Genomic DNA, 57671 nt, shown 5'->3' on the forward strand with positions numbered 1-57671 from the left:
TGGGTCAAACTCGAGCGGGAACGCCAAGGCTCGGTAGATGGCCGCAGTGATGCCGATATACGAGCCGAAAATGCACGTTTACGTCGTGAGCTAGCTGAGGCCAAGATGGATAATGAGTTCTTGTCACAAGCCACCGCCTTCTTCGTGGCGTCGCAACGCGATCGGAAAAATTTGAGCTAATGCAGCAGGAGAAGGCGAACTACAGCATAAAACGAATGAGCAGGTTATTAGAGGTTTCTCGCTCTGGGTACTATAAATGGGTGCAGGTTCAAGCCAGCCGACTGCGCGGCGATGATAGCCGTCAGAGATTCCTCGACCAGTTGGACAAGCGTATTCATGACATCTGGGAGGATTCTGACGAAGTCTACGGTGCCCCACGGATTACTGCAGAACTCGCTGAGGATGGGGTCTATGTGAATCGCAAAACCGTGGCCAAACGCATGCGGATGATGGGTATTGAGGGCATCTCGCCCAGGGTGTTTGTTCCCGTAACGACGATTCAATCCAGGCGGAAGTCCACGCTTGTAGACCTGGTGAAAAGATTATTTGATCAAGGGCAGCTCAACCGGGTGTGGATGTCAGATATTACCTATCTACGCACCGGAGAAGGATGGCTGTACCTATGCGTTATCCGCGATGGACACTCCCGCCGAGTCCTAGGCTGGTCTATGGATAGCGTGCAGGATACTCACCTGGTTGAACGCGCATTACGCATGGCTTACACCCTGCGTGGTGATGTGCCTGAGGGGCTGGTTTTCCATGCGGATCGCGGCACTCAGTTTACGAGCGAAAAGTTGTGGCAGGTCTGTCAAGAACTAGGTATTGCTCAATCGGTCGGCCGTACTGGTGTCTGCTTTGACAATGCGATGGCCGAGTCGTTCTGGTCGACATTGAAGACCGAATTCTATGACCGGAGGAAATGGCGAACCCGTGACGAAGCCGGGAAGGCGGTGGCCCGCTGGATTGAGATTGTCTACAACCGGCGCCGTCGCCACTCAGCCATCGGGATGGTAAGCCCCGTCGATTTCGAAGCCCAGCTCGCTGATCAAAATGGTAATAAGAAAGCCGCTGCTTAACCCCTAAGCAGCTTAACAACGTGTCCACGACTTGCGGGCATCCCCAGGTATGAGTATCACACGTTATCGCATGGCTGCGGTAGCGTGAGGTTAAAAGTGTCTAACAAAACGTCCGCATCCCCTTTTGTCGCTTAACCCTCAACGACGGGTTATGCGAGGGATATGGGGACATGCGGGATATGCGACAAAAGTGTGCCCGGCCGGGGCCCGACCAGCGTATTGTGTCTTTTTTACAAATAGTGAACGAAAAAGGCCACTTTCAGCGGGCCTATTTGTAAAAAACGCACCAAACGCATGATCACCGGCGATGGAATGTCTTATCAGCACCGCGGCGGGGTGAGACCACCCGATTAACCTATTAACTCCGCGGTGGCGGCGCCATCCCCAGCGCAACATCCACGAAATCATCAAGTTTTTGCTGGTCTTCTCCACGCAACAAGATCGCCAACATCCGCATAAGGCCGTGGGCTATTTCTTGCTGTTCGTTTTGAGAGTACTCACTCTGCCCAGCGAGCTTTGCCCCCTCGACACCTGTACCTTCTACACCTTCCCCCTTGACACCTGCACCCTTGGGCGGGCAGAGCGCATCCACCCCGGCTTGGTAATTACCTTTGCGTAGTTGTTGGAACACACTAATTGCTTCCAGCCAGGCGCATTCTTTGTCGACTGCTTGCGACATCGCAGGCTCCTTCCTTGCAAACGGGCTTAAGCAACACAAACTTTGTTAGACTTCAGGCTACTGAACTTAATTGTTCACTACATCTACCCACTGATTATCAGCAAGCCTACTACGCACAGAGGAAGGATGTTGCGCATGAACAACCCAGCAACTGACAACACCCAAACAGCGCCCAAACAGACGACGCTCGCACAGGAAGCTCCCACCCAGGCATCACCCACACAGAAAGCGTCGGCAAGCAAGAAAAAGCAGATCACGGTGCTGGTCGGCAGTCTGCGCGGCGGATCATTCGCGCGCAAAATCGCCAAACAAGCCATCGAATTACTACCATCAGACTGCACCGGCACCATCGTCGAAATTGGGCACCTGCCGTTGTACAACTTCGATTACGACGACCCAGAAGTCACCGATGTGCAGACCCCAGACTCCTACACCGAATTCCGTGAAACCATCAAGGCCTCCGACGGAATCTTGTTCGTGACCTCCGAAAACAACCGCACCATCCCGGCGTGCCTGAAAAACGCCATCGACATCGGCTCCAAACCAAACTCAGATGTCGCCTGGAAACACCTCCCGGCCGGCATCATCAGCCACTCCGTCGGGCGCATGGGCGGCTACAGCTCGCAAAAGAACCTGCGCCTGGCACTCTCCTACTTCGAAATGCCCACCCCAGGCCAGCCAGAGGTCTTCCTGGGACAATCGCCGAACTTGCTTGACGACGCCGGTGCGTTCAACAACGACAAAACCCGCGACTTCGTCGCTGACTACCTGCGGCGCTTCGCCGAGCTCATGCGCTAGGTACGCGCCACGGCTCTAACTAGGCACGCGCCACGGCTCTAGCGCCACCGCTCTAAACTGGCAGCATGAGCCTCATGCGGGATAAATCTTTGTGGCGCCAAGTACTGGTGCAAACACCTCTGCTGGTGCTGCTGGCACTCGCAGACGTTGATTTCGATCCCGGTCTTACTCCCCGGCCCCCGGGTGCGCTTACCGCAGCTATCACCGCGGTGCTCTGGGTGGGTTTGTTGTGGCAACGCCGCCGCCCGGAGCCAGCGCTGATGCTGTTGGCGGCAACACTGACCGTACTGGCGGTTGCCACCAATGGGTTTTCGTTGCTGGGCTATGCGGTGGTCTGTTGGCAAGCATATTTCATCGCCGCCAACCTGCCGGTGCGCCGCAAACTCTGGGTGACGTTGCTGCTGCTCGGCGCCGTCGGCACGCTGGTGCTGTCCACGGTGCGCAGCTATTTCTTCCTACACCAGATTCTCGGGCTGGATAGCACCCTTGGCCTACAACAGTTTTTCGTTTTGTATTCCGCGCTCATCTTCATCACCCTCCTTTCCATCGCGCTGTGTTGGCAATTGGGGCTGCGTAGCCGCCGCCGACGCCTGCGCTTAGAAGAACTCCACGCCCGCGCGGAACTCGCCGCAGTCACCGAGCGCACCCGCATCGCCCGCGAGATGCACGATATCGTCGCCCACTCGCTCACCGCGGTTATCGCGCAGGCCGACGGCGGGCGCTACGCCGCGCGCCATAACCCCGAGGCCGCGTTGCAGGCGTTAACCACCATTTCGCACACCGGCCGGGACGCATTGACGCAAATGCGCCAGTTGCTCAGTGTTTTGCGTGACGACGACACCCGCGAGACATCCTCGTCGCCGGGCCTGGAACGCATCGAAGAATTGTTGCACGAGGCCCGGCGCGGCGGCGTGCATATCGATTGGCACGAGACCGGCACCCGTCGGCAGTTGGACCCTGCCCGTGGATTGACGGTGTATCGCATCGTGCAGGAGGCACTGACCAACATCATGAAGCATGCCGGGCCCACCGACGCGCGCCTGGAAGTCGACTGGTCTGCGGCTTCGTCGGTGCGTGTGAGCGTCGACAATGCTCCAGGAACCGGTGTGTATGAGGCCGTGGATTCTACCGGTCGTGGTTTGCAGGGCATGCGTGAGCGCGCCCGTATCCATGGCGGCACCGCGCGCTGGGGCAACTCGCAGTATTATGAAGGCGGTTTCAACGTCACGGTGGAGATTCCAACATGAGCGGCCAAAGGATGAACATGGACACGACGCGCCCCATCACGGTCGGGCTTACCGACGATCAGCTGCTGGTGCGCACCGGTTTTGCCATGGTGCTGGATTCGCAGGACGACATCACGGTGGCCTGGCAAGCCGACAACGGCACGGTGGCTATTAACCAGGCAGCGAATGATCCGGTGGACGTGGTGTTGATGGATATTCAAATGCCGGACACCGATGGCATCACCGCAACCCGTGAAATTTTAAAAATTCACCCCGATACGCGCATCATCGTCTTGACGACGTTTGAAAACGACGATTATATTGTCGGCGCAATCGAAGCCGGTGCCAGCGGATACCTGCTGAAAGACAGCGAACCGGAAGATCTGCTGCAGGCAGTGCGTACCGTGGATGAATCCACAGCGATCATCTCTCCGAAAGCCACCGCCCGTCTGTTGCGCAGCATGCGCTCTGGCAACGCTGGGGGCGCGGCCAGTGTGGGCGTCGACAAGCAGCACCGCTCCAGCGACAACTCTGCAAGCGACAACGCTACAACAGAACCGCTTACCCCGCGCGAGACAGAAATCTTGCAGTTGATGGCCCGCGGGCTGTCGAACCAAGAAATTTCGCAGGAGCTGTTCGTCTCCATGCCGACGGTGAAAACGCACGTCACGCACATTTTGCGGAAAACCAACTCGCGCGACCGGGTGCAAGCGGTGCTCTATGCCGTGCATCATGGGCTGGGCTAAACCGCAACCTCATACTCCGGTATGAGGCCTGAATTTCCACCCGCAGCACTATATACACGGCTAGCGCCTGCTGCCATACTGGTGGCATGATCACAGTTAAACAACTAACCAAAAAGTATGGTGCGAAAACCGCCATCAAAGATTTGACGTTCCAGGTCCCCGACGGAGCGGTCACGGGCTTTTTGGGCCCCAACGGTTCCGGTAAGTCGACGTCTATGCGCTGCATCCTCGGGTTGGATAAGCCCAGCAGCGGGCAAGCCTTTGTGGATGGCACGGAATTTTCCCGAGTGCGCAACAAACCCGCGCAGGTCGGCGCTTTGCTGGAAGCCACCTGGTTTAACCCGGGCCGCAGCGGGCGCGCGCACCTGCGGGTGCTGGCCTACGGTGCGGGAATCTCTGCTGCCCGTGTCGACGAATGCCTGGAACTCGTGGGCCTTTCCGATGCCGCAAACAAAAAGATCGGCGGATACTCGCTGGGCATGAAACAACGCCTCGGTTTGGCCAGCGCGCTGTTGGGTGATCCAAAACACCTGATCCTCGACGAGCCAGTCAACGGCCTGGACCCAGAAGGGGTGAGCTGGATGCGGCACACCATCCGCCACCTGGCTAATGAAGGCCGCGCGGTGTTGGTTTCCTCGCATTTGCTTTCCGAGATGGAGCAGACCGCCGACCGCCTAGTGGTGATTGGTCGCGGTGAAATGATCGGCGAATACAGCATGGAGGAATTCCTGCGCGGCGGCACCAAAGTGGTGGTGGAAGCTGGTGGCGACGACGTCGACAAGCTCACGCAGCGTTTGCAATCAGCCGGGTTGGACGTGTCGACGCGGGATGCTGGTGTGTTGGCGCTGGAGGTTCCGGAAAATACGGAGGAAATTGAAATCCGCCGGCTCGTCGGCAAGCTGTCTGCCGAACACCAAATCCCAATTATTGGTCTGCGCACCGAATCGCAGAACCTGGAGCAGCGTTTCTTGACTGCTACCGCCGATGCCCAAGAATATTCCACCCGGAAAGGCGCTTAAACCATGAATGTAGTCCGCTCAGAAATTGCAAAACTAACGAGTCTGCGCAGCACGTGGGTCTACGCGATCCTGCTGGTGGGTTCGATTGCTGGACCCGTCGTGTTGATGGGGCTGTTCGCCTCGGATTCCACGACGGATTTTTATTGGAATGACCTGCTGATTGCCGGGGACCTATTTCAGATGCTCGCGATTATCTATGCTGCGGCATCGACCTCACGCGATCTGGCGCACGGCATGCACGGGCAGGCATTTTTGACCCAACCGCAACGTTGGAACTGGTTAGCGGCAAAAATGCTGGTCACCGGGGTGTTTGTGCTGGTGTTGCTCGCGGTTTCTATCGGGATATCGCTCGTGGTCGCGCCAGTTTTTGGTTTGCACCTAGATTCCAGTGGAGCCACCAGCATCCTGTGGGCTGTGCTCATTGGTTACCCGTTGTATGCCGTGGCTGCGGTTGGTTTGGCCGCGCTGGTGCGTTCACAGATCGCGGCGGTCGGGCTACCGATCGTCTGGATGCTGATCGTCGAGCAACTGCTGGCCTCTGCCGCGATGATCTACGAATTCCTACGCCCAGTCGCCCAACTGCTGCCTAACACCACCTTTGGCTCGTTGACCACCGGCTTCGCTTTCTACGACTACATCCACACCGGCTGGGCTGGCGCCGCAGTGTTGGTTGGCTGGCTGGTCGTGCTGTGTGGCTTGGGCTTTCTCGCCAACCAGAAGCGCGATGTGAAGTAGGGGTTAGGAATTGCTTCTGGCAACAATTATTTATGGTAGCTAAACCATTGATGACGGTTGTCGTTGCCTAGCCCCAGTTGTAAACTTGTATACATGTCTGGATCGGTAATTAGTTTTCGCGTTGATGCAGAGCAGAAGCGTCGGCTAGATTCGCTGTCTGCTCGCACCGGTCGCTCGGGGGCCTTTTATATTCGTCGGGCGCTGGAAGCGCATCTTGCTGAATTGGAATACATCTATGCCTTGCAAGCTGATGCGCAAGCTGTGCGCGAAGGAAAGTTGCAAACTATTTCGTTAGATGAGCTAGAGGCAGAGTGTGGCTTGGGAGATTAATTTTGCCCCGCAGGCTGCCAAGACATTTCGAAAATTAGACAAACCGATCCAACGCCGGGTGAGCAGATATTTACGCGAGCTGGCCGCGCTTGACGATCCCCGCTCTCGCGGCAAAGCGCTAGTGGGAGATAAGTCCGGGTTATGGCGCTGGCGCGTCGGGGATTACCGGGTTATTGCAGATATTTACGACGAACAGGTAACCATCATCGTCCTCGACATGGGCCACCGCCGCAACATTTACGAGTAGTCCCGCTTTCTTCGTTTCCAGTCACTGATGACAATCTCTGGGCTACCCGCGCCGCCGGTGCACATAGAGCACGCCACCGAAAAACGCCCAGCACCAGTGCGCAATAAGTAAGAGCAGCATTGGGGTCCCGACGATCATCCACGCGTTATGGCCGCTGGCATTGGTCAGTTGATTCAAACCCGAAACCACCGTTCCAACCGGGAATACGCAGGACCACCAGGTGGGGTTATATGCCATGGAATTGCGGAATACTTGCGGCCAGTGTTTCGAAGCCGCGATGAGCAGTATCGGTACTCCGATCACCATAATCCCCACACCGGATACGTAAGCAAAATGATCCCAGGGTGCGCTGCGCCCCAGCAACTGCGCCCCGGCTGTGGTCTGGCCGATCACGCCGAGGGGAATCCAATAAATGGTGGTGAAGTTCAGCGGCATTTTTAATTTCTGTCGGGCCAGGCCGATATACACCGCTACCAGCACCGGAACCGCTGTAATCAGCGGCATCAACAGCCCCACCACGCCGATAGCATGCACAAGAAACGATAGTGTGCCGTTACCACCGGTATCGGTGAGGTGCTGGGAAAGTGTTCCCGCCGGGGCTCCGGCCACCGCAGGCGCAAGCAGCGGTAACGCCCAGGTGAAGTTCGCCGCCGAATACTGTGCAGACGGCAAATAAACCAGGTACCGGACAGTCACCACAAAAGCGAGCACAGTACCGAAAATCCAGTAGACGGTGTGCAACCACCACCAGCCAAGAACCGCCGAAGTAGCCATCGACAGCGAAAGCACCCCCATGGCGGTCATCGCCCAGGCCGGGAGGTGTTCTGCCACAAATGGTGGGTTATGGTGTCGAACAAATCCGACAATCACCCAAGCCAGCAGAACCGTCGCAACGAAATACCAGGCCACAGCCGCTGCGTGACCCATGGCGTTAGCTCCCCAGTAGGATTCGACACCCAGTGCGAGCGCCGCCGTACCCATCACAGACGCCGCCCACCCGGGGCCAGCGGGCGGCAGGCTCAGTGCAGCACGTTTCGGCCGTGGCGCGGGCGGTTCGTGGTGCAAGTGCGGCGTTGTAGTCACCCACCCCATTCTAGACGCGATCTATATCACAGCAATGTCGCGGCCCAATTTTCAGAAACTTTTGTTTGCCCCGGTCACAGTGCTATTGTTTTGTCAATCAGATGATCAAGATAGGCAAAACTCAGCGATAAGGACCACCGTGGCGCGACCGAAAACCAGCCAGCAGGGGCGCATGCAGTCCGGGGAGCAGCTGCGCGTTCTTGCCGACGTCGCCACGCCATTTTTTGCCGCCGAGTTGCTCATGAACCTCGCGCTGACGGTCCCGCACGCGATTTTGACGCCGCTGCTGCTGGACAAGGGATTAAGCCTGTCGCAGATCCTGCTGGTCCAGGCCGGTTTTAGCGTCGCGGTATTGCTTTTCGAATTCCCCTCGGGCTCCATCGCAGACATGATCAGCCGCCGCACGCTGTATTTTATTTCCCGACTCGTGTTCTGCATATTCTTCCTGGTAGTGATCTTCGGGCACGGCTTTCCGTTAATGTTGCTGGCCTGGGTCATTTATGGCTTGGCGACGGCCCTAGAATCCGGCACCTTGGATGCCGCGCTGATCAACAACGCGAAGAATCGGCAGGGTGTAGCAGCAGGCACGGTGGGTGCGCCGGATACGCAAAGCGCCGCGGGCCCCACTGCGCCGGATCACGTTGAATCACGCATTTCCTGGTTGGTGCGCAAAGAAGGGCAAAGCGCATACCTCGGCATGATGATCGGCAGCACCATCGGCGCGCTGCTGTATTTGTCGGTGGGCGCGAATATTTATTTCATTTCTGTTGGAGCCACGGTGATTTCCGTCGTCACGATCGCGTTGTTCTTCCGGATCCCGGAGCAGCACAAGGTGGCAACCGTCGGCGGGAATGAAACCGCAGAGAGCGTCGGCGAGAATGAAGCCGGGGCGAGCGTCGACAAGCGTGATGCCACACGGATTGGCGGTGCGCACAGGCTGTGGCAGGAGCTGAGATCACACGCGCGTGCGACCGTGGAGGAGATGCGGGATTCGGCGGCGTTGCGGCAGTTTTTGCTGCTTGCGGTGGTCGCGCAGGCGTTTTTACAGTTGCATTTTCAATTGTGGCAGGCCGTCGGCTTGGAAAAGGGCTTCGCGGAGTCGCACCTGCTGTTTTTATATTTGCTGTTTATTGGGATGGCGTTTGGGGCGTCTTTTATTCGCCCAGAGGTGCTGTTCCGGCGGCGCGCGCTCGTGGTTGCCGGCGTGGTGGCGTTCCCGGGGTTGGCGTGGCTGTCGTATCTTGCCGACGGCTGGGTGTACCTGGTGTTTTACGGGGCGCTGGCGTTTTTACTGATCGTTTTTGCCAACTATTCCGCCTTCGGGGTGCGGCGGGCGTCGTCAGTGGAACGCATCGGCGCGATAACCTCGCTGGTCGGCGTCGTCGGGCGCATCGGTGCGATCGGGGTATTGGCTGTGGCCTCAGTGTTTGTGAATTTTTATAGTGCGGCGGCGGTGGCTTCCGGCGGGTTCGTGGTGCTGGTCGTGTTGGGGCTGGGATGGGTTGGTCTGCGGCAGTGGCGAGTAGGGCAAAAGTAATTAGTCCACGGCCCCAGGCACTTCGAACTAGCCGCGCCTCTGCTGAACATGCCGCACACCACCGAAAAACGCCCAGCACCAGTGCACAATGAGCAACAACAACAGCACATTACCGATGCCAATCCACACGGCTTGGCCACTGGCGTTATTCATGTGGCTAAGGCCCGAGACCACAGTTCCCAGCGGAAACACACAGGACCACCAGGTCGGGTTATACGCCATGGAATTGCGGGATACTTGTGGCCAGTGGTTGGTGGCCGCAATAATCGCTACGGGAATGCCGATCACCATGGTCACCACTCCAAACCCGTAGGCAATACTGCCCCACGGTTCGCTGCGCCCCAACAACTGCGCCGCGGCCGTAGCCTGACCAACCAACCCGAGCGGGATCCAATAAATAGTGGTGAAATTCCGCGGTATTTTTAGTCTCTTCCGCCCTAACCCACTATAAATCGCCACCAACAACGGCACAGCTGTCACCAACACCAGCAACAAACCGACTACGCCGATAGCGTGCACAAGAAACGATAGTGTGCCGTTACCACCGGCATCGGTGATATGCCGGGCGAGCATTCCCGCCGACGCCGCGTTCACCACCGGTGCGAGCAACGGCAATGACCACGTGAAATTCACCGAAGAATACTCAGCCCTGGGCAAATGCACTAGATGGGACAGATAACGAATCGAAACCACGAAAGCCAGCACCGTGCCAATTAGCCAGTAGACAGCGTGTAACCACCACCAGCCGAGCACCACAGACGTCGCCATCGACAACGCAAGAATCCCCATCGCCGTCATCGCCCACGCCGGCAGGTGTTCGGGCACAAACTGCGGGTTGCGGTGCCGCACAAACCCCGTGATGATCCACACCAGCATGGCCGTCGCGATGAAATACCACGCCACCGCGGCGGGGTGCCCGGCACCGCTGACACCCCAGTAGATTTCTACGACCTGCGCGAGCGAGGCACTTCCCATCACCGCAGCAGCCCATGCGGGCCCGGCTGGTGGCAGGGTCATCGTTGATTTTTGCTGCGGGGCACGCGTCGTTTTCGCTTCGGGTGGTTCGTGGTGCAGGTGCGGCGATTCAGTCACCTGCATCATTGTAGGAGCACAAAGATTGCCACCATAAGCCCGGCTAATGCTCGCCGACTACTAGCTTCAATCGAACAGCTCGAAAATGGCGAAGGCACTCAACGGGATTTCCGGGCTATTGGTCGCGGAGAATCACAGATGAGCACCGGCTAGTTTATAAAATTTTCGGCGATGAACTTCGCATTGCTTCCTGCAGATACCACTATGGACGTTAAGACCCGCTAGAGTTTCTAGACCCCGTTTCGCCAGCGCCACCAGCGTCGTCAGTATCGCCAGCGTCGTCAGCGACATCCCCGTCGTCCACCGCAACCTGCTCGGCTCTCCCACGTGCAGCACGTGCAGTCGCTTCGTACGGCTCTACGTCTTCCAGGTACTCGCCGGTCTCGTAATCGTATTCAATAGCGCGGCCCTGCTCGTCGGTGCGCGTGTACCAACCAACATTCTCGGCGGCATGCGAATCCCAATTACCACCAGCAGAATAATCGCTATCCGGCGGGCATTCCTCAATCGACAACGCAAAGTTGTCGCCGTATTTCGACACGCCTTGTTTTACCGAATTCGCCACCAAGCGGTCGCCATAAATCCGGCGCACGGTAAATGGGTCATTCCGCAGTTCTTTAAACAATGCCACTGACATCAAAATCAAAATGAACGCGAACGGCAACGCCGTAACCACCACCAGGTTCTGCATACCGCGTAGCGCGTCCTGCCCACCCGAAAGCAAAATCACCACGGCAATACCAGCCATGCACAAAACCCAGAACGTCGTAATCCACGGGTTCGGGTTAGGGTTACCTTTTTGTGATAGCTGCGAGTTCACCAACGACGCGGAATCGGCCGTCGTCACGAAGAAAATAATCAGCACCACGATAATGATCGGCGCAATAATGTGCGCGCCAGGCAACTGGTCTAGCACCACAAAGAAAATCTCTTCTGGTGCCGGCATCGTATCTGCCGTGCCATCAGGCGCGATCGAATGATCACGGTTTTGCAGCCAAATCGTCGTTCCTCCCAGCACAGCAAACGCCGTCATGATGATGGTCGACGGAATAAACAGCACACCCAGCACAAACTGGCGGATGGTGCGCCCGCGCGAAATCTTGGCGACGAACACCCCGACGAATGGCGCCCAGGAAATCCACCACGCCCAGTAGAACGTGGTCCACGCAGACAAGAACGCCTGCATGTCTTCGCCTTCACCCATGTGCGCAGACATCGAGTCACCAAATGATGCGAAATACTCGATCATCACCGCTGGCAATGCATTCATCAAAAACGCGGTCGGGCCAACGACAAAGAAAAACACTGCGATGCCGATCGAGAGCACCAAGTTGATATTCGACAGCACACGAATTCCCTTGGCCACGCCGGAGACCGCCGATGCGATCGTCGCGATGGTCAGCACCATGATGATGATCAGCGCCACCGTATTGCCCGCCGTCGACCAGCCAGAAACCACTTCGAAACCGCTGGCGATCTGCAAAGATCCAATACCCAATGTGGCGGCGGTACCGAATAGCGTGGCAATGATCGCCAAACCATCAATAATGCGCGCTGGCAGCGAATCCGTCGACCTATTGCCCAGCAGCGGCAACATGATCGAGCTCATCAGCGGTACGCGGCCGCGTCGGAAAGAAACATAGGCAACACACAAGCCGACGATTCCGTAAATCGCCCAGGCACTCGCGCCCCAGTGCAGCGTCGACTGCACCATTGCACCCTTGATTGCTTCTTCGCTGGCGGCCTCATACGCGCCCGGCCGCGGGGATAAATAGTGGCTGAGCGGCTCATACGGCCCGAAGAAAATAATGCCAATACCAATACCAGCCGCAAACAGCATCGCTGCCCAGGACAGCGTGGAATACTCGGGCTTCTCATCGTCCAACCCCAGCGGGATGCGTCCGTATTTGGAGAACGCGAGCACCAGCAGAATGAAGAACAGCACCACGGCGATCATGGTGAACACCCAGCCCAGGTTGGTCATGATCCAATCCAGCGCCGTGGATGACACGTCGAAAACCTGCTCCGGAGCCAGCACGCCCCACAGGATGAACGCCACGACCAAGCCGCCCACCACGGTGAGCATGGGCTTGTCGACGCGATAGCGGATCTTTTGATCCTCCACGGACACTCCCGGCACCATCGCGGGGTGAATATTGTGCGGGTACGTCACCTCCCGCAGGATGCGTTTGGCTTTCGTGCCCGCACCTTCGGCATCATTTTCCGCCATCGCCGCTCTCCTTGTAACTGTTCTTCAATTCTGGGGTGTGTTCTCTTTGCTGTTTTGCCGTTCCCAGCATTTCTCAACAAATTTTGAGATAACTGCTATGCAACTATAAGGCAGGCTGTCGCATAAATCACGTTGTATATTCACGCCCACTATTGGCCAGACGGCCAAGTTTATGGCAGACTAGCGGAAGTCGACTTGGCCACCCGGCCAAAACACATATCTCAACCCACAAGGCGGTGCTGAAAACCCATGACAGCGATGCAATCCCCCGCGGCACGTTGGTTCGCGCTGGCCACACTCGTCGGCCCGGTGCTGCTGCTGAGCATCGACATGAGCGTCATCAGCATCGCCGTGCCCGCCATCAGCGCAGGCCTCGGCCCAACTTCCGCACAAATGCTGTGGATCATCGACATCTATAGCTTCCTGCTGGCAGGGCTCTTGGTGCTAGCAGGTTCGCTCGGCGACCGCTTCGGCCGCAAACGCATGCTCATGATCGGCGCCCCCGCATTCGGTTTGGCCTCCCTGGCGACGGCATTCGCCCCCAACCCGGAGCTGCTGATTCTCGCCCGCGCCGCCCTGGGTGCCTCCGCGGCCACCCTCATGCCGTCGACACTGGGGCTAATCCGCACCATCTTCGACGACGCGCACGAACGACGCCTAGCCATCGCCGTATGGGCAGCCGCCTTCGGTGGCGGCGGCGCGCTCGGCCCGGTGCTCGGCGGTCTGCTGCTGGAACACTTCTGGTGGGGCTCAGTATTCTTGATTAACGCCCCGGTCATGGCGCTATTCCTGCCCGCCGCGTGGTACCTGCTGCCAGAATCACGCGACCCGAACCCGCAGAAATTCGATTACCCTTCGGCTGCGCTGTCCATCGCCGGTCTGCTCCTGGTCGTCTACGCGCTGAAAACTCTGATCAAACAACCATCGGTAGCGAGCGTCGTCGCGTTAGTCGCGGGTATCACTTTCATCGCGCTATTCATCCGCCGCCAGCGTCGTATATCCAACCCGATGATCGACCTGGAGCTTTTCGCGCGCCCCGGATTCGCCGCCGCGATCACCGTCAACATGCTGGCCACCCTCGCACTACTGGGGCTCACGTTCTTCTATCCGCAGTACCTCATGCTGGTCAAAGGCCATAGCTCCATGAGCGCGGGCCTGTGGATGCTGCCGCTGGCCGTGGCGACGATGGCCGGAACCTTCGTTTCACCGTCCGTCGCCAAGCGGGTCTCCATCCGGAAGGTCATCACCATTGGTTCTGCGATCACCGCGTTTGGTTTCGGTCTGGCATCGTTCTTGGACACTGGATCGACGATGCTGCTGGTCGTGGCTGCGGCGGCCGCGGTTGGTTTCGGCATCGGTTTCTCGGAAACCCTGACCAACGAGGTTGTACTCAGCACCGCTCCCCCGGCGCGCGCCTCGGCGGCCTCGGCGATTTCGGAAACCGGCTACGAATTCGGTGGCGCGATGGGCACCGCGCTGCTAGGCACCCTGGGGCTGGGAGTATATGCGCGGAACCTGCATGCCGACGAGCATGGGTTGGAAGGCGCGCAGGCCGTCAGTGCCCGCGATACCCTCGGCGGGGCGCACGAGATCGCCGCTAGCCTGCCCGCAGAACAGGCTGGACGCCTCATCGCCGCCGCCAACGACGCCTACCTGACCGGCATGAATGTCGCCACCGGTGCGGGCGCACTCATCGCGCTGGGCGCGGCGGCTGTCGGCTGGTGGGGTATCCGCGAATATTCCCGCCGCATCGAGGAATCTGTCCACCACCCGCAGGAGATTTCACCACGATGAGCAGCACACACCCGAACACCGAATCCGACGCTAGTTCCAGCTCTAGCCCCAACTCTGGCTCCCAGCAGTCGCGTAAACGCGTCCCCGCCGAGCAACGCCGCCGCGAACTCACCGCCGTCGCCCACACCGTCATGGCCCGCGATGGAGCCTTCGGCTTGACGACGCGCGCCGTCGCTAAGGAAGCCGGGGTGCCGCATGGCTCGGTGCACTACGCCTTCCACTCGAAAGACGAGCTGATCCGTGCCGTCGTCCGGGACGATATTGACCGCTCCACGGCCGCTTTTCGACGCTTCGCCGCCCCGGAAGCCAACACCCCGGAACATGCGGCAAGCCCGGCAGAGCAGGCCACCGGTTCAGACATCACCCCGAAACAAGCGGCCAGCCCGGCAGAGCAGACCGTTTCCCCGGAAGGCATTTTGCACGCCGCTTTTGCCAGCTACGCCGATAACTTGATCGGCGATCCGTGGGAGGAAGCCGCGCAGCAAGAACTCGCGCTGATGTGCGCCCGGGATGAGCAGCTGCGGGTGATCATGCAAGAATCCAACGCCAGCTATCGTGAACTGATCGGCAGCATCCTGGACTACCTCGCCGCAGCCACCGGCAAAACCTGGGCGCAACCAGCGGATATGTTGGCTGAAAATATCCTCGGCGCGCTGTTCGGTACCGCGCAGTTGTGGCTGATTGATCGCGACGACGCCACTCTATATGCCAGCTTGGCGACGCTCGCGAAGGTCTATGCGGCGCAATTGGGTAACTAACGCCCGGTGAGCGGCGCAGCCGTGCTGGCACTGCTAGCGCTGCTAGCGTCCCACCCACGCGTAGTCGTCGGCAAGCGCTTCCGGGTGGCAAAAATAGGCACGCACCCCCAAATAAAGGGTAGTAATGATTACTAGCTTTCAACAATCCCCTAGACGTGGCGCTGGGGTGCGACTAATGTGTGTTTCAAGCCACAATACCGGAAGAGTTTGGAGTTAAGATGAATACTTCTCGGAACAATAAAAACGTAGGACTGGGTATTCTAATTGCACTATTGAGTTCAGCTTTGCTGCTTCTGGCAACTTCGTTGCCCAGCTCAGGATTTACGACTCTTCTGTGGAGTATTGCGTTTTTCGGGTTCGTAGGAGCTACTTATATATTGGGGCGGGAAGCTGTAGCGAAACGAGCAGCAAAATCGTGAAATAATGGTTCTGTCAGATCCGTCTGACTGAACCATTATTTGCTTGGCATGCATGGCGCCGTCCGGGGCGACAGTTGGCAATCTCGAGCATGCTCATGCCTTCCAGGCGCAATTTGAGCACTTGGGCGCGCTCAGCTCCATGCTTCTTAAACACGATGAAGATTTAGAGAACTAGCGCTGCTAGCCTGCCGCCCACACGTAGTCGTCGGCAAGAGCTTCCGGGCGGAAACTCTCGAGAGCTTCGTGCAACGACGTCGCACCAGCGCAACCAATGGATGCGAAAATCTCGCCGACGACTCGAGCGGCAGGCATGGTGCGCAAAGAAATCGGACCATCGCGCTTCGCCAGCCGCTGCCCGTTGGCGTTGACCACCAAGCCAACGTGCGCATACTCCGGCGCGGCCAGGCCCAACAGCTGCGCCAGATACGCCTGGCGCGGCGCAGACGACAACAAATCATTCCCCCGCACCACCTGCGTAACCTGCTGGTGCGCATCATCGACCACAACCGCCAGGTTATAGGCATAATCCCGCGCCTGCGCCAAATTGCCACCACGACGCACAATAAAATCATCCACCCGACCGGTGTATTCCCCGTGCAACCGGTCGGTGATGCTAAACTCGCTACACCCCGCACGCAACCGCAACGCCGGACCCCGGCCCTGACCAGCAAGTTCCTCACGTTTTTTCACGCGCTGCGTCTCGCTCAAATCCCGGCACGTACCCGGGTACTCGCCCGGAAGCTGGTGCGGCGCCGACGCCGCCTGCTGGATATCCTTGCGCGAGCAATAACACTCATACACCAAGCCTTGGCCTGCCAGCTTGTCGACGGCTGTGGCATAAGCCGCCTCCCGATCCGACTGTCGCAACTCTGCACCGCGATCATCCCAGTCCAGGCCAATCGCCTGCAGATCCGCCAACTGACTGTCGACGAAGTGTTCCCGGCAGCGCTGCGAATCTAAATCATCGACGCGCACCACAAAGCCCAGCCCGTCGGCACGCGCAAACAACCACGCCGCCACCGCGGTGCGCAGATTGCCAAAGTGCAGGTCCCCGGTGGGCGACGGCGCGTAGCGGCCGACACCCCAGGTGCCAGCAGAGTTAGCTGTAGCACCAGCCGCAGCAGCGCTATTTGGTGTGTGCATAGTACCGGCCCAGGAATTCATCGCGGTACTCGCGGTAATAACCGCCGTCGATCGATTGCCGGATGCTATCAACCAGGCGAATCATGAATTCCAGATTGTGGATCGTGCACAACGTGCCCGCCAGAAACTCCTTGGCCTTGAGCAAGTGCCGGATATACGCGCGCGAATAATTCTGCGAAACATAGCCACCGAATTCCTCATCGACACCAGAAAAGTCCCGCTCAAAGCGCTTGTTCTTCAGGTTCATCCGGCCATCCAGCGTGTAGACACCACCGCGGCGGCCCAGGCGCGTCGGCGAGACGCAATCGAAGGTATCCGCGCCGTTTTCAATCGCCCAGAACACGTCGTCCGGTTCGGAAATGCCCAGCAGGTGGCGAGGTTTATCGTCGGGAAGCTCGTCGCACACCCAGCCGACGATCGTGCCCAGCATGCCCTTATCCAACGCGCCACCAATGCCATAGCCACCGAAACCACGCCGACCGGCCGCCTCGGCCTCCTGCGATAACGACACCAGCCCACGGGTGGCCTGCCGGCGCAGATCCTCATGCTGCGCCCCCTGGATCACGCCCCACAGCGACTGCTTCGGCCGGTGCGCACGCTCCCGCGTCAACCGGTCGTGCTCTAGCAGGCAGCGCTCCGCCCAACGATGCGTGCGCGCCACCGATTCTTCCTGGTACGCGCGGGTATCGACCAGCGTGGTCAGCTCGTCGAACGCAAACATGATATCCGCACCCAAACCATGCTGAATCTGCAGCGACTTCTCCGGAGTAAACCGGTGCCGCGAACCGTCCAACACACTGCGGAAATTCACGCCGTCCTCGTCGACAATCGCCAACGAATCCTTGTTCACCTTCCGCGGGGTGTACTCAGCCATCTCCTGCTCATAGTCCATCTTGATGGTCTTTTTATGCCCCACGCCCAGGCTCATCACCTGAAAACCACCAGAATCGGTGTAGGTAGGCCCATGCCAGCTTTCAAACTTGGCGACGCCGCCGGCCTCATCGACAATGTCATGGCCGGGCTGCAAATACAGGTGGTACGCGTTGGACAGGATCGCCTGCGCACCGGTGAGCCGAATTTGTTCCGGGCTCAGCGTTTTCACCGTCGCCTTGGTCGCTACCGGGATAAACGCCGGGGTATTAATCGGGCCATGCGGGGTGGTGATCGTGCCCGTCCGGCCCTGCATTCCCGGCAGATCCAGGTGGGTATTGACGGTGAAACTCAGATCAGTCATAGCGGTCAGTTTATCGTGCGATGCTTGCTGGGTTGCTCATTACGCAGGGCATGCTCGTTTTGCCGTTCTTCCCGATCCAGCGCGGGCACCTCGTCGTCATCTTCCAAGCTGGTGCCTTCCACATCCAGGTGCGGGATCACCTTGTCCAGCCAGCGTGGCCACCACCAGTTGCCGCGCCCCATCAAAAACATCGCGGCGGGCACAAACGTCATGCGGATGAAGAAGGCGTCGAAAAGCACCGCCACACCCAGCGCAAAACCGAAAATACTGATAAACGGCAACGGCTGGCCAATGAAGCCAACGAACACCGCGATCATAATGACAGCTGCGGCCGTGACGACGCGCGCGCCCTGGCTAAACCCAGCAATGGTGGAATAATCGATCCGGTTGTAATCCCGCGCATCCGGGTCATGCCGGGCGAATTTCTGCAGACCATCCCCGTGCGTCGCGGCAAAAGCCTCCCGCATGCGGGTGACCAAAAAGATCTGATAATCCATGGCCAGCCCGAAAGTCAGGCCAATGAGGAAGATCGGCATAAACGAGATCAACGGCCCCGGAGCATCGACGAAGCCGCCCAAGCCTTCCTGCCAAAACAGCACCGTGACGCCGAAAGCCGCGCCCACCGAAAGCAAGAACCCGACCCCGGCGACCAGCGGAACCAGCAGGGAGCGGAAGACCATGATCAACAAGAGCACGGCCACGCCGACGACTACCGCCAGATACAGCGGCATGACCTGGGCCAGGCGCTCAGTGATATCCACCTGCACCGCCGTCAGGCCGGTCAGGCCGACGCTGACACCCGTAGCACGTTCGACCTCCGCGTTGACGCGGTTCAGGTTTTCCACCAGGTCGACGGTGGCGGAATCAGCCGGGCCGGTTTTCGGGGTGACCAGGATCTGGGCGGCGCGGCCGTCGTCGGCAAGATCCACCAACTGGGCATGCTCAACGGCGGACAACGTGTTGATCTGGTTGACGGTGTACAGAAAACTCGCGCGGGCAGCTTTATCCTCGCGGGTGAGATCTTCAGCCTCGCCCTGCAGCTCAATCATCGCCTGCAGCGCGGCGGCGTCCTCATTAACAGTGTGGGCGTCGACAAGCGTCAACAGCGGGCCATTCGTGCCCGGACCAAAACCCTCGGCCTTCAAATCCGCGGCCTTGCGCTGAGTGGTGTCCGGGCTGCCCGTGGTGTCATTCGGCAACGCGAGCTCCAGGCGCGTCAACGGCGTGGCAGCCGCACCCAACCCGAGCACAACCAGCAACAACAGCACAGCCGGGAAACGCTGCACGAGGCCCACCCAGCGCCGACCCAGCGTCGGGCCCTGCTTCACCGTGCCGTTGCGACGCGGGCGGCCTGCGATACCGGGGAGTGCGAAGCCGAAGGCGCGATCGCCAAGCAAGCCCAAAATCGCAGGCAACAGCGTCAACGGCACGACGGTAGCCAGAGCGACGGTCGCTGCCGCGGCCAGACCCATCGCGGTCAGGAACTCGATCTGCGCAACCCAAAGCATGGCCAGCGCGATGAAGTTGGTAAGCCCCGCGAAAACCACCGACGAGCCCGCCGTACCGCAGGCCAGGGCGATGGCTTTGTCATTCGGCAGACGCTGTTGCTCGCTGCGGTAACGCGACATCACAAACAGCGCATAGTCAATGCCGACAGCCAGGCCGACCATGAGCGCCAACACCGGGGTCATGTCATTCAGCTCTGCAAAGCCGGTGGCCGTGATGACCCACAATGCACCGATGGCCACAGCCACGATCGCGGTCACGATCGGCAGAATCGCCGCAATCATCGAGCCGAAAGTCACCACCAGCACGATGAAGGCGATGGACAAACCGATCCACTCGTTGGACAACTCGATCTCGATCGGGTCACCAAAGCCTTCGCCGGAAGCCTCCACCGTCAGCCCAGCGTCACGGCCAATATCCATAGCGCTGTGCACGGCGTCGTACTGCTCCGGCTGCACCTCATAGGCATTCGGAGCATCGAATTTGAAGGTGGTCCAGCCGATGGTTTCGTCGTCATTGAGCAGGCGCAAATGTTGCGCATCCAGGCGGGCGGTTTCTTCCGGCAGGCCCTGCTCGACGCCCATGCGCTCGACGGTTTCCACCAGCTCCGGCGACAGCGTGACCGGGTTGCCGAAACGCAGCTCATCCTCGATGACCAGGTTTTCCTCCAGGCTGGCGATGACGTCGTCAATCGCGGCAGTGTTGTCCGGATCGCTGAGTTTTTCGCCCTCCGGGGCTTGGAAGACCAGGTTCACCGTGGCTGCGGCGGCCGGGTTTCCGCCTTCTGGGAACAGCTCGACGACGCGCTTGGTGGTGTCGATCGTCGGGGTATCGTCGATTTCGAAGTCACCGGTGAACGAGCCGGACAGGCTCAACGCCGCGCCGACGGATGCCGCCAGGATGACGATCCAGGCGATGATCACGCTCCAGCTATGGCGGAAGGAGAACAAACCCAGCCGGTACAAAAACTTTGCCACGTTGTTCGCCTTACTCTCGCCACTGCTGCTAGCCAGCGCTGTTAGCTAACACTGTTGTCGATATTAAAAAAGCAGACCCTTGGTATAAGGATCTGCTCGAAAAATGGCGGTGGCGGCGGGATTCGAACCCGCGGTTGGGGGTTACCCAACAAACGCTTTCGAGGCGTTCACCTTCGGCCGCTCGGACACGCCACCGCCGATAAGGATAGAACAGACCGCGGGCTGTGTCCAAATCCGGGGAGGGTTGGCGGGTGGGTTGGCTGGGTGAGGTGTGTAGGGTGTGGGGCGTGTGCGAGGTGAACCAGGTGGACGGCCGTTGCAGAGAGAAAACCGGGATGGGCAAGGCGGAATAAGTCGCGTAAGTGGCGCCGTTTTGCAAATAGACACCCAAAACAGGGCCCAAATCAGACTCTATTTGTAAAACGGCACCATTTCCGGAGCAGCCGCACCCGAAAAAACTGCACCCGCACGCTTCAGCACCAAACCCGGACTCCAGCGCAGCCGTCGGCACGCATCTACCCCCACCGCCGACGCAGCGCCCCCAAAAGCCATGCCCACCCCGCACACCCCACACACAGAAAAACCGCCCGCCGCATGCAGTGCGCAATGCACCCCACGCGAACGGGCGGAAACCCCGGCCAGCACAGCTAACCGGGTGTTTTAAGCAGACAATTTACTTGTCGTCGGTCAGCTTGCCGAGGGTCTCGGAAGCCTTGTCCTTCAGGTCGTCAGCCTTGTCTTCGACCTTGTCCTTGGCGTCGTTGGCGGTGCCCTTAGCCTCAGCAGCTGCGGCTTCGCCCTTGCCTTCGTTCTTCATCTCGTCGTTGTCGAGAACCTCTCCAACGATCTCTTTGCCCTTAGCCTTAGCCTTGTCCAGGAAGCTTTCTGCATCAGCCATAATCTTTTCCCTCCTAGGAAACGTTTGTGAAGCTAACAGGAACCACTGTACCGGAGATCACCGCCGCAAGTCTGAAAAGAAGCTGTGAATTAGCCGCTGACTTTCGTATTCTGCCACCCCACCGCGGACTTCCGGCACGTACAAGGCTCCGGGCGCGCGCACCGCATCCACGTATGACCCGCACGCCCCGGTTTTCGGTTCCCAGGCACCAAACACGATGCTGCCTATCCGCGCAGCCACGGCCGCTCCCGCGCACATCACACACGGCTCCAGGGTGACCACGAGCTCGCAGTCCTCCAGCCGCCAGCGCCCGAGTTTTTTTGCAGCTGCCCGCAGGGCCAGAACTTCGGCGTGTGCGGTGGGGTCATTGTCCGCTTGCCGACGGTTGGTGGCCGCCGCGACTGGCTCGTCGTCCGGGCCAAACACGACTGCCCCGACGGGGATGTCCCCGGCCGGGGTGTCGCGCGCGGCTGCAAGAGCACGGTCCATGCGGGAGCGTGCGCGCGTAAGCACGGATTGCTCCGGGAGCACTGGGTATGGCGATGCGCCCGCCGATGCGTCGTCAGGTACCCGGCGCTGCACTGCGCCCGCCGATGCGCCCACCGATGCGTCGTCAAGCACGAAACGGACCCTCTAATCCAGCCCGGTGACGTCCAGGAATTCTTCGTCGAAGCCGAGCTCTTCGGCGATGCGCACCAGCTGGTCGCTGGGGGATTCATCCAAGTTGTCGGTCATCACCTCCAGCATCTGCTCGGAAACACCCAAGTCTGCGAGAATGTCGAAATCGCCGTCGGCCCAGCCTTCGATCTCGTCGAGTTCGTCGACGTCGATATCCGGAACGTCGATGTTCAGCCGGTCCAGCACAGAGGCGGCGAAGTCGTCGTCGACGGCCATCGTGGCGTCGGAAAGCAGCAGCCGCACCCCGCCGGGCGTGGGGCGGACCAGCACGAAGTAGTCGTCGTCAACGCAGAGCATCGCGAAAGCAGCCGATTCCGAACGCAGATTGCGCACCTGGGTGATGGACGTGTCGATGTCGTCGAAATCATCCGCGTAGCTGCGCACAGTCCAGGCGCCATCGACGGTGGTGACGACGACGGAGAAGCTCGGGCCAAAATCTTGCTGGTTCATACCTCGTGAGACTAGTCGCATTCTGGCAAAATTGATACCGTGCTATCCTCCAGAATTTCGCGTCCAGTGTGTTTAGTCGGTCTCGGGCTGATCGGAGGTTCTTTGCTGCGCGATTTAGTCGCAGCTGGCGATACCGCCTATGGCTATAACCGTTCGACGTCCGGCGCGCGTAAGGCGGTCTCGGAGGGCTATGACGTCTCCGATGATTTGCCGCAGGTGCTGCGTCGGGCGGAGGAAGACAATGCGCTGATCGTCGTCGCGGTGCCCATGTTTGCGGTGGGTGCGGTGTTGGATCAGATCGCGGAATACGCCCCCAGCTGCGGCATCAGTGATGTCGTGAGTGTGAAGTGGGAGGTGTACGCGGAGATTCGCAAACGGGGCATGGAGGCGCGCTATGTCGGTGGGCATCCGATGGCGGGAACCTCAGAGTCGGGGTGGAATGCCTCACGCAAAGGTTTGTTTGAGCGCGCCACCTGGGCAATTACCTATGACTACGCTGATCAGCAACAAAAAAATGGCCAGCCCATTGATGCGGGCTGGATTGAGCTGTTTACCGACGTCGTGCGCATGGCGAGCGCTACTGGCGCCGAGGCCATCCCGGCGCGGGTGGTCAATCACGATCACGCCGTCGCCCGGGTTTCACATTTGCCGCATTTGATGGCGTTGGCGTTGTCGGTGACCGGCGATAACGGCGGCATTTTGGCGCAGTCGCTGGCTGCGGGTTCGTTTAAAGACGCCACGCGAGTGGCAGGCACGAACCCAGAATTGATTCAGGCGATGTGTGAGACGAACTCCGTGGCGCTGTGCGAGGCGCTGGAAGAAGCGATCGAGTTATTAGCCGAAGCCCACGACACGCTGTCGCAGGATCCGCCGTCGATCCGGGAGCTCGCCGTAGCGGGTAACCGGGCGCGGCGTCGTTTGGAGGCACGCACTGGCGCGCGCCGTGAATCGGTGTCGCCAGTGAAGATTTCTTCCCGCCCGGTGTTGCGGTTCCATCCGGGTTCGCCGGGCTGGGTGAACCAGCTCCGGCAAACGGAATCAACCGGCGGCCGGATGGAGATTTTTTAGGCCTCCCCCGCCGCCCCGGCTCCAGCCCGGTCAAGCAGCCCGTTACGGGCGGGAAGAAGGGCCCAAGCTTCTTTAAGCCGAAACGCTGTTATCGCCGCCGTCGACACCGCCGTCGTTCAGCATTGGCACGTTCCACGCGCTCTTCGGGGTGGCGAAAGCTTCAGTCAGCACCTGTGACCATGGGCCAAGGGAGTCGACCAGGTCGTTGATGGCAGCACGGGCGGCTTTCACGCGGCCGGATGGCAGCATGTTGTGTTCCTGGTACCAACCGGCGTGTTTGATCAGCAGGTCGAAGAAGAACAAGCTGCGGACCTGCTCGAATACCTGGCGTTCGGCGGAGCCTTCTGGCAGCTCCAGTTCGGCTTCCACCATGGTGCGCATCAGCAGCGAGTCGACGTGCGCCCAGGACACGGCGATCAGGTGATCCTGGGTCTTGTCGACGATCTCAGCGGCCTCAGCACGGTCTGCCTTGCGGGCCGGGGCGATACGACGCACCAGCGAGCGCAACACGGCCTGCTCGCGGTCTTCAATGAGCTTGACCTGGTAACCGGCGTCGAATAGCGAGTCTTCGTCGCGGTTGGAGACCAGATCGATGACGGACTGCACGCCGGAGCGGATACCGGTGCGGCGGCGGACGGTATCGGCAGCGGTTTCCACGCCGTATTTGACCATGTCCCATGGGGAAAGGTCCTGCATATCGCGGCCGAAGGCGGTCAGCAGGTGTTTGCCCACCATCTGGATCAACACCGTGTTGTCACCTTCGAAGGTGGAATAAATATCGGCGTCGGCACGCAGGGTGGTCAGGAGGTTTTCCGACATGTATCCGGCACCACCGCAGGCTTCGCGCATTTCTTGCAGCGTCTTGTTCGCGTGCTCGGTGGATGCGGCTTTGACGGCGGCAGCCAGCGATTCCATCTCGCGGGAAGCAAACAGCTGCTCTTCGGTGGGGTCGGTCACCGACCACTGGCCGCTCGCCTGCTTAGACAGCATGTCGTCGTAGCGTTCCAGGATGCGGTTTTGCAGCAGCGTCAGCGCGTAGGTGCGCGCCAGCGGGATGAGCAGGCGGCGGCGGTGCTGACGGTAATCAATCAGTCGCTTTTCGACGCCCTTTTCGCCGCCTTCAAACTGGCGACGGCGGTTGGCGTAGCGGATGGCGATGTCGCTGGCGGTGCGGGTCGCTGCCAGACCGGCGCCGCCGACGGTGATGCGGCCGCGGATCAGGGTGCCCAGCATGGTGAAGAAACGGCGGTTGCGTGAGTCAATCGGCGAGACGTAGGTGCCGTCTTCTTCGACGTCGCCGAAGCGGTTCAGCAAGTTCTCGCGTGGCACGCGCACGTTGTTGAACAACAGGGTTCCGTTGTCCACACCCAACAGACCGCCCTTGCGGCCATGGTCGCCGATTTCGACGCCGTCGAGTGGGTTGCCGTCCTCGTCCCGGATGGGCACGATCAGGCAGTGCACGCCATGGGATTCTTCTTCGCCTGGGGTGTAGAGCTGCGCGAATACCGCTGCCATGCGGCCGTCGCGGCCCGCGTTGCCGATGTAGACCTTGCGGGCCGAATCAGTTGGGCTGTTGATGATGAATTCGTGGGTGTCTGGATCGTAGGTCGCGGTAGTTTCCAGCTCTTGCACGTTGGAACCGTGGCCGCGTTCGGTCATGGCGTAGCAGCCGAGTAGTTCCGCGTTTTGGATCTTTTCGATGTAGTGGCGGTGGCGCTCGCTACCCAGGTTGTCGACAGCACCGCCCCACAGGCCCCACTGCACGCCCGATTTAATGGTCAGCGATGGGTTGATCGAACCGATGGTTTCGATACCAGAAACTGCGGCCAGAGCGTTTCCGGAACCGCCGTTTTCCTTGGAGAATGAGTGGCGGGATTCGCCGGATTCCACCAGGAACTTGATGTGCTCGTACATGCGGTCGCGTACGGCATCAATGCCGCCATCCAGGCTCAGTGTGAGGTCTTTTTCATCCAGTACCTCACGCACAGCTTTACGGTAGGGGGCAGCCTTACCGTCGAGCAGTTTCTGCAGGCCCGCTGCGGCGGAGTGGTCGGGTTCTTTCGGCAGGGTGCGTGGCGACGATGGCTCTGGGGTGCCCTTGGCCGAGTTGGTTTCCAGGTCAGTGCCTTTTTCACCGGCACCTTTAGCGCCGTTGTCTTTCACGCCGTTGTCCGAATCTTTGCCCAGGTTCTTGGCAAATTCTGCGATGCGGTTCATGGGATTCTCCTTCCAGGAGGGTCTTACTCAAGTTGTTTCAGCGTTTAACGTTTAACGTTTAACGTTTAACGTTCAACGATGGCGGTGATACCTTGTCCACCAGCAGCACAGACGGACACGAGCGCTCGGCCGCCGCCGTTTTCTTCCAAGGTCTTGGCGACGGTTGCCAGGATGCGTGCACCGGTAGCTGCGAATGGGTGTCCGGCTGCCAGTGAGGATCCTTTGACGTTGAGCTTGTCGCGGTCGATAGCGCCCAGTGGCTGGTCCAAACCGAGTTTTTCGCGGCAGTAGTCTGCATCTTCCCAGGCTGCCAGGGTGGCCAGGACCTGGGAGGCGAAGGCTTCGTGGATTTCGTAGAAGTCGAAGTCCTGCAGGCTCAGGCCGTTGCGCTCTAGCAGGCGTGGCACGGCGTAGGTCGGTGCCATCAGCAGGCCGTCGTCGCCATGCACGAAGTCCACACCGGCTACTTCGGAGTCCACCAGGTATGCGCGGACTGGGATGTTGTGCTGCTGTGCCCATTCTTCGCTGGACAGCAGGGCGACGGAGGCGCCGTCGGTCAGCGTGGTGGAGTTACCGGCTGTCATCGTGGCCTGGGCGCCGTGGCGTTCGGCATCTTTTTTGCCGAATACTGGCTTGAGCTTAGCGAGCTTGTCGACGGTGGAATCTGGGCGCAGGTTGGTATCGCGCGTGACACCCAAAAATGGGGTGATGAGGTCGTCGAAGAAGCCTTCGTCGTAGGCCTTGGCCAGCTTCTGGTGTGATTCCACAGCCAGTTGGTCTTGTGCCTGGCGGGAAATGCCGAATTTCCGGGCGGTGATTGCGGCGTGCTCACCCATCGACAGGCCAGTGCGTGGCTCGGAGTTGCGTGGGGTTTCTGGTGCCAGGTCTTTCGGCCGGATGGAGCCGATCAGCTTCAGGCGCTGGGCGGCGGTCTTGGCGCGGGACAGTTCCAGCAGGGTGCGGCGCAGACGGTCACCGACGGCCAGTGGTGCGTCAGAAGTGGTATCGACACCACCGGCGATGCCGGATTCGATGCGCCCGGCAGCGATGGCATCGGCCACGTGTACAGCTGCTGCGATGCCGGTGCCGCAGGCCATCTGGATATCCGTGCCAGGGGTCTGCGAATCAAGCGGCGAGCCTAATACGCATTCGCGTGTCAGGCTGAAGTCCCGGGAGTGTTTCAGGACGGCGCCTGCGGTGACTTGACCGACCCGCTCATCCTGCAGTCCGTAGCGTGCTACCAGGCCGTTGAGGGCTGCGGTGAGCATGTCTTGGTTGGATGCGGAGGAGTATTCCTTGTTCGAGCGGGCGAACGGGATGCGGTTGCCGCCCAAGATCGCGACTTTTCGGCGCTGGGTCATAATTTTCTCCCTTGTTTTGTCTCAGAAAACAGTCTGCTTGCTGCAGTTTTCCGTGACCCTAGGATAGGGTGCCAGGATTCACTTTACACAATTTCGTGTAACCTTAATCACGCATAACCATTCGTACAATTCGTCTCTACCCCCTACAGGAGGCCCATTATGGCGAAGAAATCCATGTTGGAACGCGTCATTAACTCAGACTTTGGCGCAAAACTCGGCATCCCCCAGGGCACCAAGCTCCGCCGCTACACCCCTGGCGAGCCCTTCCTGGATGGTCCCGTGGTGGTAGGTGGCGGTGATCTTGCCGACGACATCCGTTCCCTGCTGCAGCTGGACTACCAGCTTCTCGACGCCGAGGCGGACTCCAAGCGCGCCGCCATCGTCTTCGACGCCACCGGCATCACTCGCCCGGAACAGCTGCACGAACTCTACGATTTCTTCCACCCACAGATGCGCAAGCTCGGCGCTTCGGGGCGCGTCGTCGTAATCGGTAATAACCCGGATGACCTGGAAGGCGACGCCCGCATTGTCGCGCGCTCCCTGGAAGGTTTCTCTCGTTCCATTTCTAAGGAACTGCGCAAAGGCGCTACCGGCCAGCTGGTCTATGTGGAACCGGGCGCGCCGATTTCTGCGTTGGAATCCACGCTGCGTTTCTTGCTGTCTGGCAAATCTGCCTTTGTTTCCGGCCAGGTTATTCGCGTTTCTGCGACCGAGAACGAGAACGTTGACTGGGAACGCCCGCTGGCTGGCCAGCTGGCCGTGGTTACTGGTGCCGCCCGCGGTATCGGCGCCACCATCGCTGAGGTGCTGGGCCGCGATGGCGCTGATGTCATCTGCATCGACATCCCACCGGCAGGCGAGGCATTGGCCGAGGTTGCCAACAAGGTCAAAGGCACTGCCCTGCCACTGGATGTCACCGCAGATAACGCCGCCGAGGCCATCACCGAGCACGCACAGCAGCGTTACGGCAAGGCCGTGGACATCATCGTGCACAACGCTGGTGTCACCCGCGATAAGCTGCTGGCGAACATGAACGAAGGCCAGTGGCAGATGGTGCAAAACATCAACCTGGTCGCTCCGGTCCGCATCACCGAGCAAATGCTGGCCTCCGGCGGCTTGGCCCCAGATGCCAATATCGTCGGCATTTCTTCGATGGCGGGCATTTCCGGTAACCGTGGCCAGACCAACTACGCCACCACCAAGGCCGGCATGATCGGTCTTGTCGACGCTTTGGCCGAGAAAATGGCGGCTGCTGGCGGCACCGTCAACGCTGTGGCCCCGGGCTTTATCGAAACCGCGATGACTGCCGCCATGCCTACCGGCCCGCGGGAAATCGGCCGTCGTATCAGCTCGCTGAACCAGGGCGGTCTACCAGTCGATGTTGCAGAAACCGTCGCGTTTTTCGCTAGCTCTGGTTCCCGCGCAGTCAACGGTAATGCCGTGCGCGTGTGTGGCCAGAACATGATGGGCGCGTAAAGCGCGTAAAGGAGTTATACGCATGACTGCACAAAATTCCCGCAACTACACCAAGCTGGCGGAAGTCCCCGACATGTCGAAGCTGCTGCGTGGCGTCGTCAAGGACACCCTGCCGGTGTTGGGTACCAAGCGTTCGGCTACTGGTGACCCGCAGGCGGCGTTTGAGGTCGCGAATTTCAGCGTCGACCGCGAGCACCTGGCCGCCTATACCCGCGCGACTGGCCTGCGCTATAGCAACGAGCTGCCGATCACCTACCCGTTCGTGCTGTCGTTCCCGCTGTTTATGCAGGTGATGCTGGCGCCGGACTTCCCGTGCCGCGCGGCCGGTATGGTGCACCTGACCAACGAGATTGAACAGTCCCGCCCGCTGCGCATCGACGACGAGCTGACCCTGCGCGTGCACGCAGAAAACCTGCGCCCGCACCGCAAGGGTTTGTTGGTGGATTTCATCAGTGAGATCTCTGTCGACGGCGAGCTGGTGTGGCGCCAGACGTCCGCGTTTTTGGGCATGGGCGCGAAGTTCTCCGCCCAAACGCCGAACGAGGTGCGCACCCGCGGCGAGGATTCCGGCTCCCTGCTGGAGCGGCTGGACGTTGCCGACGAGACCGCCACGGTGAGTTGGAAGGTTGACCGCGACATCATCGACGATTACGCGGACGCCTCCGGTGATAAGAACCCGCTGCACGTGTCCAAGATCGGCGCGAAGGCTTTCGGTTTCCCGGCCCCGATTGCCCACGGCATGTGGACGGCCGCGAAGATGGTCGCTGGTTTGGAAGGCGAGCTGCCCGGCGCGCTGCGCTACACGGTGGAATTCCAGAAGCCAGTGATCCTGCCTGCCCGCATCGCGTATTACACGTTCCGCGGCGAAGGCGCCCAACCAGAGCCCGCTACCAACACCCCAGCAACCTGGAACACACAGGTAACTAAGGGTTCAGACCCGAAGAAGGTGCACGCCGTCGGCAAGTTCGAAGCTCTCAGCTAGCGCTCGACTGACGCTCGACTGGCACCTGCCGGGAGTTTTATACTCCTCACACACCAAAAACCTAGGCCCGATTCGCTGTTATTCTGGCGGGAAAACACCACGAATCGAAAGGCCTAGGTTTTGTCGTCTCACAATAATTCCACCGCCACTGACGCTACTGCCAACGCTGCCGCTGACGCTGCTTCCAGCAGCACTTATATCCCCGTCACCGCGGATCATTTCCGCGCCCGCTTAGCCAAAGCGGAAAAAATCGTCGCCGAGCAGAACCTGGCGGGCTTCCTGGTCAGCCCGGGACCAGAGTTTCAGTACCTAACCGGCTCCACATTTAGCTCGCATGAGCGCGCCACTTTCCTGGTGCTGCGCGCGGGCAAAGATCCGGTGGCTGTGTGTCCGGAGACCGACGTGCTGACGCTAAAGCAGGAAAACCTGGATGAGCTGGGCTTCCGCTTCGAGGCATGGCGCGACGGGCAGTCGCCGTATGAGATCACCCGCAGGCTGTTGGAAGAAAACAGCGAGCACAAGGCCGTAGCGGTTGCTAATGCGATGACGGCTGATCACGTTCTGCGCCTGGATGCTGCGTTGCCGAACCACAGCATCGAATTGGGTTCAGATGCGATGAGCCAGTTGCTGTTGGCCAAGGGCGAGGAAGAAATCTCGCAGTTGGCGGCCGCGGCGGCAGCGATTGACCGCGTGCACGAGCAAGTTCCGGCGTTGCTGCGCGATGGCGTCACCGAGCGCGAAGTAGCCGATAAGCTGCATGATCTGATCTTGCGCGAGCACCACAGCATTGATTTCATCATCGTCGGTTGTGGTGAAAACGGCGCGAACCCACACCATTCGTTCTCGGATCGTGTGCTGCACACGGGCGAGCCGGTGGTCGTCGACCTGGGTGGCGCGTTTGGTGATGGCTACCGCTCGGATTCCACCCGCACATATGTGGTCGATGGTGCCGTCGACAAGGCCCCGCAGGAATTCCGCGATGCCTACGAGGTTGTTACCCGCGCGTTCCATGCTGCCCGCGAGGCTGCGAAGCCGGGAGCGACGGCGGAGTCGATTGATCGTGCTGCCCGCGAGATCATCACAGAAGCCGGCTATGGCGAGAACTTCAGCCACCGCTTAGGCCATGGCATTGGCTTGTCGACGCACGAGGATCCGTTCTACCTGGAGGGCAATAAGCAGCAGGTGCAGGAAGGCTTCACGTTTTCCATCGAGCCCGGCATTTATGTCGAAGGCAAGTGGGGCATGCGCCTGGAAGATATTGTGGTGCTGGAAGCGGATGGACCGCGTCACCTGAACCAGCAGCCCCGCGAGCTGCGGTAATCCCCACCCCGCAGCAACACCCCGGTACCCCGCGCGTGTACCCTTCCTCCCCCGAACCCCAGACCACAACCAAAGAAAAGGCCTTTCACGAGTGGGTAAATTACTGGCATTCGCACGCGCGCTACCGGAGCAGTTCTGGTTCGTCCCAGCCTTGTTTGTCACGGCGGCCATTGTTCTGTCGCAGGCGCTCGTCGGCCTGGACCATATCGACTACGAGCTGCCCGCCTTCCTGCATAATCTGCTGTTCGCCACGGGTGCTGACGGCGCGCGTTCGTTGCTGTCGGCGATCTCCGCGTTTCTGGGGGTAGCGGGCACGGCGTTTTCCATCACCATTTCGGTGATTAGCACGGCCTCAACGACGTATGGCCCGCGCCTGGTGCGCAATTTCATGCGCAACCGCAATAACCAGATTGTGCTGGGCGTGCTCACCGCCACCTTCGTCTATACCCTGCTGGTGTTGCGCACGATCAAATCGGGCGACGACGGCGATGGCGAAGCCTTCATCCCGCACCTGGCGGTGAATGCCGCGATTGTTTTCGGCGTCATCGATGTGTTTGTTTTCGTGTGGTTCATCCACCACATCGCCAGTTCGGTGCAGATTGAAACCATCAGCAACCAGGCGTGTAAGGATTTTGAGCGCACGATTAAAAGCACGTGGCATGATCCGGACGACGACGGCGTCGAGTGTTTCCCCGCGCCGACGGAGGGCGGCGGGCTGGTTCCGGCGCACCGGAGTGGTTTCCTGACTCGCATCGACTATGACATGTTGCGTCGCGATGCCGAAAGCTGCAATGTCAACGTCAGCCTGTTGGCACGCCCGGGCGATCATGTGGTGGAGGGTGCGCCGCTGGCCCAGGTGTGGCCGGAGCAGCGTGCCGACGCCGTCGCCAAGGCTTTGCGCGATCACCTGCACATTAATGTTTCCCGCACCACGGAGCAGGATTTGCGTTTTGCGCAGCAGCAGTTGGTGGAGTTGGCTTTGCGTGCGATGGCGGGTGGCACGGATGATCCTTATACCGCGATCACTGTGGTGCAGCAGTTGACGCCCGGCATTGTTACGGCGGTTAGCCGGAGCGAGGATGCGAATGTGCTGCTTGACGACGCCGGCGCGCCGCGCGTGTACCTGCGCCCGGTACTGATCCGCGAGATCATCGATATGCCGTTTGACCATGTGCGCCCGCATGCCTTGGGATTCCGTATTGTGTTGGAGGCTTTTGTGGATCTTGCCCACCACATCCGAGTCAATACGCAGGACCCGGAGATTGCCAAGCGCGCGGAACGGCACATCGCCACCATCCTGGACGAAGCCCAAGACCGGCTCAGTGACCGCGACCAACAGCTGTTGCGCGACTACGCACGGACCAATTTTTACGACGTCACGCGCGGGTAGCACACCTAACCTGCGCTAAACCTGCGCCACATCCACTACGCAACGCTTGGAACACTCAACCATCCGCCACAATCTTTCGCAGTTTGTGGTGCGCAAAGTGCTTGTCGACGCATACAGCGTCGATTGGAAACGCTGGAACCCCGAGCCCTTCCAGAAGCTAAAGGGATGGAGTACTACATGTATGAAAAGAACATGGACGAACCAAAGATTGGGTTTACAGCCGCATAAACGCACAGGCTAAACTAAGAGCAAAAGACTAAAACAAGGAACCTGAAAAGGCATGAGCATCATAGACCCAGCAACAGTCAGGTACTGCCTTGCACAAGGGATGACCCAAACAGAACTAGCGCGCGAGTACGGGGTTACCCGGCAGTACATTCACAAACTGGCCAAGCAGGCTGGTCACGAGCCGTTGAGGACGATTGTTACCGAGAATTTTCCCTGGCCTATCAAGCCAGAATATACGCACAACAACCTGTATACCGTGCTAAGAGTTATCGGATTGTGGAATTTAGAGCCTTCAGCGGTACAAGACAGCACTATGAAAAAAGTAAAAGGCGTGCTAAGGAAGCTACAGAACTTCAACACCGTGATCGACTGTGACCCCGGCTACCCAGCCGTGCCTGGATTGGTGAACACACCAGGGTTCGCCTACGTTCCGCGAACAGAAAGCGATGAAGGGTTCATCGTCAAAATCAAACCCGAAACAAGAATCACGCCCATCGGCAGGAAACTTTGGCGCATGCCAGAGGGGGTGCCGGGAATAGGTTAAAGGTTTGGCTGATCGCCCCAAATTTCGTGAAGTATCGCAGATTTTGTTCCGTCTGAGTAGACGGGAAAATCTTCGAATACGCCCAAGAAAGTTGCCCAGGATGCCAAGGAGTAAGTAATCCGTCTCGTAGAAGACCGTTCTGGCAGAGAACCTTTCGATGCACCCCGCGTGCCAAGCTGTGGCACCGAAGCTGGGCGTGTCGGGGCATATTGCTCGGCAGTGCGCCCAGCCAGCCCAGTATGAAGAAGCACAGACTGCGCAACTCGGAAGACACGAGTCGAACTCGTAGCATTCCGAGCCCACCTGGCGCTGCACTGCGCCATTGCGCTGACTGCGTGAGCGGTCTTGGGGGGAGGTCAGCGACGGTGGCCCGCTGCAATGTCGACAAACTGCCGGTCACTCCACGAAAGTCTTTAACGCTAGCGCTTCGCGTCCGGCGGCCATGGTGGGCTCTTGGTGAGCCCCACCTCCTTCGCAGTATGCGGCATTGATGAATCCAAGGCAGCCATCGCCTTGTACTTAGTGAGAAATTGCTCGCGGCTGCCGTTGAAGCCGCCGCCCTCGATCGCCCACTCCAATAGCTTGATCGTGTCAGCGTGCTGAATGCTCCCGCCAGGCGAAAACTGACCTCTGCGTCGCGCCTGGGTGAGTACCTTTGCCTGTTGCTTGATGACATTGGTGCCGGCTATCTCGTCGCACACGAGGATGACTTGTTCACCCGCGCGAGCGCGGAGGACGCCATGGAGGATCGCCATATGCTCTCCACGATCCTTGGGTTCAGCGTACATTTCCTCGAACTCCATTCCCAGGACAGCTTGACAGCACTGTCTCAGTTCGTCAGTGGCGTCGTCCGGGATAATCTCCCTGAAGCGATCTGGGATCCGGCGCCAGACCTCGCGTGCACGCTCAAACTGCCTATGCCGGGTGGGAGTGTCCAATATCTCCAGCTCTACGGCCTTAGGCACGTGAATCTTGTTATGGCCCAGAGCGCAAAGCAACTCGGGAACGCAGTCGGTGGTAAGGAACTTGAAAATCGGTCCGGTGTCAAGGATGTGCATTACTCCGCGCCGCCCATAAGCGCCGACAGCTCCTCAGAGGTGAGCCGCTCACCTGTGTCCTTAGGACGGGTCGCCGACACGGCTGGCGCCCCGACAGGAATGATTCCCTCCTCAGCCAGGGCTGCCTTCGTGGCTGAGGCACTGGAATCACCACTGAGCTTGGCGATAGTCGAGGAGGCCACGCTCCCCTGGCGGTAACCCTCTATGGCTCGCGTCATGAAGCTCTGCGGACCGCGAGGCTTGCTCGACTGCACGACTAGCGCCTGGTACTCGGAACGCCAGCCGAACTGAGCAGCAATGGCGCCAGCAGTAATCTGGCCCCATTGCTTGCAGGTGTCGGCATCGATCGCACCAGCGTCGCGCATCTGGATGGCAACCATGTGGGGAGAGGCGAGATAAGTCTGCACGATGTCAGAAAGAGTTGCGAGCGTGACTTCCTCACCTTTGACCATGTCCGCCACGCCACCCATTGGAACTAGCAGGTGGCGGGCGAAGGCGTCCGCTTGGATCTCTTCGGGGCTACGCCGAGCCCAGTCGGTACCATCTGTCAGGCTGTCAATAGTGCCGAGCTGATAATGACCAAGCTCATGAGCAAGGGTAGAGCGAAGTCGCATGGGATGCTTCGTGCACCCCACCGCCATGAGGTGCATATCATCCAGAAGCATCGTCATGCCGTGACCAGCAGCCGAAGACCTGACGTAGGCCACACCAATTCCCACCTTGCGCTCAATGAGCCTGACCAGATTCGTAATTGGCTCTGAGCCGAGGGAGTGCTCTTTGCGGAATCTCTCGGCGGCTGCCCGTCCGATGGCCTCGTTACTCATACGAGCTCCGGAATACCCAGCTGGTCGAGTCGACGTGAAACTCCGAATGCGTAGATCAGGTAGTCGGCAAGCTCCTTCGATCCATCCTCGTCGGTGCGCCCGGCACAGCGCACCTCGTCAGCGATGCTGTTCGTGCCAAGCAGGTCGTCGACCAACACACCACAACCGTCTGCGATTAGCACGAGTTCCAGCCTCGACGCAGCCCGCTCACCCTTCTCGATCCGCTGGATCGTCGGCTGCGACAGGCCGGTCTCTTTGGCCAACTCGCGCTGCGACACACCTACAACCTTGCGTGCCTCGACGATCCGTTGGCCGATCTCAATATTCACAACTGACATCTGAATCACTCCCATTCAATTTTGATTCTACACCACGCGGGTTGTCATCCAGACCCCACGACGCCGTAGGCTCACAGCACACCTAACCTGCACTAAATCTGCGCCACCTCACCAGCTTTGCGATAATGGAGTAATGACTCGCGCCACATCCACCACGCAACGCCTAGAACGCTCAACCATCCGCCACAATCTTTCGCAGTTTGTAGTGCGCTGGCGCGAACGCATCGCCGCCTGGCGCGAGAATAATGAGTCCGGCACGGAGCAGAAATACGCGCAGCAATATTGGACAGATTTCTTTTCCTGTTTCGGTATTAATGCCACCTACCTCAATGTTTTTGAGCAGACTGCTAAGCGCAGCAGCACCGGCGGGCACGGCCGTATTGATTTCTTTATGCCCAACAAGTTGATTGGTGAGGCAAAGTCGCTGGATGTGGATCTGGATGCCGCCCACCAGCAGGCGCTGGATTATCTGCGTGGTGGCACCATCAAGGAACACCAGTGGCCGCGCTACATCATGTGCACGAATTTTGAGCAGATCCGGCTAAACCGCTTGGGTGAACAAGATGAGCGTTTCGATGTCACCATCAGCTTGGATGAGTTGCTGGATCATGCCGAGAAGTTCATGTTTTTGGCTGGTTATGAGTCTGTCAGCCACCGCGAGCAGGAGCGCGCCTCCATTGCGGCTTCGGAGATCATGGCGAACTTGTTCCGGGCACTCAATGACGATGATGTGGATGAGGCAGTCGGCGATGCTGCTCCGACGAACCCGGAGGATGAGGACGAGCGCGTCGAGCAGACTTCAATGTATCTGACGCGGCTGTTATTTTTGCTCTTCGGCGATAATGCGGGTCTGTGGCAGCCGGGTTTGTTCGCGGACTTGGTGATTAATGCCAATGGCGTCGGTGAGCTTTCTGGTGATCTGAACACGCTGTTTAATGATGTGTTGAATAAGCCGGAGTCGCAGCGCCCACGTCGTTTGCCGGAGCATTTGGCGAAGTTCCCGTACGTCAACGGTGGTTTGTTTGCCGGTGATGTGCCTAAAGAATATTTCGATGAGCAGATGCACAAGGTGCTTGTCGACGCATGTTCGTTCGATTGGTCTCAAATTAGCCCCGCCATCTTCGGTTCTTTGTTCCAGTTGGTGAAGTCGAAGGAAGCGCGTCGGCATTCTGGTGAGCATTACACCAGTGAGAAGAATATTCTGAAGACGATCGAGCCGTTGTTCCTGGATGAGTTGCGCGCGGAGGCTCGCCGTTTGATCAATTCGAAGTCCACGAGCGTGAAGAAGCTGCGCGAGTTCCGCGATAGCCTGGCGAACAACATTTATTGCGACCCTGCTTGTGGTTCCGGAAACTTCCTGATTGTGGCTTACCGCGAGCTGCGCAAGATCGAGACGGAGATGATTGTTGCTATCCGTGAGCGTGAGGGCAGCGCGGGCAGCATGACTTTTGATATTTCGTGGGAGCAGAAGCTTTCCATTGACCAGTTCTATGGTTTTGAGATCAACTGGTGGCCGGCGAAGATTGCCGAGACTGCCATGTTCTTGGTGGATCATCAGGCAAACCGGGAGCTTGCCGACGCCATCGGTCTAGCCCCGGAACGCTTGCCGATCAATATCACCGCGCACATTCACCACGGCAACGCCTTGCAGTTGGATTGGGCGGAGATCCTACCGGAAACCAGTGGCCAGACTTATATCTTTGGTAACCCGCCGTTTATTGGGCAGTACACCAAGACTAAGGAACAGACGGCTGATATGAAGCGTGTCTGGGGCAAGGATTACGACGGCTACCTGGATTACGTCACTGGCTGGCACGCGCAAGCACTGAACGTACTACAGACGCGCCACGGCGAGTTCGCCTACGTAACCACGAACTCGATTACACAAGGCCAGCCGGTTCCCGCACTGTTCGGCCCAATCTTCCGCGATCACTGGCGCATCAAGTTTGCCCACCGTACGTTCAGCTGGGATTCAGAGGCCCCAGGCAAGGCCGCGGTGCATTGTGTGATCGTAGGATTCAGCCGCAACACCAGTGTGAAGCCGCGTCTGTGGGATTACTCGGACGTTCGTGGCGAAGCTGTCCCCGTTCCGGTGGAGAAATCCATCAATGCTTATTTAGTTGATGGTCCGAATATCTTGGTAAAAAAGCGGTCAAAACCGTTGGCAGATATTCCGCCTGCAAAGCGTGGATCCCAGCCGACAGACGGAGGTAATTTAATCGTCGAATCTAATGATTACCCTGAAGTCGCTAATGATGCAGTAGCCGCAAAATATTTACGCCCCTTCCGCATGGGACGTGAGTTGGTTCGAGGACTCGACCGTTGGTGCCTATGGATGGATCACGGTGGATTTGAGCCGTCAGATATTCAGAAATCTGCAATCCTGAAAGATCGCATCGAAAAAGTCCGGGATTTCCGATTAAAAAGCAAAAAGAAAGCAACACAAAACTCCGCGATCACCCCGTACCTTTTCCAGGAAAACCGCCAGCCTTCAGAACCCTACGTCGGAATTCCACGCGTTGTCTCAGAAAATCGAAATTTTTACACAGTTCAGCACCTGGATCACAACGTCATCGCTGGCGATAAGGTCTACACAGCTGAAGATCCCGAAGGGCTTCTCTTTGGGCTCATTTCGTCTTCCATGTTTATCACCTGGCAGCGCACCGTAGGCGGAAGGTTGAAATCAGATTTAAGTTTCGCAACCACGCTGACCTGGAATACTTTTCCAGTTCCAATTCTCGACAGCGCTAGTAAGCAAAGAATCATCGCAGCCGGCAAAAAAGTTCTCGAAACGCGTGAACTCCATCCTGGACGATCACTTGCAGATCACTATAATCCGCTCGCCATGGATCCAGCTTTACTAAAGGCTCACGACGTCCTCGACAAAGAAGTCGATAAGGCATTCGGAGCTCCACGAAAATTAACAAACAGCAGACAAAGACAAGAATTATTGTTTATTCAATACAATATCTTTATACAGTTTAATTAATACACCTAATTCATATAACTACTGAAAGGAACTTAAAACTTAATGAATACTAAGCAAATCGAGATATCCTCCGTCAATCATATTAGTGAGATCTTTAATCTGAATGATAATATTTCAGCCCTCATTACAAGCAACGACAAAACAGCCATCACTGACGGGGAGCTAAGATTTCACTACCCCGATAAAACCAGGGAAGTCGACAATTTTGAATTCTCGATTCAGATTCAAGTAAAAGGCAAGTTGTTAAAATCCGCAGATTTTCCAAAAACACTCAAATACAACATCAAAAAAATCAACTCAAAGCATTTTATAAGCTAAACGGAATTATATACTTTGTAGTATTAGTCACAAAGAGCAAAAAGAGGATGTATTACAGAATTCTTGGCCCGACAGATATCGAGCAGGAACTCAATCAGATAGGTGAAAAGAACTCAAAGCAGATAGAATTAGAATATTTTCCAACGATTCCTGAAGAGCAAAATGCGATACTTATTTTGGCAAGAAATAAATGCAGAAAACACAACATATTAACTGAAGAAATCTTAAAGGACACGGAAGCGCTCCATATCAGCTCAAATAATCCAATTGATTTGACACATCCCGGAAATGTCAGCTCAGGATCAATCAATGGACAATCTATTGAAGCACAGTTAGAGAATGGGCTCACTATACCTATTTCAGCTAGAATAGAATTTTGGCCTCAAAATTTTCTCCCACAGAGGCATCCTTCAGTTTTTAGGTCTGGAATTGTTACAATCGACGATGCTCACTGCCGAATAATTGATGATACTAATTTTGAAATAGCGTTGACACCCTCCCTTCAGATTATTATCCACCGTGGCTTAGAAGAAGGAACTCTGAACCTGTCGCCAGCTGACACTTTCGATGAAGCCCTGACATCACTCAATTTCGTGTGCAACTGGCATGAAAACCAGTTTCTTGAAATCGACCAGGTACAAACAAAATGGAAGATAAACCCTCCAAATTTGGAGGATCTTAAACAGCTGCGGAAGACATTTCACGATTTTTCGAAATTATTCACTCTTCTCGAGGTTGACGCCTCACTAATAAGAATTCAGGATTTCGAAGAAAATACCCGGCAACTCTCGGATATCTACCACTATTTTATCCTGAAACAGGACCTAATTCGAGAACATGACAAACTTGCTGCACATACACTCAAACTGGGGCCGTGGCAGCTCCTATTCTATTCTTTGAAAGATTACGATCGAGGCAAAAACATGCTCAAGAGCTTTGGTAATCTAGATGGACAACAGCTTTGGTGGGTTCCAAAAGATGATCCACAAAACGCCTGTCGTGTCACGCCGTTTGAGATGTACAGTCCTAATCAACTTTCTCAAATCCTAAACCTTGGGCTTAATAATATTATTAAGACATATGAGAACCATACAGATGACCACTCAAGGTTTAGTTTAGCAAACACCACCGTTTTAAAGCTCATTACTGCCGCAGATTTGCAACCAGTTCGCAACCAAGAGCTGCTTTCTGGAGCATTGAATCTCTCAAATTTTATCAGAGAAGACCTCTCTATGTCGGACATAGCGCAAATTAATGTTTGGCAAATTTCCAAACGTCTAGGAACATTATCAGATGATAACTACAATGATATCCGTAGGTTCCGGGATAACATAGGCCCAGATAACGATCAATGGCAGCAACTGAAGGCAGCGGCTTCAATTTTACTAGACAACCGCGATGACGTCTCTTACTATCTTAGGAACTTACCTGAGGATGATCGAAAAGCATTCCAGGATTCACCCATCTTTAAGCTTCATTCTGACCCAGAAATTCTTGATGCCCATGCAGAGGTTCAAAATCCCGCCAGTAAAAAGTGGCAAAAGTATAGGGAGAAAATACTCAACAGTAGATAGTCCCCCTCTGGGACCTGCCCATTACGTTGTTAGCAGTTCCACATCAGGGCACCGAAGGTTCATAACCTGTCCACCCGATTGGGCAGGCTATGTTTATGATCGTTCGCGCCGTCCGAAAGGACAGTGGAACTAGTCGCTGGCTTCGGTATGGCTTATTCCTGTCCCTGTCTGACAATGATCCAGGGGGGGGTGATGCCGCCGAAGACAATGACATACTCAAACTGCTAATAGGAACCTGACCCAGCCCAGGTGGTATGAGGTCTCACAGTAATGTGGATGCCAGCGTGAAGTATGTCCGACCAACCCCAGCGATGAAGCTTAAATAATCCAACTTCTCATTCATCGCTAGCAGGCACACACCCATGGCCTATGACTTCGTCATTGGCATGGACGTCGGCAAATACTTCCACCACGCCCGCGTCCTCGATCCCCAAGGCAGACAAGTCCTATCCAAACGCATCAACCAGCATGAAGGCTCGCTACGCAAGCTCTTCAGCACATTCCTCGCCGACGACGCCTCGGTCCTTGTCATTGTCGATCACCCAACAACATCGGCCGGTTAACCGTCGCAGTCGCCCAAGACATGGGCGTCGACATTCGCTATCTACCAGGGCTTGCGATGCGGCAGCTCTCTTATATCCACCTCGGCAACTCCAAGACCGATGCGCGCGATGCCTACGTCATCGCCCATGCCGGTCTTCACCTTCCGGATGCCTTGCGCAGCGTCGACCGCGTTGAGGAAGTCTTTATCCAGCTGAAAGTTCTCAACGGTATCGACGAAGACCTCGCCCGGGCCTACACACGCCTGATTAACCAGATGCGATCCGCGCTCGTGGGAACCTATCCTGCATTCGAACATGTCCTGCGCGGACAGACGATTCACCGAAAGTGGATCCTCCACCTACTTGCGAAATACGGAGGTCCCACCAAGATTCGACGCGTCGGTAAAGCACGCCTGGACCTGCCCCCATTTGGTGGACACCTGGTACCCAACCCAGTCGGGTTGGGAAGAAAGGTAATCTACCACCATGTCCAGGTATTCTGAAGATTTCAAACGCGATGCCGTTGCCCTGTATGAAAACAATGAGGAGCTCTCGCTGGACACGGCATCAGCAGAGCTCGGCATCAACCGAGTCTCGCTACATTCATGGGTCAAAAAGTACAGCACCGGCAAACGTGCCCGCACGAAAGCCGTACGTGATAAAGCCCAAGCAGCGAATGATTCTGAGCGAATCCGGCAGCTAGAAAAGGAAGTCTCCAAGCTGCGCGAAGAACGCGATATTCTGCGCAAGGCGGCCAAATATTTTGCTTAAAGCAGACTCACTGGTGATCCGCTTCCAGTTTGTCTATGACCACCGAACCGAGCACTCGGTTAAGCGGATGTGCCACGTGTTAAAGCTGAATCGTTCCTCGTTCTACAAATGGGTCAGCACCCGCGAAAAGCGCAGGTTAAAGATGCATTCTGACGGTCTTATTGGCGTAAAAATCAGGTCCATCTTTAATGATGAGCATGGTCTTTATGGTGCTAAACGCATCGCTGCAGCCTTGAAAGAGGACACGGCGTGTACCCCGGTCAATCACAAGAAAGTTGCACGAATCATGAAAGCCATGGGGTTAAAAGGCTTCAGCAAACGGCGTCGATGCATCACTACCAAGCGCAAGCCTGGCCACCGCGTCATGCCAGATTTAGCAGACCATACTCATGAGATCGATGTACGTGGAAATAGCGCAAGGACAATGACCAGCAATGCTCCGATTGCACCGAGGCCACGCTAGCTGTCTCTGCCTCGAAGCCTTATAACTAGGCCGATGCGAGTTTTTGATTCACCAATGCGTTAAGCGAAATGCCTTCAGATATAGCTTCAATTGCTAGCCGTCGATGCAATGAAGGCGACGTACGTACATTGAATTTGCCAGAGTACCGACGATTACCTAACGGAGTAGGAACTACCTCTCCCGAGGCTTCTAAATCCTCAACAACCTCAGCAACGAGGTCAAGCAAGCCCTGCTCTGCCTGCTGCCGATCCACATCCAACCACGACAACGAGGGGAACTCAGCTACGGTAGCCACGTATTCTTGGTCTTCTTCCGACCACGAGACTTGATAGGTGTACTTGTTAATATCCATCTCAATTACTCCGTTTACTTGTTCAGCGTATTAAGTTTCTCGATAGCTTCTAGAACTTGAATAACCTGGTATGGCTTGGCTTTGCCGTTGGCATTTTGAATATTGACACGAGGGTTGCCTGGCCATGGAGTTTTGTAAGTGCGGTGCGACGTCTTCTTTGAGTTACGGCATTCAAAATAGTGGTCGCATATTTTTTCTAAATCGGCAAATCTCACATTCTTTGGTGACCTTTTCATTGCCCTCAAGATACTGTCAATACTCTTCCCCATGCCAGGATAGTACCGTATATAGTACCATTCAACCTGGTTCATCTTGGATCTAATGCAGCGTTGACGTTGAAGCGTCCTGGGCAGGGAAATTGGATGTTATTAGCTCTCATCAGAAAACGGGCGAGATAAAGAGGCTCCGAGCGTAAACAGGCAATGAGATAGAGTGGCTGAGAACCTTAACACAGAGCTAAACCCAGAAAGTTAGTCTATGAAGGGCACCGTCCGCGACATCGTCCAACTATTCGGCGGCGTCGATAATGAGCTACATATCCCCGTCTACCAGCGCAATTATGATTGGGGTGAAGCACAATGTGCCCGTTTATTCGATGATCTGATTGAGGTTATCCGCTTCGACCGCAAGAAACACTTTTTCGGCGCCGTCGTCGGCAATGCAGAGCTGCTCACCTGGGTAGTCATCGACGGCCAGCAGCGCCTAACCACCACTAGCATCCTTATGCTGGCGATCGCAGATAGCCTGGAGGAAGGCGTCGTCAAGAGCTCTGACCCAGAACTCGGCAAGATCATCAAACGGAACTATTTGGTACGTCCAGGTAGCACGATGTCCGGCGAGAACAAGCTCAAGCTCAAACCAGTGAAAGACGACCTCGATGCCTACCGGCGCCTGCTATCCGGCGAGCAGCCGATCGAAAAGTCCACAGTGACGGCGAATTACCGATACTTCCGGGAGCGCATCGCCAAACAAGAACTCGACGGCGACGAGCTCTGGAATGCAGTCAACCGGCTGGAAGTCATGGCTTTGGATCTGGAATCGCACGATGATCCACAACGCATATTCGAATCCCTGAACTCCACGGGTAAAGAGCTCAAGGAATCAGACAAAATCCGCAACCTCGTGCTCATGGGGCTGGACACGAAAACCCAGAACGATCTCTACGAGCGTTACTGGAACCGGATTGAAAAGAACGTCAACTTCGATACCGATACCTTTGTACGCCTGTACCTGGTCTCACGAACACGGAAGACGCCACGCTTCGATGCAGTATACGAGGCATTCCGCAAATACCTGCAGGATCAGAATGCTCCAATCGAATCTGTCCTGCAGGACATGCACCAGTATTCAGGCTATTACTTCGAACTAAACACAGCGGCGACCGGGGTAGCTGCCGCTGACCGTCGGCTATGCCGTTTTAACCTGATGCAGCGTGATGTCGCCATGCCTACCATGATGCCGTTGGTGGCAGACCTGAAATCCGGGGCTATTACACCGGAAGACTTCACCCGGATTGTCACCATCATCGATTCCTATTTGTTCCGCCGTACCGTCGTCGGTGATGCATCGAATGCACTGAACAAGATATTCGCGACGCTGTATAACGAAGCCACCCGCATCCGGACGGAAGGCACCGACCTGGCAGAAGTGATTAGCTACTTGCTGCTGAAGCGTGCAGAGACCTCCGGGCGCTTCCCGGAAGACGATGAATTCCGGCTGGAATTTGCTACACGCAACTTCTATAAATTCCGTAGCCAATATCGCCAGTACATTTTCGAATGCCTCGAAAACCGTAACTCTAAAGACCACCTGGACGTTGCCAATGCCCTACAGGACGGCAGCGCCTCCATCGAACACATCATGCCGCGCACACTGACCAAAGAATGGCGCAATGAGCTAGGTGAAGATGCCGAAGAAACGCACGAAAAATGGGTGCACCGCATCGGAAATCTCACCATCACCGGCTACAACTCTGAATACAGCAACTACAGCTTTGCCAAAAAGAAATCCCTTCCCGAAGGATTCGATTCCTCGCCGTACCGGCTGAACAACTACGTACGGCAAGTAGATTCCTGGGGCCCGGAAGAGATCGCGGAACGAACCAACCGATTAACCGAGCAAGCCTTGGAATACTGGCCCATGTTGCAGACCGAGTTTGTGCCGGTTGTCGAACCGTTGCCCACCGTGCCGCTTGGGGAACACACAGATTTCAAACACCAGAAAATCGTTTCCTATGAGTTCGATGACTCCAAACACTCCGTCAAAAGCTTCAAAGAAATGGTCCGCGGCGTTTGCTTACAGTTGCTGAGTGAACACCACGAAGGGGTCTATGCCTATGCCGAAGAAGATGGCTTTGGGTTTGCACTGAGCAATGAACCTGTAAAAGATTTTGGCGAACTCACGCCTGGGCTCTGGGTGCTGCTGGATTGCAATACCAGCAAGAAAATGACTGTGCTGCGGCGCCTGTTCCACTACTTGGACATCGACACTGATTCTTTGGTGATCACGCTACGCAAAGAATCGAGCGCCCGAGATGAAGGCAACGATGATGAGCCAACCGGGAAGCATGCAGAGCTCACGAAATTTATCCCACAATTTGAAGAGCTAGAAGGATCGCGTGCCTCCGATTCCGATATCGCGAGTTTACAGTCCGAATATAACGAGGTACTGGCGGAATTTGCCCGCTCAGACTGGCAGCAGTTTTTGGCAGACGGCAGTTACCCGAACGTGAGTGATCCTGTATTGATTTCTCAACGGAGCATTGAGGAACTGCTGGCATCATTGTCTGCGCTACGGCAAGCCGAAACCTTCGTGCCGGGTCAGTTCCGCACCGCCTGCATCGATGGTACGTTCGCGAAAATCCTACAACGTTTGGAAGACATCGACGTGCCAGCGGAATAGCGAATTCACCATTGACAATGCAGGATTAGGCGCCAAAAGGGGATGCGGTCGTGTTGTCGTTTAGCCCGATTAGTCCGTTCCTTTACGCATAGTATTACATATTTATTTAGGGTTACGAGGGTCATTCTTGAATACTTTTGGCAGGTGATCAGTGGAGGTGTACCACTGGTGAACCGGTGGAGCCACGCTACCGAGTAGCCTAAGCAAGTCGTTCCTGTGGCGGCGGTATTCAACCGCGAAGATGGGTTCATGATGGGCGATCCGATTACGGAAGAGTCTTAGCCGATTAAGATCTGCTGCTAGCGCGTGGGGTTGTACATTGGAAAGAAAAGCTTGCCGAATCACCGCGTTCCAGAGTCGTTCTCGTCGCCGTTGGTTAAGGGGCCGTTTTCGAGGATGTGAACCGATCACCAGGCCGGTACCGGTATCACGGATCTTCTTAGCGTCCTCTGCCCGCCCCCCTAAATGTCCGAGCTTTTCCGCCAAACTCGTCTTTGAGGTCAAGGGGAGCCTGATCTATATATAACAGCCAATCACGGTGGCCGCCGTTGTTTTGACACCACTGCCCGAGGCTTTCGTCGACGGCGTTTCGAAGACTGACTTCAGTCACCGAAATAAGTGGCCAGAATGATGAGGATAATTCAGAATTCCAACGGTAAAGATCAAGAGCGCGACCAGGGTGACTCTGCATTTCTACGAGATAGGGATGCATACGGTCGGTGCCAATGCGCTTAAGGATATCCTGGTCGCGCTGAGTCTGTCTCCTTGATTTTTCGCCATAGATCTATACTCTCATTTAGTGAGAGGGCAGATGCCATAAGTGGCATACTGAACCCCATATAGAAGGCACTCTCGTCCGAACACCAGGCCCAGCCTGAAGCATCGCGGCGGGGGTGTTTTCGCATTGAGATGTACCTCCTTGAGTTCAGAGGGTCGTTGCAACACTTGGGTTAAACGCCAGCTGGCCTGGGGTTCTTTGCGTTGCCTCGCCACGCAGTCCTAAGCGCAAGCTTGTGCTTAGATACCGAAAGGCTTAGGGGCTCCTGGAAAGAATTAGTTACCGAGCTGCTCGTGCTCGTTCAGGTAATCACGCAAAGCTTCCGTAATAATCACGCGCTTAGGAACGCGCTCTTGCTTTTTAAAGCGGTCAAGGCGTTGGTTTAATGATTCCGGAATTTGGGCACTAATAGGAATCAGCTTTTCCTTTTGCCCCGCACGGTCACGAGCTTTGTCGCGCTGAGTAGCGACGTCCGTGAGCAACTTCAGGAAGTCACTGCTCGTCATATCTGCAGAGATGCGATCCGCAAGATCCGGGTGCTGTTGACGCAATAAATCTATTTCTGACTTCGAAAAATCCATACGTCCAATGTTATATGTGCAACGAAATTACTGCAATGAAAAATCGAAAGTTTTTTAGCTACCGGCAGCGCTACTATGGAGGATATTTTCTGTGAATTTCCCGGACAAAACAGCTTAAGCTGTGCATACTATTCCTATGCCGCTTCCTACCGAATTCACTGTCCTCGATTTCGAAACAGCCAACGAGATGCGTGCGTCGGCAAGAGCCCCATCGTTGCACACAACATGGCCTTTGATTATTCCGTCTGGCGAGCACACACAGAGCTCGGTAACCTGCCCGATTTTAGCAATCCCCGGCTTTGCACGCTGCGCATGGCCCGATACCTTTTGCAACGCCCCACCGGAACGAACGGGCTGGAAAGCCTGATCCACGACTACTGCCCCGGCCTGGCGTTCGCGCACCACGACGCCTCCGAGGACGCGCGGGTTACCGGCGAGCTATTCCTCGCGATGCTGCAACACCTGGAGATGCCGCTGGGGCAGCTCGTGGAGACCTTCGCACTCACGCAAGCACCGCGGCAACGCGGGAGTCTGGGCTCTGGTAGCGGTACCCGGCCAGTTCCGGCCCCTTGCAAATATTTCACTACCCCGGCGAGAATATCTACTCCTGAATAACAGAAACAGATAGCGCTCCACCGGGGCTTCATGGAATATTATAGCGCCTAGCTCCTCAGGCTTCACGAACGCAAAGCGTCACGGCGCTCAACCAACTAACCTGAAGGCATGAATACCGCGCCTTTGCTGCATTATCTGGAGCCTGCCGTCATTGATCGCGGCCACGAGCTTTTCCACAGAAACGCAGCCGAGATTACCGACATCCAACGTACTTTTAATTTGACGGAAGTCAGCGGCAACTGCCTGGGCTCGCAGGGCGATTTATACCACCCGCGTGTGGCTATGCATATATCACCCGACGGTGTGCTCCGAGCATTCATCGGGCATTGTTCCTGCCCCTACGGGATTAATTGCAAGCATACTGCCGCACTGTATTTGACCTACATGGCAGCGCAGCATAAGCAAGCCGATGATCCTGTGCAACCAGGGTGGAAGCATGACTTAGACAATATTTTCTCTCCTACCAGGCCGGGTGGCCTGCGCCAACGGCACCAGAGACAGCCATCCCAACCCCAGACGACGCAGACTGAGCGTTCTACCCGGCTTGCACTCTTGTTTAATTATTCTCCGGCCGGTGTACGCGAAACCCACTGGGGTCCAATCAACGCACCGGCAAGCCTGTCTGTGGAATTGGTTCGCCCTACGAAAAACCAGATCAACAAACGTAGCTGGGCCAAAACCGACGTGAGCTTTCACCGCTTCCTTAACCAGACCTATGCGCCCACAATTTTGCCCGCTCATGAGCAGGCAGCACAGAAATTAACAGATGCGTTTATAGACCACGAAATATATTTCGATAGCCAGCACACGCTGGCACCATTAACGCATATTGACAATGCAGAACCCCTCAAAGCCATCGCCCGTACCGCAGCAGAAGGCATCGAATTGGTCGATGCCACCAGCAATGGCCGCATCATCTTCCACGACGGCCTGGTACGCCCCTACCTGGCACTTCACCAGCGCGACGATGGCGATATTCAGTTAACCGCAACACTGCACCTCCACGCCGCAGGCTATATCGAACCAGAATTAGTGCTCGGATACCCCGGCTTTGGGGCGGTGTGGCGCGATGAAACCGAAACGCTCCACATTGCGCGTTTTACAGAACCAGCCAGCGAGCAATGGCGAAGGCTCCACGAAGTGGAACACACGGTACGCATCCCGGACGAGGATAAAGATGAATTCGAAGCAGATTTTTTAGACCGCCTGGACAACAACACTCCGTGGACCAGCCCAGATAAATCTTTTACCCCAGGCCCACCACCAGCCCCACATCTCCGGGTTGATATTTCGACAGACCGGCAAGCCAACCACCCCTTAGCAGCGGAATTCGCCTGGTATTTCGTATATGGCAGGCGCGCAGTCTCCCTGCCAGATGCCGGGCACCACGCTTCGTCTGATCCACGTCGCAACGCCGATGCCGAACAGGAACTACTCGGAAAACTCTGGTTCACGCCACGCAACGCCACCCTGCACGGTGCAGAATTACTAGATTTCTTCCACACCGGGCTGCCACGGCTGGAACAACTGGGCGTCGACGTGCACATCGCTGATGCCGCCCAACGCACAGCGGCACTGACCCCGGCGTCCGACGTCGATGTCGCAGTTGCTGCCCACCGCGGGGCTAATGACTGGTTTGGCCTGGACGTGCAGGTTGTGGTGGATCAACAGCCGGTTCCTATAGCGCAACTGATCGCAGCGTTGAACGATCCGCACCGGCTGCTCATCCTCGACAACGGCACCTATGCTGATTTGAACAATGCAGAATACGACGCCTTCGCCAGGTTGTTGGAGGAAGCACGAGCCCTGGGCGACACTCGTTCTTCCCGCCCTCAGGTTCCCCGCGTGCGTACGTCCTTTTGGGATGAGTTGGAAGCGCTCGAATCCATCAATTTCACCCCGGATGAGTGGCTGCGCAGCGCCCTCGATGCAGTGCACGAACCAGTGGGGGAACTCGCCGTGCCAGCTGAGCTGCGGGCGGAGTTACGGCCCTACCAAGAAACTGGTTTTCGCTGGTTAGCGGGACTCAATCGGCGTGGTTTTGGCGGTGTGCTTGCCGACGACATGGGCCTCGGCAAAACCCTGCAGGTGTTATCAATGATCGTCGATTCTCCAGAACGCCCATGGCTCGTTGTCGCGCCCACGTCTGTAGTGAGTAACTGGGCACGCGAGGTAGCAAAATTCGCCCCGCACCTGAAAGCGGCTATGGTGAATGCGACCGGCAAGCGTCGTGAACAATCCCTTTCCCAGCTTGCCGACGATAACGACATCGTCATTACCTCATATACCTTGTTGCGCCTCGAAGCTGCCCAGTACCAGGACATCGACTGGGCCGGGGTAATTCTCGACGAAGCACAGCACGCGAAAAACCCTGCCTCGAAGATCTTCAGCACAATCCGCGACCTGCGGGTGGCCAAAAAATTCGCCATCACCGGCACTCCGATCGAAAACTCCCTGTCCGATGCGTGGTCCATGTTTTCCCTGACCACCCCGGGATTGCTCGGCAATGTGAAACAATTCCGCGAGCACTTCGAACGGCCAATTTCGCGTGGCGACGACGAGAAGATGGAGGTGTTGCGTCAACGCACGTCCCCATTTTTGCTGCGACGGCGAAAAGCCGATGTGGCTCTTGACCTTCCGCCAATCCAAACCCAGGTGGTTCCGGTGGAATTAGCTGCTAACCACCGCAAGCTCTATGATCTGCATTTTGCTCGGGAGCGGCAGCGCATTCTGGGGCTGCTTGCCGACGATCCGGATGGCAACCGCATCGAGGTGCTCGCTGCCATTACGCGCCTGCGGCAATTAGCCATTGATCCACAGCTGGCTATCCCCGACTCCACCGCAACCTCATCGAAGTTGCGGGTATTGGATGAGCTGTTAGAAAGCATCGTGCAAGAAGGCCACCGCGTGCTAATTTTCAGCCAATTCACCACCTTTTTGCGCAAAGTACGGGAGCATTTGGAGGCAGCTGATATTCCTACGAGCTATCTCGATGGCCAGACCAAAAACCGGCAGGACGTCATCGACGAATTCAGCAATGGTGACAACCAAATCTTTTTGATTAGCTTGAAAGCAGGCGGAGTGGGACTCAACCTGACTTCTGCTAATTACGTGATTCTGCTTGATCCGTGGTGGAACCCAGCTGCAGAACAACAAGCCATTGACCGCGCTCACCGTATTGGCCAAAAAGTTCCAGTGACTGTATTCCGTCTGGTGTCCACGGATACCATCGAAGATCAGGTTGTCGCGTTGCAGGATTCCAAGCGCGAGCTCATGGAAAACTTCTTAGAACCCGGCCAGTCCGGCCAGACCGGTGGTGTCGAATTAAACGCCGATGTCCTCCGGGAGCTCTTCGACGCCGACTAGGGCAACGGAGATGGCTGGGATGGCCGAGATGGTTCTACTCTAACAATGTTAGAGTAGCTTTAGAGTAGATTTAATAGTAGCCTGTTTGTACTGGTCAAAGGCATTTTCTACTCTAAAATCTAGTTTTAGAGTACTTTAGAGTAGCTTTACAGTAGGCCGCGCTTCGCCGACAGCACCAGGTCAAGCTTCTCCATCGGTTATTCGAGTGACCACGTAGCACGGGGATCATTCGGGCTCTGTTTATGCCACACAACCAAGCCACGCGAATGCAACTCTTTCAAATGGCGCAGCACAGTAGGACGCGCAAGGCTTACTAACTCGGTGATTTCCCCAGTCCCTAATTGTTTTTGGGACTGCCGGAGCACCTTGAGAATTTCCAATGCTGCCCGCCCCAAATCTCGGGTTAAATCCGCTGGAATAGCATTGCTCGCATGCAAAGTCAGTTTTACTGACTCGTTGACCTGCTCATACACTGGATCCACTAGGCCCGATGTGCGCATCTCCTGGAATATACGTCGAATACCTTCACCTAATTCCTGAGTAATCCCGAGATCCGCACATACCCTTGCAATGCGAGGGTTACGCGCGTTCCGGCTGATCTGCTCCGGGTTATCAATCCGATTCAGTCCCAAAAACCTGCCAGGATTAGTAATCTCTATACGGTTAGGAAAGATTTCTACCCGAATATGATCACCGCCCATGCTGTACGAACGGTGAACCAACGCATTTACCAAGCCTTCAAGCCATGCGTCCTTCGGAACAATTGCATGAGGCACAAACCGCCCGGCATCCCCCAACGCCTGCCGCTTAGGCATGAGCTGCTCAATAGCTTCTATCGCTGCCGAAAGCTGCTCAGGGATCGAGCCTTCAGCGCGTATATCTCCCCCGTGAACAAGATTTTGCCGACGCCCGGCACCGCGATCATTATCGTCATAGCGCAGAACTCTTACATGCGCATTGGGATAAAAAACCTGAGGTCGGTGCGCGAACAGTAGCACTGCCGCGACTGTAACCTCCCCTTTTCGGGTCAATAAATCCCGTGCTTGCAACGCTAGTTGCGGGGTTGATGATGTAAGCAACGCCCGGAATTCCTCTACCTTTTGCGGATCCAAAACCTCCTCGAAACTTCCCCCACCAGGTACTGACGTCGACTCAAACCGTGACGCTCCCCGATCCCATTCAAGTTCTTGCCGCTGCGCAAACGACAACTTCAGGGTGGAATCCCCCATACGCTGGTAACAATCCCCGCGATTATCCTGGTGCACATATTCGGACATACCAACCCCGTAACTTTAGAGTAGATTTAATAGTAGCTCATTTACGCTGCTCACGGGGATTTTCTACTCTAACGTCTAGTGTTAGAGTACTTTAGAGTAGCTTTACAGTAGATCGACCACACACTACCGCAGCTCCCGCAAACCCCCATCTAGGCGGCGGGTAATCCCCTGCTCATCGAGGTACTCCAGCAGCGGGATGGCCACCCGGCGCGTAGTGCCCAACGCTTTCCGAGCAGCCGACAACGTAAACGGTTGTTCCAACTGCGCAATACGCTGTTTCGCTTGCTGCGGCGCACTCGGCAGCACAATGATCCCCTGGCCAAGCCGCAACAATCGCCCAGCATTTTCCGCCGCCGCCAACTGCTTGGCACCCAACCGGAGTTCCTGCAGCTCATCCGCCTCCGGGGCGGCAAACGGGTCGTCGGCAAGCCAGGCCTCCAGTTTGGCAACAGACGCCTCGGCCTCACCCAAATCCACCTTGTGCCCAGGCAGGCGCACCACACCATCGGCCTGTTCCACCTTGGCTGCAGCCACCGCGATGCCCAACAGGGGATCCTCCTGCAACTCCAGCGCATCCATCGCAGCCTTGCGCGGCATACCGGCCGCCAGCGGATTATCCTGCGCATGCTTTTCCAGCGCGACCAGCAGCTGATTCTTCCAGCGCGTGATCTCCCGGGCGGCAATCCACCACTCACGGAAAACGATAATGCCCTGCGGCGGGGCGGCCGGATCATCCACGGCAAACCCGGCGCGCTGCAGCTTGTCGACGGGCACGTAACCGACGCGCTGGATGTACCCGGTGGGATCGGTGAACGGACTCGGGCTGGCCGCGGGAGTGCTGGCCGCGGCAGTAGTGGTGGCATCGCTGGGGCTGCGGTCATTGCGGTCGCGACCAGCGCTGTTGCCGTCGGCAAGCAGTTCCAATTCCTCTGCACGCCGACGCGCCGCGCCACGACGGTTCAGCTCCGGCGGGTACACATCAATAACCTGCACCCCGGCACTCACATGCCGCCCGCCCGGGCTGCGCACCACGAAGCGATCCAACAACTGCAGCGGCAACGGGTACGCCAAACTCAAGCGCGCATAATCCGCGGACAACGGCCGCACGTGCGCCTCCAGCCCAGCGGTGCCAATGTGAACGACGATATTCTGCGGCAACTCATAAAAATCCTGGCCAAAGGTGCGGCGCACATCGATCTGTTCCACCAGCTCCCACGCACCCGGGCTCAGCAGGCTGTGGCCGCGGTGGATGGCATCGGCACTGATCCCGCGCAGATTCACCGCCACCCGCGAAGTCGGCTCCAGCACCTGGTGGGCCGTATTTTCGCTGTGCAGGCCGCGGACCTCTACCTCGCGGGTCCCTTCCGGGCTGGCCAGCTGCAACTTATCGCCCACCCGCAGCGTGCCCGCCGCCAACGTGCCCGTGACCACGGTGCCAGCACCTTTCACGGAAAACGCGCGATCGATCCACACGCGCACACGCGCCTGCGGGTCCGGGGCAGGCACCCGAGCAAGCACCTGATCCAGCACCTGCCGCATCTGCGCAATGCCCTCGCCGGTATGGGCAGAAACCTCAACCAGGGGTGCGTCGGCAAGCGCGGTGCCAGCTAGCTCATGGCGCACCTGGGCGGTGACCTCGGCGCGACGGGCGGCACCTGCACGATCAGCGCGAGTCACAGCGATCAACCCATACTGGATGTCCAAGGCGCGCAGCGCATCGCGGTGATCCGTCGACTGCGCCTGCCAGCCCTCATCGGCAGCGACCACGAAAATGACCACCGGCGCCGGGCCCACACCGGCGAGCATATTGCCCAAAAACTTCTCGTGCCCCGGCACATCCACGAACGCCACATCCGCGCCCGACGGCAACGTAGTCCAGACAAACCCCAGGTCGATGGTCAGCCCGCGGCGCTTTTCTTCCGCCCAGCGGTCCGGGTCCATATCCGTCAGCGCCCGAACGAGTGCGGATTTCCCGTGGTCAACGTGACCGGCAGTGGCCACCACGTGCATTTAATTCGCCTCCTGGGGTTGCGGGGGTTGCTTGGCCGGGTTGGCTGGATTGGTCTGGGTGGGCCGATTGGCCGGGTTCGCCTGCTGAGCCTGGACGCCCCGGATGGTCTGGGCCAGCAGCTCGTCCTGATTTTCCGGCACGCAACGCACATCCACCAGGCACTGGCCATCATGCACGCGCGCAATCACCGGCGGGCTGGCCTGCCGCAATGGTGCAGCCAACGACTCCGGCAGAGCAACCGCCACACCAGGCAGCGGATACTCCGGGGCTCCCCCACCGCCGACACGCCCATCATGGGTGCGCACGCGGCCATCGACGGCGTCGGCAAGCGCCTGTGTGCGCTCGCGATAACGCTGCGGGTCGATATGCAACGCATCCTGCACGGCATTCGACGGCGTCGCCACCGCTGCGTGCAGAGCATTCAGCCGCAACTTATCAATGCGCACCGCCCGCGCCAGCGGATGCTTTTTCATTTTCGCAATCGCCTCGGCACGCCCCAGCACAATGCCCGCCTGCGGGCCGCCGAGCAGCTTATCGCCACTAGCAATCACTACATCCGCCCCGGCAGCCAGCTGGCTATGAATATCTGGTTCCTCCGGCAACGCGGGATCATGCGTGAGCAGGCCCGAACCGAGGTCCACGAGCAAATACTTGCCGTGCGCGCGCGTGAGCTCCCGTAGCGTGCCGACGCCCACTGCCGCCGTAAAGCCTTCCATGCGGAAATTCGACGGGTGCACTTTCAGAATCGCGCCGGTATCCGCGGTGATGGCGTTGGCATAATCCGCCAGGTGCGTGCGGTTGGTCGCGCCGATCTCGCGCAGGCGCGTCGCGGTGGATTCGATGAGCTCTGGCAGACGGAACCCGGCGCCAATCTCAATCAGCTCGCCGCGGGAGATAATCACTTCCTGGTTTGGCGCTAGCGCGGCCGTGGCCAGCAACAACGCGGAAGCCCCGTTGTTCACGATCAGCGCGTCCTCCGCCGCCGGGCACGCATCCAGCAACGCCTGCGTGGCACCCGCCCCACGGTTGGTGGAACGCTTACCGCTGGCCAGGTCCATTTCCACATCCGTATACGATGCCGCAGCCTGCAGCGCCGCCACAGCAGCCGGTGGCAGCGGGGCGCGGCCCAGGTTCGTGTGAATGATCACCCCGGTGGCATTAATGACCGGGTGCAGGGAAAACGGTTGCTGCGCGCGGAGGTTTTCGGTGATGCGCTCTTCGATGGACTCGACGGTGATGGCCCCGCGGCGGGCGTCGGCAAGAATGTTTTTTATGGTCGCGCGGATGGTGTGTTCCGCCAGGCGCTGCCGCGCGTGTTCGACGGCGGGAAGCTGCAACAGTTGGTCCATCTTCGGGATATTCCGGCGGGGATCGGTGTCAGGAGTTAAAGGATCAGGCGTTAAAGGATCAGGCACCGTGGCGACCTCCTTGCGGGGCGGGAAACTTGCCTGCGCTGTGGCAAAACTAGTGTTGGGGCAAAACTAGTGGCGGAGACGGACAGGAATCGAACCTGCCAGACCGAGATGCTCGGCCTCACCGGTTTTGAAGACCGGGGCGCCCACCAGGAACGCATACGCCTCCACCGCGTCATGGTACAGGCCAATAAAACCCCACGTAGCATGGGCCTATGAGCGAAGCAACCGAATCCGCCAACACTGCAACAACCAATGCCGCACCCATCAACCTCACCTCGTTTGCCGCCGGCGGTGGCTGCGCCTGCAAGATCCCGGCCGGCGAGTTGGAATCAGCCGTCGAAGGGCTCATCGGCACAGCCGACCCCAACGTACTGGTCGGGCTGGACGACGGCGACGATGCCGCAGCCGTGAAAATCCAAGACGGGCTGGCGGTGATCTCCACCGCGGACTTTTTCACCCCCATGCTCAACGACCCCTATGACTGGGGCCGGGTGGCCGCCGCCAATGCGCTTTCCGACGTCTACGCCATGGGCGGCACCCCGGTGACCGCGATCAACCTCGTGGGCTGGCCCAACGACGTACTCGGCCTGGATGTTCTGCGCGAAGTCCTGCGCGGCGGGATGGACGTGGCCACCCAAGCAGGAATTTCTGTCACCGGTGGGCACTCGATCACCGCTCCGGAACCGATGTACGGCATGGCGGCCACCGGCATCGTCGCCCCGGACAAGCTCATGCGCAACGACGCCGCCCAGCCGGGTCTACCCATCACGCTGACCAAGCCGATTGGCGTGGGCATTCTCAATAACAAGCACAAAGCCACCGGGGAGGTGTCCCAAGCGGCTGTTGCTTCCATGACCGCCCTCAACCGGGAAGCGTCGCAGGCCGCGCTGGCCAGTGGCGCGCGGGCGGCCACCGATGTCACCGGCTTCGGTTTGCTGGGCCACTTGTACAAGATGTGCCGGGCCTCCGGGGTGGCCGCTGAGCTGGACTTTTCCGCAGTACCCGCCATCGACGGCGCCAAGGAAGCTCTTGCCGACGGCTTCATCCCCGGTGGTTCGCGCCGCAACCTGGATTGGGTGCGCCCGCACTTGTCGGTGGAATCGGAGGCGATTTCGGAAGAAGACTTGATCTTCCTTGCCGACGCCCAAACCTCCGGCGGTTTGCTGGTAATCGGCGAAGTGCCTGGTTACCCGGTTATCGGCCGCACCGTGGAACGCAGCGTGGAACGAGACGACAACACCGCATATATCTCGGTGCGCTAATCCGGCGTCACCACATCCCCGGCTAATCCCTGCTGCTCACGGCGGCGCTGCGCACGCCGCTTCTGCGGACCAATGGTGGTGGCCGGATCTTTCACTGCCTCCAGCCCGGCATCCAACACCCCGAAGCGCGTGCAGGCAGAACCGGCCAACAGCGACAAGCCCGAAAGCACCGAGACCGCACGGGATTTCGTCACCGCTGACACCGCAGCCCCCACACCACCAGCGGCAATGAGGTATTCCGAGGCCTTCATCAGTTTTCCCGACTTGCCGTGGTGCAAGGCCTCGCGCGGCTCCGGCTCCATGCCGTTTTCCAGCACCTTTGTGGCCACCAGATCACTCACAGCCGCCCCCATGGCTAACGCGCGGGCCGGACCCGCGCTGGCTACCGGCGTGGTCACCAGCGCACACCCAGATGCCGCCGCCGAAGCCGAAGACACAAACACGTACGGCAGGTGGTTTTTCATGTCGTTCCACACCGGGTTTGAGGTATTCGACAACAGCACCGCCGTATAACCAGCCAGCGGGCCGCCCAAAACACCCGTGGCCGCCCCAGCGGGCCCGGCGAGTTTCCGCAGCACAGTGCGCGCGAACTTCGGCAACGGCAGACCAGAACGACCCGCCATCTCATCGACTTCCACCAGCGCCGGAATCGCCGAGGCACTGGCAAAGCTCATCAAAATCCAGGAACCGATCGACATCGGCGAGGTCACCTTAAACACGCGGAACATATTCAACGCGCGCTCCGGCCTGCCCAAATCCAGAATCAAAAACACGGAACCGAGCGAGGCAGCACCAAGCGTCGTCAAGCGAGTTGTGCGCAGCAACGGCTTATTGCCCGTGGCCTGCGCGCCTGCGGCCAACATGCCGGAGCCGCCACTGATGCCGCCGAGGAACAAATAGACACCAATTGGCCATTCCCACGGCGGAGCCTTGACGACGGGTTTGCCGTAGTAGGAAGAAAACTCGAAGTCTTCTGCCATCCGCTCTTCTTTGGA

49 protein-coding genes, 2 tRNA genes and 2 pseudogenes (1 of these 53 running past the window's edge) are annotated in these 57671 nt (G+C 57.7%); 29 read left to right on the forward strand and 24 right to left on the reverse strand.

All coding sequences use genetic code 11. The features are described 5' to 3' along the window. Together B142_RS13740 and B142_RS0103420 are read left to right on the forward strand one after the other, a co-directional pair. A partial coding sequence (locus tag B142_RS13740) for a hypothetical protein (RefSeq protein ID WP_018120147.1) occupies positions 1 to 180 on the forward strand: 180 nt, incomplete at its 5' end. Continuing rightward, positions 180 to 1076, forward strand: a complete 897-nt coding sequence (locus tag B142_RS0103420) for an IS3 family transposase (protein WP_018120148.1) — start codon at positions 180 to 182, stop codon at positions 1074 to 1076. The genes B142_RS13740 and B142_RS0103420, both read left to right, overlap by 1 nt. A 358-nt stretch (positions 1077 to 1434) precedes the next feature. Here B142_RS0103420 and B142_RS0103425 read toward each other — a convergent pair whose 3' ends face one another. Beyond that, entirely contained in the window at positions 1435 to 1755 is a 321-nt protein-coding gene (locus B142_RS0103425) for a hypothetical protein (protein ID WP_018120149.1), read from the reverse strand. Between the two features lie 126 nt (positions 1756 to 1881). Between B142_RS0103425 and B142_RS0103430 the strand changes: the two genes are divergently transcribed. The 7 genes from B142_RS0103430 to B142_RS0103460 all read left to right on the forward strand — a co-directional run bounded on the left by B142_RS0103430 (position 1882) and on the right by B142_RS0103460 (position 6856). After that, positions 1882 to 2553 carry an NADPH-dependent FMN reductase gene (locus B142_RS0103430; RefSeq protein WP_018120150.1) on the forward strand — a complete coding sequence of 224 codons (672 nt, stop codon included), beginning with the start codon at positions 1882 to 1884 and terminating at the stop codon, positions 2551 to 2553. 65 nt (positions 2554 to 2618) lie between these two features. Further along, on the forward strand, positions 2619 to 3800 hold the full coding sequence (locus tag B142_RS0103435; RefSeq protein ID WP_026167807.1) for a sensor histidine kinase: 1182 nt from the start codon (positions 2619 to 2621) through the stop codon (positions 3798 to 3800). Between the two features lie 17 nt (positions 3801 to 3817). Beyond that, positions 3818 to 4525, forward strand: coding sequence for a response regulator (locus B142_RS0103440; protein ID WP_018120152.1), 708 nt, complete (start codon positions 3818 to 3820; stop codon positions 4523 to 4525). Positions 4526 to 4611: 86 nt separating this feature from the next. Further along, entirely contained in the window at positions 4612 to 5544 is a 933-nt protein-coding gene (locus B142_RS0103445; RefSeq protein ID WP_018120153.1) for an ABC transporter ATP-binding protein, read from the forward strand. A gap of 3 nt (positions 5545 to 5547) precedes the next feature. Beyond that, entirely contained in the window at positions 5548 to 6279 is a 732-nt protein-coding gene (locus B142_RS11755) for an ABC transporter permease (protein ID WP_018120154.1), read from the forward strand. A gap of 93 nt (positions 6280 to 6372) precedes the next feature. Then, the gene (relB, locus tag B142_RS0103455; protein WP_018120155.1) at positions 6373 to 6609 is read left to right on the forward strand and encodes a type II toxin-antitoxin system RelB family antitoxin; all 237 of its coding nucleotides are present in this window, start codon (positions 6373 to 6375) and stop codon (positions 6607 to 6609) included. 46 nt (positions 6610 to 6655) lie between these two features. Next, complete coding sequence (locus tag B142_RS0103460) at positions 6656 to 6856, forward strand: type II toxin-antitoxin system RelE family toxin (RefSeq protein ID WP_236658192.1); 201 nt, start codon at positions 6656 to 6658, stop codon at positions 6854 to 6856. A 42-nt stretch (positions 6857 to 6898) separates the two neighbouring features. Here the strand turns inward: B142_RS0103460 and B142_RS11760 are convergent, their stop codons facing one another. Continuing rightward, entirely contained in the window at positions 6899 to 7948 is a 1050-nt protein-coding gene (locus B142_RS11760; RefSeq protein WP_081604916.1) for an SLAC1 family transporter, read from the reverse strand. 130 nt (positions 7949 to 8078) lie between these two features. Here B142_RS11760 and B142_RS12850 point away from each other — a divergent pair, with 130 nt between their 5' ends. Next, the gene (locus B142_RS12850) at positions 8079 to 9476 is read left to right on the forward strand and encodes an MFS transporter (RefSeq protein WP_162138198.1); all 1398 of its coding nucleotides are present in this window, start codon (positions 8079 to 8081) and stop codon (positions 9474 to 9476) included. A gap of 27 nt (positions 9477 to 9503) precedes the next feature. Here B142_RS12850 and B142_RS11770 read toward each other — a convergent pair whose 3' ends face one another. Then, on the reverse strand, positions 9504 to 10574 hold the full coding sequence (locus B142_RS11770; RefSeq protein ID WP_236658191.1) for an SLAC1 family transporter: 1071 nt from the start codon (positions 10572 to 10574) through the stop codon (positions 9504 to 9506). A gap of 98 nt (positions 10575 to 10672) precedes the next feature. Between B142_RS11770 and B142_RS13155 the strand changes: the two are divergent. Further along, positions 10673 to 10783, forward strand: a pseudogene (locus B142_RS13155) (type II toxin-antitoxin system YoeB family toxin); the annotation flags it as partial. Here B142_RS13155 and B142_RS0103480 read toward each other — a convergent pair. Further along, entirely contained in the window at positions 10780 to 12798 is a 2019-nt protein-coding gene (locus B142_RS0103480) for a BCCT family transporter (RefSeq protein ID WP_018120160.1), read from the reverse strand. The pseudogene B142_RS13155 and the gene B142_RS0103480 overlap by 4 nt on opposite strands. Before the next feature lie 249 nt (positions 12799 to 13047). Here B142_RS0103480 and B142_RS0103485 point away from each other — a divergent pair, with 249 nt between their 5' ends. Both B142_RS0103485 and B142_RS12855 read left to right on the forward strand, forming a co-directional pair. Then, entirely contained in the window at positions 13048 to 14592 is a 1545-nt protein-coding gene (locus tag B142_RS0103485) for an MFS transporter (protein WP_018120161.1), read from the forward strand. After that, positions 14589 to 15350, forward strand: coding sequence for a TetR/AcrR family transcriptional regulator (locus B142_RS12855; RefSeq protein ID WP_018120162.1), 762 nt, complete (start codon positions 14589 to 14591; stop codon positions 15348 to 15350). The genes B142_RS0103485 and B142_RS12855 overlap by 4 nt, the downstream gene beginning before the upstream one ends. Positions 15351 to 15949: 599 nt before the next feature. On the opposite strand, the gene gluQRS is transcribed toward B142_RS12855, so the two are convergent. The 7 genes from gluQRS to B142_RS0103535 all read right to left on the reverse strand — a co-directional run bounded on the left by gluQRS (position 15950) and on the right by B142_RS0103535 (position 22655). Continuing rightward, entirely contained in the window at positions 15950 to 16912 is a 963-nt protein-coding gene (gene gluQRS / locus B142_RS0103500) for a tRNA glutamyl-Q(34) synthetase GluQRS (RefSeq protein WP_018120163.1), read from the reverse strand. After that, positions 16896 to 18146, reverse strand: a complete 1251-nt coding sequence (tgt, locus tag B142_RS0103505) for a tRNA guanosine(34) transglycosylase Tgt (protein ID WP_018120164.1) — start codon at positions 18144 to 18146, stop codon at positions 16896 to 16898. The genes gluQRS and tgt overlap by 17 nt, the downstream gene beginning before the upstream one ends. A 5-nt stretch (positions 18147 to 18151) precedes the next feature. Further along, positions 18152 to 20629, reverse strand: coding sequence for an MMPL family transporter (locus B142_RS0103510; protein WP_018120165.1), 2478 nt, complete (start codon positions 20627 to 20629; stop codon positions 18152 to 18154). A 104-nt stretch (positions 20630 to 20733) separates the two neighbouring features. Then, positions 20734 to 20824, reverse strand: a tRNA-Ser gene (locus B142_RS0103515). A gap of 478 nt (positions 20825 to 21302) precedes the next feature. Then, a complete protein-coding gene (locus B142_RS0103525; protein ID WP_018120167.1) occupies positions 21303 to 21527 on the reverse strand; it encodes a hypothetical protein in 225 nt (74 codons plus the stop codon). Between the two features lie 57 nt (positions 21528 to 21584). Next, positions 21585 to 22148, reverse strand: a complete 564-nt coding sequence (locus B142_RS0103530; RefSeq protein WP_018120168.1) for a nucleoside deaminase — start codon at positions 22146 to 22148, stop codon at positions 21585 to 21587. 12 nt (positions 22149 to 22160) lie between these two features. Next, a complete protein-coding gene (locus tag B142_RS0103535) occupies positions 22161 to 22655 on the reverse strand; it encodes a tRNA adenosine deaminase-associated protein (protein WP_018120169.1) in 495 nt (164 codons plus the stop codon). A gap of 39 nt (positions 22656 to 22694) precedes the next feature. Here B142_RS0103535 and B142_RS0103540 point away from each other — a divergent pair, with 39 nt between their 5' ends. Then, positions 22695 to 23723 carry a prephenate dehydrogenase gene (locus tag B142_RS0103540; protein ID WP_026167809.1) on the forward strand — a complete coding sequence of 343 codons (1029 nt, stop codon included), beginning with the start codon at positions 22695 to 22697 and terminating at the stop codon, positions 23721 to 23723. A 72-nt stretch (positions 23724 to 23795) separates the two neighbouring features. Here the strand turns inward: B142_RS0103540 and B142_RS0103545 are convergent, their stop codons facing one another. Together B142_RS0103545 and B142_RS0103550 are read right to left on the reverse strand one after the other, a co-directional pair. Continuing rightward, on the reverse strand, positions 23796 to 25940 hold the full coding sequence (locus tag B142_RS0103545; RefSeq protein WP_018120171.1) for an acyl-CoA dehydrogenase family protein: 2145 nt from the start codon (positions 25938 to 25940) through the stop codon (positions 23796 to 23798). Positions 25941 to 26005: 65 nt separating this feature from the next. Beyond that, the gene (locus tag B142_RS0103550) at positions 26006 to 27301 is read right to left on the reverse strand and encodes an acetyl-CoA C-acetyltransferase (protein ID WP_018120172.1); all 1296 of its coding nucleotides are present in this window, start codon (positions 27299 to 27301) and stop codon (positions 26006 to 26008) included. Positions 27302 to 27460: 159 nt separating this feature from the next. Between B142_RS0103550 and B142_RS0103555 the strand changes: the two genes are divergently transcribed. The 5 genes from B142_RS0103555 to B142_RS0103575 all read left to right on the forward strand — a co-directional run bounded on the left by B142_RS0103555 (position 27461) and on the right by B142_RS0103575 (position 33241). Beyond that, complete coding sequence (locus tag B142_RS0103555) at positions 27461 to 28777, forward strand: 3-oxoacyl-ACP reductase (RefSeq protein ID WP_018120173.1); 1317 nt, start codon at positions 27461 to 27463, stop codon at positions 28775 to 28777. A gap of 22 nt (positions 28778 to 28799) precedes the next feature. Beyond that, a complete protein-coding gene (locus B142_RS0103560; protein WP_018120174.1) occupies positions 28800 to 29759 on the forward strand; it encodes a MaoC family dehydratase in 960 nt (319 codons plus the stop codon). A gap of 120 nt (positions 29760 to 29879) precedes the next feature. Next, positions 29880 to 31079, forward strand: a complete 1200-nt coding sequence (locus B142_RS0103565; RefSeq protein ID WP_018120175.1) for a M24 family metallopeptidase — start codon at positions 29880 to 29882, stop codon at positions 31077 to 31079. Positions 31080 to 31170: 91 nt separating this feature from the next. After that, positions 31171 to 32469 carry a DUF2254 domain-containing protein gene (locus B142_RS0103570; RefSeq protein ID WP_018120176.1) on the forward strand — a complete coding sequence of 433 codons (1299 nt, stop codon included), beginning with the start codon at positions 31171 to 31173 and terminating at the stop codon, positions 32467 to 32469. Positions 32470 to 32749: 280 nt separating this feature from the next. Beyond that, a complete protein-coding gene (locus B142_RS0103575) occupies positions 32750 to 33241 on the forward strand; it encodes a helix-turn-helix domain-containing protein (protein WP_018120177.1) in 492 nt (163 codons plus the stop codon). Positions 33242 to 33660: 419 nt separating this feature from the next. Here B142_RS0103575 and B142_RS0103580 read toward each other — a convergent pair whose 3' ends face one another. From B142_RS0103580 to B142_RS0103590, 3 genes are read right to left on the reverse strand one after another with little or no spacing between them, the layout of a single operon-like run. Next, positions 33661 to 34299, reverse strand: coding sequence for a PIN domain-containing protein (locus tag B142_RS0103580; protein WP_018120178.1), 639 nt, complete (start codon positions 34297 to 34299; stop codon positions 33661 to 33663). Beyond that, entirely contained in the window at positions 34299 to 35123 is an 825-nt protein-coding gene (locus tag B142_RS11780) for an ImmA/IrrE family metallo-endopeptidase (RefSeq protein ID WP_018120179.1), read from the reverse strand. The genes B142_RS0103580 and B142_RS11780 overlap by 1 nt, the downstream gene beginning before the upstream one ends. Next, positions 35120 to 35461, reverse strand: a complete 342-nt coding sequence (locus B142_RS0103590) for a helix-turn-helix domain-containing protein (RefSeq protein ID WP_147579068.1) — start codon at positions 35459 to 35461, stop codon at positions 35120 to 35122. The genes B142_RS11780 and B142_RS0103590 overlap by 4 nt, the downstream gene beginning before the upstream one ends. Before the next feature lie 133 nt (positions 35462 to 35594). On the opposite strand from B142_RS0103590, the gene B142_RS0103595 reads away from it, so the two are divergent. The 6 genes and pseudogenes from B142_RS0103595 to B142_RS13470 all read left to right on the forward strand — a co-directional run bounded on the left by B142_RS0103595 (position 35595) and on the right by B142_RS13470 (position 42118). Further along, the gene (locus tag B142_RS0103595) at positions 35595 to 38450 is read left to right on the forward strand and encodes a DNA methyltransferase (protein WP_018120181.1); all 2856 of its coding nucleotides are present in this window, start codon (positions 35595 to 35597) and stop codon (positions 38448 to 38450) included. Positions 38451 to 38492: 42 nt separating this feature from the next. Next, positions 38493 to 38768: a hypothetical protein gene (locus B142_RS0103600; RefSeq protein WP_018120182.1), complete on the forward strand. Its 276-nt coding sequence runs from the start codon at positions 38493 to 38495 to the stop codon at positions 38766 to 38768. 47 nt (positions 38769 to 38815) lie between these two features. Then, complete coding sequence (locus B142_RS0103605; protein WP_018120183.1) at positions 38816 to 40342, forward strand: hypothetical protein; 1527 nt, start codon at positions 38816 to 38818, stop codon at positions 40340 to 40342. Positions 40343 to 40704: 362 nt separating this feature from the next. Then, positions 40705 to 41297: pseudogene (locus tag B142_RS11785) on the forward strand (IS110 family transposase); the annotation flags it as partial. A 73-nt stretch (positions 41298 to 41370) separates the two neighbouring features. Beyond that, positions 41371 to 41655 (forward strand): IS3 family transposase, encoded by a 285-nt coding sequence (locus tag B142_RS0103615; protein WP_018120186.1) that lies wholly within the window; start codon positions 41371 to 41373, stop codon positions 41653 to 41655. Beyond that, entirely contained in the window at positions 41648 to 42118 is a 471-nt protein-coding gene (locus B142_RS13470) for an IS3 family transposase (RefSeq protein WP_152671657.1), read from the forward strand. Before B142_RS0103615 ends, B142_RS13470 begins: the two co-directional genes overlap by 8 nt. A 25-nt stretch (positions 42119 to 42143) precedes the next feature. On the opposite strand, the gene B142_RS0103625 is transcribed toward B142_RS13470, so the two are convergent. Next, positions 42144 to 42470: a type II toxin-antitoxin system HicB family antitoxin gene (locus tag B142_RS0103625; RefSeq protein ID WP_018120188.1), complete on the reverse strand. Its 327-nt coding sequence runs from the start codon at positions 42468 to 42470 to the stop codon at positions 42144 to 42146. A 14-nt stretch (positions 42471 to 42484) separates the two neighbouring features. Further along, entirely contained in the window at positions 42485 to 42739 is a 255-nt protein-coding gene (locus B142_RS0103630; protein WP_026167811.1) for a toxin HicA, read from the reverse strand. Positions 42740 to 42947: 208 nt separating this feature from the next. Between B142_RS0103630 and B142_RS0103635 the strand changes: the two genes are divergently transcribed. Beyond that, positions 42948 to 45371: a DUF262 domain-containing protein gene (locus tag B142_RS0103635; protein WP_018120190.1), complete on the forward strand. Its 2424-nt coding sequence runs from the start codon at positions 42948 to 42950 to the stop codon at positions 45369 to 45371. Positions 45372 to 46424: 1053 nt separating this feature from the next. Here B142_RS0103635 and B142_RS0103640 read toward each other — a convergent pair. After that, positions 46425 to 46730 carry a hypothetical protein gene (locus B142_RS0103640; RefSeq protein ID WP_018120191.1) on the reverse strand — a complete coding sequence of 102 codons (306 nt, stop codon included), beginning with the start codon at positions 46728 to 46730 and terminating at the stop codon, positions 46425 to 46427. Positions 46731 to 47042: 312 nt separating this feature from the next. Here B142_RS0103640 and B142_RS0103645 point away from each other — a divergent pair, with 312 nt between their 5' ends. Together B142_RS0103645 and B142_RS11795 are read left to right on the forward strand one after the other, a co-directional pair. Further along, positions 47043 to 47345: a PolC-type DNA polymerase III domain-containing protein gene (locus B142_RS0103645; protein ID WP_018120192.1), complete on the forward strand. Its 303-nt coding sequence runs from the start codon at positions 47043 to 47045 to the stop codon at positions 47343 to 47345. A 108-nt stretch (positions 47346 to 47453) separates the two neighbouring features. Next, the gene (locus B142_RS11795; RefSeq protein WP_018120193.1) at positions 47454 to 50711 is read left to right on the forward strand and encodes a DEAD/DEAH box helicase; all 3258 of its coding nucleotides are present in this window, start codon (positions 47454 to 47456) and stop codon (positions 50709 to 50711) included. A gap of 197 nt (positions 50712 to 50908) precedes the next feature. Here the strand turns inward: B142_RS11795 and B142_RS11800 are convergent, their stop codons facing one another. The 4 genes from B142_RS11800 to B142_RS0103670 form a co-directional block, all read right to left on the reverse strand. Next, entirely contained in the window at positions 50909 to 51988 is a 1080-nt protein-coding gene (locus tag B142_RS11800; protein ID WP_155860924.1) for an ATP-binding protein, read from the reverse strand. 123 nt (positions 51989 to 52111) lie between these two features. Beyond that, positions 52112 to 53998, reverse strand: coding sequence for a selenocysteine-specific translation elongation factor (gene selB, locus B142_RS0103660; protein ID WP_018120195.1), 1887 nt, complete (start codon positions 53996 to 53998; stop codon positions 52112 to 52114). Beyond that, positions 53999 to 55414, reverse strand: a complete 1416-nt coding sequence (gene selA / locus B142_RS0103665) for an L-seryl-tRNA(Sec) selenium transferase (RefSeq protein WP_259816285.1) — start codon at positions 55412 to 55414, stop codon at positions 53999 to 54001. 70 nt (positions 55415 to 55484) lie between these two features. Continuing rightward, positions 55485 to 55580, reverse strand: a tRNA-Sec gene (locus tag B142_RS0103670). Positions 55581 to 55626: 46 nt separating this feature from the next. On the opposite strand from B142_RS0103670, the gene selD reads away from it, so the two are divergent. Continuing rightward, the gene (gene selD, locus B142_RS0103675; protein ID WP_018120197.1) at positions 55627 to 56676 is read left to right on the forward strand and encodes a selenide, water dikinase SelD; all 1050 of its coding nucleotides are present in this window, start codon (positions 55627 to 55629) and stop codon (positions 56674 to 56676) included. Here the strand turns inward: selD and nrfD are convergent. Then, a protein-coding gene (nrfD, locus tag B142_RS0103680) for an NrfD/PsrC family molybdoenzyme membrane anchor subunit (protein WP_018120198.1) crosses the window boundary here: on the reverse strand, positions 56673 to 57671 show its 3' portion. The gene runs 120 nt beyond the window's last position; only the last 999 of its 1119 coding nucleotides appear in the window; its start codon lies off the right edge, out of view; its stop codon occupies positions 56673 to 56675. The two genes, selD and nrfD, sit on opposite strands and share 4 nt — an antisense overlap.

Origin of the sequence: Corynebacterium propinquum DSM 44285 (genome assembly GCF_000375525.1) — a bacterium.
GTDB lineage: Bacteria > Actinomycetota > Actinomycetes > Mycobacteriales > Mycobacteriaceae > Corynebacterium > Corynebacterium propinquum.

Bases quoted from the DNA above. Each gene is read 5' to 3' on its own strand.
- B142_RS0103630 (WP_026167811.1), bottom strand. From the start codon at position 42,739: ATGGGGAAGAGTATTGACAGTATCTTGAGGGCAATGAAAAGGTCACCA.
- B142_RS0103550 (WP_018120172.1), bottom strand. From the start codon at position 27,301: ATGACCCAGCGCCGAAAAGTCGCGATCTTGGGCGGCAACCGCATCCCG.
- B142_RS0103525 (WP_018120167.1), bottom strand. From the start codon at position 21,527: ATGGCTGATGCAGAAAGCTTCCTGGACAAGGCTAAGGCTAAGGGCAAA.
- B142_RS11770 (WP_236658191.1), bottom strand. From the start codon at position 10,574: ATGCAGGTGACTGAATCGCCGCACCTGCACCACGAACCACCCGAAGCG.
- B142_RS0103575 (WP_018120177.1), top strand. From the start codon at position 32,750: ATGAGCATCATAGACCCAGCAACAGTCAGGTACTGCCTTGCACAAGGG.
- gluQRS (WP_018120163.1), bottom strand. From the start codon at position 16,912: ATGCACACACCAAATAGCGCTGCTGCGGCTGGTGCTACAGCTAACTCT.
- B142_RS0103425 (WP_018120149.1), bottom strand. From the start codon at position 1,755: ATGTCGCAAGCAGTCGACAAAGAATGCGCCTGGCTGGAAGCAATTAGT.
- B142_RS0103440 (WP_018120152.1), top strand. From the start codon at position 3,818: ATGGACACGACGCGCCCCATCACGGTCGGGCTTACCGACGATCAGCTG.
- B142_RS0103605 (WP_018120183.1), top strand. From the start codon at position 38,816: ATGTATTACAGAATTCTTGGCCCGACAGATATCGAGCAGGAACTCAAT.
- relB (WP_018120155.1), top strand. From the start codon at position 6,373: ATGTCTGGATCGGTAATTAGTTTTCGCGTTGATGCAGAGCAGAAGCGT.
- B142_RS0103480 (WP_018120160.1), bottom strand. From the start codon at position 12,798: ATGGCGGAAAATGATGCCGAAGGTGCGGGCACGAAAGCCAAACGCATC.
- B142_RS0103545 (WP_018120171.1), bottom strand. From the start codon at position 25,940: ATGAACCGCATCGCAGAATTTGCCAAGAACCTGGGCAAAGATTCGGAC.
- selD (WP_018120197.1), top strand. From the start codon at position 55,627: ATGAGCGAAGCAACCGAATCCGCCAACACTGCAACAACCAATGCCGCA.
- B142_RS0103590 (WP_147579068.1), bottom strand. From the start codon at position 35,461: ATGTCAGTTGTGAATATTGAGATCGGCCAACGGATCGTCGAGGCACGC.
- B142_RS0103435 (WP_026167807.1), top strand. From the start codon at position 2,619: ATGAGCCTCATGCGGGATAAATCTTTGTGGCGCCAAGTACTGGTGCAA.
- B142_RS0103485 (WP_018120161.1), top strand. From the start codon at position 13,048: ATGACAGCGATGCAATCCCCCGCGGCACGTTGGTTCGCGCTGGCCACA.
- B142_RS0103635 (WP_018120190.1), top strand. From the start codon at position 42,948: ATGAAGGGCACCGTCCGCGACATCGTCCAACTATTCGGCGGCGTCGAT.
- B142_RS11800 (WP_155860924.1), bottom strand. From the start codon at position 51,988: ATGTCCGAATATGTGCACCAGGATAATCGCGGGGATTGTTACCAGCGT.
- B142_RS0103560 (WP_018120174.1), top strand. From the start codon at position 28,800: ATGACTGCACAAAATTCCCGCAACTACACCAAGCTGGCGGAAGTCCCC.
- B142_RS0103595 (WP_018120181.1), top strand. From the start codon at position 35,595: ATGACTCGCGCCACATCCACCACGCAACGCCTAGAACGCTCAACCATC.
- B142_RS0103420 (WP_018120148.1), top strand. From the start codon at position 180: ATGCAGCAGGAGAAGGCGAACTACAGCATAAAACGAATGAGCAGGTTA.
- B142_RS0103555 (WP_018120173.1), top strand. From the start codon at position 27,461: ATGGCGAAGAAATCCATGTTGGAACGCGTCATTAACTCAGACTTTGGC.
- B142_RS0103535 (WP_018120169.1), bottom strand. From the start codon at position 22,655: ATGAACCAGCAAGATTTTGGCCCGAGCTTCTCCGTCGTCGTCACCACC.
- B142_RS12855 (WP_018120162.1), top strand. From the start codon at position 14,589: ATGAGCAGCACACACCCGAACACCGAATCCGACGCTAGTTCCAGCTCT.
- selB (WP_018120195.1), bottom strand. From the start codon at position 53,998: ATGCACGTGGTGGCCACTGCCGGTCACGTTGACCACGGGAAATCCGCA.
- B142_RS11795 (WP_018120193.1), top strand. From the start codon at position 47,454: ATGAATACCGCGCCTTTGCTGCATTATCTGGAGCCTGCCGTCATTGAT.
- B142_RS0103615 (WP_018120186.1), top strand. From the start codon at position 41,371: ATGTCCAGGTATTCTGAAGATTTCAAACGCGATGCCGTTGCCCTGTAT.
- B142_RS0103430 (WP_018120150.1), top strand. From the start codon at position 1,882: ATGTTGCGCATGAACAACCCAGCAACTGACAACACCCAAACAGCGCCC.
- B142_RS0103445 (WP_018120153.1), top strand. From the start codon at position 4,612: ATGATCACAGTTAAACAACTAACCAAAAAGTATGGTGCGAAAACCGCC.
- B142_RS11760 (WP_081604916.1), bottom strand. From the start codon at position 7,948: ATGGGGTGGGTGACTACAACGCCGCACTTGCACCACGAACCGCCCGCG.
- tgt (WP_018120164.1), bottom strand. From the start codon at position 18,146: ATGACTGATCTGAGTTTCACCGTCAATACCCACCTGGATCTGCCGGGA.
- B142_RS11755 (WP_018120154.1), top strand. From the start codon at position 5,548: ATGAATGTAGTCCGCTCAGAAATTGCAAAACTAACGAGTCTGCGCAGC.
- B142_RS0103580 (WP_018120178.1), bottom strand. From the start codon at position 34,299: ATGCACATCCTTGACACCGGACCGATTTTCAAGTTCCTTACCACCGAC.
- B142_RS0103645 (WP_018120192.1), top strand. From the start codon at position 47,043: ATGGCCCGATACCTTTTGCAACGCCCCACCGGAACGAACGGGCTGGAA.
- B142_RS0103600 (WP_018120182.1), top strand. From the start codon at position 38,493: ATGAATACTAAGCAAATCGAGATATCCTCCGTCAATCATATTAGTGAG.
- B142_RS0103625 (WP_018120188.1), bottom strand. From the start codon at position 42,470: ATGGATATTAACAAGTACACCTATCAAGTCTCGTGGTCGGAAGAAGAC.
- B142_RS11780 (WP_018120179.1), bottom strand. From the start codon at position 35,123: ATGAGTAACGAGGCCATCGGACGGGCAGCCGCCGAGAGATTCCGCAAA.
- B142_RS0103640 (WP_018120191.1), bottom strand. From the start codon at position 46,730: ATGGATTTTTCGAAGTCAGAAATAGATTTATTGCGTCAACAGCACCCG.